At 72.7% G+C, this 55,928-nt stretch carries 51 protein-coding genes and 1 pseudogene; 32 read left to right on the top strand and 20 right to left on the bottom strand.

Going from position 1 to position 55,928, the window contains the following annotated elements:
- Positions 1-77: 77 nt before the first annotated feature.
- From DS079_RS06230 to DS079_RS06215, 3 genes and pseudogenes are all read right to left on the bottom strand, one after another.
- Entirely contained in the window at positions 78-326 is a 249-nt protein-coding gene (locus DS079_RS06230) for a hypothetical protein (protein WP_007321353.1), read from the bottom strand.
- Between the two features lie 393 nt (positions 327-719).
- The gene (locus DS079_RS06220; protein ID WP_126985816.1) at positions 720-2,156 is read right to left on the bottom strand and encodes a recombinase family protein; all 1,437 of its coding nucleotides are present in this window, start codon (positions 2,154-2,156) and stop codon (positions 720-722) included.
- Positions 2,157-2,202: 46 nt separating this feature from the next.
- Positions 2,203-2,451: pseudogene (locus tag DS079_RS06215) on the bottom strand (LLM class flavin-dependent oxidoreductase); the annotation flags it as partial.
- 57 nt (positions 2,452-2,508) lie between these two features.
- On the opposite strand from DS079_RS06215, the gene DS079_RS06210 reads away from it, so the two are divergent.
- Positions 2,509-3,093: a YdeI/OmpD-associated family protein gene (locus DS079_RS06210; protein ID WP_126985812.1), complete on the top strand. Its 585-nt coding sequence runs from the start codon at positions 2,509-2,511 to the stop codon at positions 3,091-3,093.
- Between the two features lie 120 nt (positions 3,094-3,213).
- Here DS079_RS06210 and DS079_RS06205 read toward each other — a convergent pair whose 3' ends face one another.
- The 3 genes from DS079_RS06205 to DS079_RS06195 all read right to left on the bottom strand — a co-directional run bounded on the left by DS079_RS06205 (position 3,214) and on the right by DS079_RS06195 (position 5,419).
- The gene (locus DS079_RS06205) at positions 3,214-3,660 is read right to left on the bottom strand and encodes a VOC family protein (protein WP_126985810.1); all 447 of its coding nucleotides are present in this window, start codon (positions 3,658-3,660) and stop codon (positions 3,214-3,216) included.
- Positions 3,661-3,742: 82 nt separating this feature from the next.
- Positions 3,743-4,264 (bottom strand): ferritin, encoded by a 522-nt coding sequence (locus tag DS079_RS06200; RefSeq protein ID WP_126985808.1) that lies wholly within the window; start codon positions 4,262-4,264, stop codon positions 3,743-3,745.
- Positions 4,265-4,369: 105 nt separating this feature from the next.
- Entirely contained in the window at positions 4,370-5,419 is a 1,050-nt protein-coding gene (locus tag DS079_RS06195; RefSeq protein ID WP_126985806.1) for a LacI family DNA-binding transcriptional regulator, read from the bottom strand.
- Between the two features lie 567 nt (positions 5,420-5,986).
- Here DS079_RS06195 and DS079_RS06190 point away from each other — a divergent pair.
- From DS079_RS06190 to gdhA, 9 genes are all read left to right on the top strand, one after another.
- Positions 5,987-7,012 carry a carbohydrate ABC transporter permease gene (locus tag DS079_RS06190; protein ID WP_126985804.1) on the top strand — a complete coding sequence of 342 codons (1,026 nt, stop codon included), beginning with the start codon at positions 5,987-5,989 and terminating at the stop codon, positions 7,010-7,012.
- Positions 7,009-7,932 carry a carbohydrate ABC transporter permease gene (locus DS079_RS06185; protein ID WP_126985802.1) on the top strand — a complete coding sequence of 308 codons (924 nt, stop codon included), beginning with the start codon at positions 7,009-7,011 and terminating at the stop codon, positions 7,930-7,932. Before DS079_RS06190 ends, DS079_RS06185 begins: the two co-directional genes overlap by 4 nt.
- Before the next feature lie 172 nt (positions 7,933-8,104).
- Positions 8,105-9,505 carry an ABC transporter substrate-binding protein gene (locus DS079_RS06180; RefSeq protein ID WP_126985800.1) on the top strand — a complete coding sequence of 467 codons (1,401 nt, stop codon included), beginning with the start codon at positions 8,105-8,107 and terminating at the stop codon, positions 9,503-9,505.
- A gap of 127 nt (positions 9,506-9,632) precedes the next feature.
- Positions 9,633-10,400 carry a glycerophosphodiester phosphodiesterase gene (locus DS079_RS06175; RefSeq protein WP_126985798.1) on the top strand — a complete coding sequence of 256 codons (768 nt, stop codon included), beginning with the start codon at positions 9,633-9,635 and terminating at the stop codon, positions 10,398-10,400.
- Positions 10,401-10,622: 222 nt separating this feature from the next.
- Positions 10,623-11,351 carry a glycerophosphodiester phosphodiesterase gene (locus DS079_RS06170; protein ID WP_126985796.1) on the top strand — a complete coding sequence of 243 codons (729 nt, stop codon included), beginning with the start codon at positions 10,623-10,625 and terminating at the stop codon, positions 11,349-11,351.
- A gap of 178 nt (positions 11,352-11,529) precedes the next feature.
- Entirely contained in the window at positions 11,530-12,450 is a 921-nt protein-coding gene (locus tag DS079_RS06165; protein WP_126985794.1) for an NADP-dependent oxidoreductase, read from the top strand.
- 168 nt (positions 12,451-12,618) lie between these two features.
- Positions 12,619-15,045: a glycoside hydrolase family 84 protein gene (locus DS079_RS17045; RefSeq protein WP_164736135.1), complete on the top strand. Its 2,427-nt coding sequence runs from the start codon at positions 12,619-12,621 to the stop codon at positions 15,043-15,045.
- A gap of 98 nt (positions 15,046-15,143) precedes the next feature.
- A complete protein-coding gene (locus DS079_RS06145; protein WP_126985792.1) occupies positions 15,144-15,707 on the top strand; it encodes an O-acetyl-ADP-ribose deacetylase in 564 nt (187 codons plus the stop codon).
- A 158-nt stretch (positions 15,708-15,865) separates the two neighbouring features.
- On the top strand, positions 15,866-17,209 hold the full coding sequence (gene gdhA, locus DS079_RS06140; protein ID WP_126985790.1) for an NADP-specific glutamate dehydrogenase: 1,344 nt from the start codon (positions 15,866-15,868) through the stop codon (positions 17,207-17,209).
- A gap of 193 nt (positions 17,210-17,402) precedes the next feature.
- Here the strand turns inward: gdhA and DS079_RS06135 are convergent, their stop codons facing one another.
- Both DS079_RS06135 and DS079_RS06130 read right to left on the bottom strand, forming a co-directional pair.
- Complete coding sequence (locus DS079_RS06135; protein WP_126985788.1) at positions 17,403-17,804, bottom strand: hypothetical protein; 402 nt, start codon at positions 17,802-17,804, stop codon at positions 17,403-17,405.
- A 7-nt stretch (positions 17,805-17,811) separates the two neighbouring features.
- Entirely contained in the window at positions 17,812-18,270 is a 459-nt protein-coding gene (locus DS079_RS06130) for a hypothetical protein (RefSeq protein WP_126985786.1), read from the bottom strand.
- Positions 18,271-18,602: 332 nt separating this feature from the next.
- On the opposite strand from DS079_RS06130, the gene DS079_RS06125 reads away from it, so the two are divergent.
- Positions 18,603-19,964, top strand: coding sequence for a WD40 repeat domain-containing protein (locus DS079_RS06125; RefSeq protein ID WP_126985784.1), 1,362 nt, complete (start codon positions 18,603-18,605; stop codon positions 19,962-19,964).
- A 445-nt stretch (positions 19,965-20,409) separates the two neighbouring features.
- On the opposite strand, the gene DS079_RS06110 is transcribed toward DS079_RS06125, so the two are convergent.
- Both DS079_RS06110 and DS079_RS06105 read right to left on the bottom strand, forming a co-directional pair.
- A complete protein-coding gene (locus tag DS079_RS06110; RefSeq protein WP_271190693.1) occupies positions 20,410-21,276 on the bottom strand; it encodes a fructosamine kinase family protein in 867 nt (288 codons plus the stop codon).
- On the bottom strand, positions 21,269-22,420 hold the full coding sequence (locus DS079_RS06105; RefSeq protein WP_126985780.1) for a phosphotransferase family protein: 1,152 nt from the start codon (positions 22,418-22,420) through the stop codon (positions 21,269-21,271). Before DS079_RS06105 ends, DS079_RS06110 begins: the two co-directional genes overlap by 8 nt.
- A gap of 110 nt (positions 22,421-22,530) precedes the next feature.
- On the opposite strand from DS079_RS06105, the gene DS079_RS06100 reads away from it, so the two are divergent.
- A complete protein-coding gene (locus DS079_RS06100) occupies positions 22,531-23,454 on the top strand; it encodes a sulfite exporter TauE/SafE family protein (protein WP_126985778.1) in 924 nt (307 codons plus the stop codon).
- A gap of 94 nt (positions 23,455-23,548) precedes the next feature.
- On the top strand, positions 23,549-23,722 hold the full coding sequence (locus DS079_RS17040; RefSeq protein ID WP_157998677.1) for a hypothetical protein: 174 nt from the start codon (positions 23,549-23,551) through the stop codon (positions 23,720-23,722).
- Positions 23,723-23,864: 142 nt separating this feature from the next.
- Here the strand turns inward: DS079_RS17040 and hutG are convergent, their stop codons facing one another.
- Positions 23,865-24,908, bottom strand: coding sequence for a formimidoylglutamase (gene hutG / locus DS079_RS06095; protein ID WP_126985776.1), 1,044 nt, complete (start codon positions 24,906-24,908; stop codon positions 23,865-23,867).
- Between the two features lie 220 nt (positions 24,909-25,128).
- Here hutG and DS079_RS06090 point away from each other — a divergent pair, with 220 nt between their 5' ends.
- The 9 genes from DS079_RS06090 (at position 25,129) to DS079_RS06050 (ending at position 35,281) form a co-directional block, all read left to right on the top strand.
- Positions 25,129-26,007, top strand: coding sequence for a formate/nitrite transporter family protein (locus tag DS079_RS06090; RefSeq protein ID WP_126985774.1), 879 nt, complete (start codon positions 25,129-25,131; stop codon positions 26,005-26,007).
- Positions 26,008-26,058: 51 nt separating this feature from the next.
- Positions 26,059-26,859, top strand: a complete 801-nt coding sequence (locus tag DS079_RS06085; RefSeq protein WP_126985772.1) for an IclR family transcriptional regulator — start codon at positions 26,059-26,061, stop codon at positions 26,857-26,859.
- Between the two features lie 31 nt (positions 26,860-26,890).
- Complete coding sequence (locus tag DS079_RS06080) at positions 26,891-27,769, top strand: alpha/beta fold hydrolase (RefSeq protein WP_126985770.1); 879 nt, start codon at positions 26,891-26,893, stop codon at positions 27,767-27,769.
- A 138-nt stretch (positions 27,770-27,907) separates the two neighbouring features.
- The gene (gene hutU / locus DS079_RS06075) at positions 27,908-29,590 is read left to right on the top strand and encodes a urocanate hydratase (RefSeq protein ID WP_126985768.1); all 1,683 of its coding nucleotides are present in this window, start codon (positions 27,908-27,910) and stop codon (positions 29,588-29,590) included.
- Between the two features lie 11 nt (positions 29,591-29,601).
- On the top strand, positions 29,602-30,879 hold the full coding sequence (locus tag DS079_RS06070) for an amidohydrolase family protein (RefSeq protein WP_126985766.1): 1,278 nt from the start codon (positions 29,602-29,604) through the stop codon (positions 30,877-30,879).
- Between the two features lie 35 nt (positions 30,880-30,914).
- Positions 30,915-32,456: a histidine ammonia-lyase gene (hutH, locus tag DS079_RS06065; protein ID WP_126985764.1), complete on the top strand. Its 1,542-nt coding sequence runs from the start codon at positions 30,915-30,917 to the stop codon at positions 32,454-32,456.
- 149 nt (positions 32,457-32,605) lie between these two features.
- Positions 32,606-33,592: a TerC family protein gene (locus DS079_RS06060; protein WP_126985762.1), complete on the top strand. Its 987-nt coding sequence runs from the start codon at positions 32,606-32,608 to the stop codon at positions 33,590-33,592.
- A 256-nt stretch (positions 33,593-33,848) separates the two neighbouring features.
- The gene (locus DS079_RS06055) at positions 33,849-35,075 is read left to right on the top strand and encodes a M4 family metallopeptidase (RefSeq protein ID WP_241237569.1); all 1,227 of its coding nucleotides are present in this window, start codon (positions 33,849-33,851) and stop codon (positions 35,073-35,075) included.
- A complete protein-coding gene (locus DS079_RS06050; RefSeq protein ID WP_010552154.1) occupies positions 35,072-35,281 on the top strand; it encodes a hypothetical protein in 210 nt (69 codons plus the stop codon). The genes DS079_RS06055 and DS079_RS06050 overlap by 4 nt, the downstream gene beginning before the upstream one ends.
- Before the next feature lie 81 nt (positions 35,282-35,362).
- On the opposite strand, the gene DS079_RS06045 is transcribed toward DS079_RS06050, so the two are convergent.
- From DS079_RS06045 to DS079_RS06035, 3 genes are all read right to left on the bottom strand, one after another.
- Positions 35,363-36,145, bottom strand: a complete 783-nt coding sequence (locus DS079_RS06045; RefSeq protein WP_126985758.1) for an SDR family oxidoreductase — start codon at positions 36,143-36,145, stop codon at positions 35,363-35,365.
- 148 nt (positions 36,146-36,293) lie between these two features.
- Positions 36,294-36,866: a cysteine hydrolase family protein gene (locus DS079_RS06040; RefSeq protein ID WP_126985756.1), complete on the bottom strand. Its 573-nt coding sequence runs from the start codon at positions 36,864-36,866 to the stop codon at positions 36,294-36,296.
- The gene (locus DS079_RS06035) at positions 36,863-38,362 is read right to left on the bottom strand and encodes a purine-cytosine permease family protein (protein WP_126985754.1); all 1,500 of its coding nucleotides are present in this window, start codon (positions 38,360-38,362) and stop codon (positions 36,863-36,865) included. The genes DS079_RS06040 and DS079_RS06035 overlap by 4 nt, the downstream gene beginning before the upstream one ends.
- Before the next feature lie 214 nt (positions 38,363-38,576).
- On the opposite strand from DS079_RS06035, the gene DS079_RS06030 reads away from it, so the two are divergent.
- Positions 38,577-39,632 carry an FUSC family protein gene (locus tag DS079_RS06030; protein WP_126985752.1) on the top strand — a complete coding sequence of 352 codons (1,056 nt, stop codon included), beginning with the start codon at positions 38,577-38,579 and terminating at the stop codon, positions 39,630-39,632.
- A 31-nt stretch (positions 39,633-39,663) separates the two neighbouring features.
- Here DS079_RS06030 and DS079_RS06025 read toward each other — a convergent pair whose 3' ends face one another.
- Positions 39,664-40,554, bottom strand: a complete 891-nt coding sequence (locus DS079_RS06025) for a hypothetical protein (protein ID WP_010552159.1) — start codon at positions 40,552-40,554, stop codon at positions 39,664-39,666.
- Positions 40,555-40,657: 103 nt separating this feature from the next.
- Positions 40,658-41,758: a hypothetical protein gene (locus DS079_RS06020; RefSeq protein ID WP_126985750.1), complete on the bottom strand. Its 1,101-nt coding sequence runs from the start codon at positions 41,756-41,758 to the stop codon at positions 40,658-40,660.
- Between the two features lie 217 nt (positions 41,759-41,975).
- Here DS079_RS06020 and DS079_RS06015 point away from each other — a divergent pair, with 217 nt between their 5' ends.
- The 5 genes from DS079_RS06015 (at position 41,976) to DS079_RS05995 (ending at position 46,871) form a co-directional block, all read left to right on the top strand.
- Positions 41,976-42,497 carry a PH domain-containing protein gene (locus DS079_RS06015; RefSeq protein WP_164736134.1) on the top strand — a complete coding sequence of 174 codons (522 nt, stop codon included), beginning with the start codon at positions 41,976-41,978 and terminating at the stop codon, positions 42,495-42,497.
- A 128-nt stretch (positions 42,498-42,625) separates the two neighbouring features.
- Positions 42,626-43,459: a methyltransferase domain-containing protein gene (locus DS079_RS06010; RefSeq protein ID WP_126985746.1), complete on the top strand. Its 834-nt coding sequence runs from the start codon at positions 42,626-42,628 to the stop codon at positions 43,457-43,459.
- A gap of 67 nt (positions 43,460-43,526) precedes the next feature.
- Positions 43,527-44,012: a DoxX family membrane protein gene (locus DS079_RS06005; protein ID WP_126985744.1), complete on the top strand. Its 486-nt coding sequence runs from the start codon at positions 43,527-43,529 to the stop codon at positions 44,010-44,012.
- Between the two features lie 431 nt (positions 44,013-44,443).
- Complete coding sequence (locus tag DS079_RS06000; protein ID WP_126985742.1) at positions 44,444-46,243, top strand: carbohydrate-binding module family 20 domain-containing protein; 1,800 nt, start codon at positions 44,444-44,446, stop codon at positions 46,241-46,243.
- Positions 46,244-46,445: 202 nt separating this feature from the next.
- The gene (locus DS079_RS05995) at positions 46,446-46,871 is read left to right on the top strand and encodes a hypothetical protein (RefSeq protein WP_126985741.1); all 426 of its coding nucleotides are present in this window, start codon (positions 46,446-46,448) and stop codon (positions 46,869-46,871) included.
- 112 nt (positions 46,872-46,983) lie between these two features.
- On the opposite strand, the gene DS079_RS05990 is transcribed toward DS079_RS05995, so the two are convergent.
- The 3 genes from DS079_RS05990 to DS079_RS05980 all read right to left on the bottom strand — a co-directional run bounded on the left by DS079_RS05990 (position 46,984) and on the right by DS079_RS05980 (position 49,936).
- A complete protein-coding gene (locus DS079_RS05990; RefSeq protein WP_126985739.1) occupies positions 46,984-48,282 on the bottom strand; it encodes an RNA polymerase sigma factor in 1,299 nt (432 codons plus the stop codon).
- 25 nt (positions 48,283-48,307) lie between these two features.
- The gene (locus DS079_RS05985; protein ID WP_126985737.1) at positions 48,308-48,658 is read right to left on the bottom strand and encodes a YciI family protein; all 351 of its coding nucleotides are present in this window, start codon (positions 48,656-48,658) and stop codon (positions 48,308-48,310) included.
- 150 nt (positions 48,659-48,808) lie between these two features.
- Positions 48,809-49,936, bottom strand: a complete 1,128-nt coding sequence (locus tag DS079_RS05980; protein ID WP_126985735.1) for a hypothetical protein — start codon at positions 49,934-49,936, stop codon at positions 48,809-48,811.
- 464 nt (positions 49,937-50,400) lie between these two features.
- On the opposite strand from DS079_RS05980, the gene DS079_RS05975 reads away from it, so the two are divergent.
- The 4 genes from DS079_RS05975 to DS079_RS05960 all read left to right on the top strand — a co-directional run bounded on the left by DS079_RS05975 (position 50,401) and on the right by DS079_RS05960 (position 54,462).
- Positions 50,401-51,414 carry a siderophore ABC transporter substrate-binding protein gene (locus tag DS079_RS05975; RefSeq protein WP_126985733.1) on the top strand — a complete coding sequence of 338 codons (1,014 nt, stop codon included), beginning with the start codon at positions 50,401-50,403 and terminating at the stop codon, positions 51,412-51,414.
- Positions 51,415-51,570: 156 nt separating this feature from the next.
- The gene (locus tag DS079_RS05970) at positions 51,571-52,572 is read left to right on the top strand and encodes an ABC transporter permease (RefSeq protein ID WP_126985731.1); all 1,002 of its coding nucleotides are present in this window, start codon (positions 51,571-51,573) and stop codon (positions 52,570-52,572) included.
- On the top strand, positions 52,565-53,701 hold the full coding sequence (locus DS079_RS05965; protein WP_126985729.1) for an iron chelate uptake ABC transporter family permease subunit: 1,137 nt from the start codon (positions 52,565-52,567) through the stop codon (positions 53,699-53,701). Before DS079_RS05970 ends, DS079_RS05965 begins: the two co-directional genes overlap by 8 nt.
- Positions 53,698-54,462 (top strand): iron ABC transporter ATP-binding protein, encoded by a 765-nt coding sequence (locus DS079_RS05960; protein WP_126985727.1) that lies wholly within the window; start codon positions 53,698-53,700, stop codon positions 54,460-54,462. The genes DS079_RS05965 and DS079_RS05960 overlap by 4 nt, the downstream gene beginning before the upstream one ends.
- Positions 54,463-54,817: 355 nt before the next feature.
- On the opposite strand, the gene DS079_RS05955 is transcribed toward DS079_RS05960, so the two are convergent.
- A complete protein-coding gene (locus tag DS079_RS05955) occupies positions 54,818-55,660 on the bottom strand; it encodes an aldo/keto reductase (protein ID WP_126985725.1) in 843 nt (280 codons plus the stop codon).
- Between the last annotated feature and the right edge of the window lie 268 nt (positions 55,661-55,928).

The raw sequence follows: 55,928 nt of genomic DNA, 5'->3' as shown, positions 1-55,928 counted from the left end.
GGCGGGTGCCAGGCCAGGCCCTCCGGGCGGGGTCAGGTCGACGGGAGTGGTGCTGAGGTCGCGGGTGTCGGCGTGCATCAGCGACCACCGCCCCGGCCGTAGCGCTTGATGACAGCCTGATGCGTGACGCCGAGGGCGTCGCCGATCCTGGCCCAGGTCACCCCATCGGCTCGGGCGTCGGCGACGGCGATCTCGACGGCCTCCTCCAGCACGGAGCGGAGCACGCCGAGGTCGTAGAGCTGGGCCTCGGCGTCGGCGAGGGACGGGTCGCCCTGACGCCAGCGGAAGCCGGTCAAGTGATCGAAGGCGGCGGAGTTCGCGCTCATCAGCGACCACCGCCCATCACAGAGGCAACGGCGGCGCGCTGGCGCGGGGTCAGCGGAGTGAGTGCCAGGCGTTCACCGGCTCGGCGGCCAGCGGCGCGGGCGGCGGCGATGACGGGATCGTGACCGTCTGCCTGCGGAGAAGGAGCGGAGCCCTGATCGAGGCCAGGGCGGACGAGCGCGGATGCGCGGGGAACGTCGATAACGACAGACATCGGAAGTCCTCAGACATGAGTATCTTCCGGTTCCCCGCCACGGTAGTTGGGCTGTTTGACCGGCTACTCATCCGGGAGCAGAACCCCGCGCTTCTAAGTCGCGGCCCCGGTGGGATCTTCTTGTCTGCAACCATTCTTCCATGACTCGACTCACCAGTGCAATGACGAGTCGAGTCATGAGTCAGTCGCGTCTCGGCTCGATCCGCACGAGATCGGGGTCGAACTTCACGTGACCCGGCATGATGGGCTCGATGGTCACCGTCACCAGCTCGTCCACGAGCATCCGGCGACGGTCCATGTCCAACGCCTTCCACTTCGACTCGACAACCTCGCGGCGCTCCGCGGTGCCGACCGGCTCATCGACCTCCGCCAGCAGCTTCGCCGCCACCGACACCGAGCGGTCGAGCAGCTCCGCGTCGATCTCGTCGATGCGAGCCTTCACGTCGTTGATCGCCGCCGTGATCTCCAGGACCGGCTGATGGATGTCGCGCAGCAGCGGGCTCAGCTCCTTCACCCGCTCGACCAGGGCGTTCCGTTCGGTCAGCAGTTCCTCGCGATCCGGCCCGGCGGCTTCCTGCGGCATCACGAGGTCGTGCACGTCCACGGACGACAGGCGGGTGAGCACCGCCTCGGTGACCATCGCATCGACGGGCTCGCGCTGGCGCGTGAGGTGGAAGTGCTCTCCACAGCGATACGTCGGCTGCTTGCGGCTGTTCGTCCCCGAGACGAGCGTCGCACCGCACTTCCCACAGAGGCCGATCGTGGACAGGAGGTACTTCGGCTGATTGCCCTGCCTCGCCGACCTCCGCACGTTGTCCTCCAGCTTCGCCACCGCGGCCCGCCACGTCTGCTCGCCGACGATGGGCGGGAACGCCTCGCCCTGCACCGGGTACAGCTCGCCGGTCTTGTAGTGGCGGATGAAGCCAGCGTAGAGCGAGTTCGCCAGCAGATACCGCACAGCATCGACGGAGAACTCCGACCCGCGGGCGGTGAGGTGGCCAGCGCTGTTCAAGTCCTCCCGGATGCGACGGATCGACAGCGACGGCTCCCCGAGGAACGCATCGAAGGCCCGCCGAACTGCGGCGGCCTCCTCCTCGATCAGCTCGCCCTCCCTCGTCCAACCGAACGCCTTCCAGGTGGACGCCGGGATGCCTTCGGCGCGGCGGCGCTCGTTCGACCTGATCTGCCGCTCCGCCTTGCGTCGAGCCTCGAACCGGGCGAGAGCGGCGAGCATCGTCGCTCGGAACTCTCCGTCGGCCGTCGAGAGGTCGATCTCGCCGTCCACTGTGACGACGCGCAGGCCGAGGTCGATCAGCGTGTTGAGGTCCTTCGTGCTCCGCAGCAGTCGGTCCATGTCCACGGCGACGACCATCGAGAATCGACCTGCTCGGGCGTCGTCCAACATCTCGGCCCAGCGGGTGCCAGCTCGACGCTTCTTCGTCGCCGACACCGCGTTGTCCTCGTAGACCTCGACCACGTTCCAGTCCTTGGCCTCGGCCAATGCCCTGATCTTCCTCAGTTGTGTATCGACCGTCCAGCGGTCGCCTTTGCGGTCCATGGAGGCGCGGACGTAGGCCGCCACCTCGTTCGTCTTCCTCAGCGCTACCAGTTCGACCATGCAACCAAGCTTACGTGGACGAGTGTTGCAACCCCGACATGCGCTAGCGCATGTCGATCACGCCCGTGCCCACCTCGATCCGCTGCGTGCGCGCGGCGACCGCGGACAGCAGCGGCATCGGCGCGGCGGACTGGCGGGCGTAGTGGTGGACGCGGAAGTAGGCGCCGTTCACGCCCAGCTCGTCGGCGCCGACCGAGATGTCGATCGCGTCGTGGAGCATCTGGCGGGCGGTGATCCCGCCCTGGGCGGGATTGCCGCCGTAATGGCCGAAGCTGAGGAATCCGAAGGCACGCATGACCGCACCCTATCAAGTAGTTGAAAACGGAACCAGCGGTGATGGAAGGATGCCGCCATGACCGCGAGCACCCCCGAGCAGCCGCTCGTCCTGGCCGACGCGCCCGCCTGGCGGCGCTGGCTCCTCGCGCACGAGGGCCGCAGCGACGGCGAATGGCTCGTGCTCGCGAAGAAGGGGACCCTCGACCCCACGTCCCTGTCCTATCAGGAGGCCCTCGACGAGGCGCTGTGCAGCGGCTGGATCGACGGCCAGCGGCGCAGCCGGGACGAAGGGACCTTCCTCCAGCGCTTCACGCCGCGCCGGCCGCGCTCGATCTGGTCGCAGCGCAACGTCGCCATCATCGCCCGACTCGAAGAGGAGGGCAGGATGCGCGAGCGCGGTCGCGCCGAGGTCGAGCGTGCCCGCGCGGACGGTCGCTGGGACGCCGCCTATGCAGGCCCGGCCACCGCCGAGGTCCCTCCCGAGCTCGCGGCCGCGCTCGCCGAGGACGACGCGGCACGCGCCGCCTTCGAGGCGCTGAACCGCACGAACCGCTTCAGCGTGCTGCACCCGGTGCTCTCCGCCCGCGACGCGCCCGCGCGCGAGCGGGCCGTCGTCCGGGCCGTGCGGCGGCTGCGCGGCGACGGGGCGGGCACGCGCTGAGGGGCGGCACCGCGAGGTGCCGACACGCGTCGTGGTCGGCGCGCCCGCCGTGCGCCGCGACCGCCGTGCGGGCGCGACGCGCGCTCGGCTCCGCATCGAGCTGTCGGCGACGACCTGCGGTCAGCTCTGCGTCGAGCTCCCGCCCACGACCAGCGCGAACATCACGCCGAAGCGGTCGACGACCTGGCCGTAGTGGTCGCCCCAGGGTGCGAGCTCGAAGGGCATCGCGACCTTCCCGCCGCCCTCGGCGATCCGTGCGAAGAGGGACTTCGCCGACTCCACGTCCTCGAGCCCGATGAGGAAGGAGTAGACGTCCGAGCCCAGCGGCGGCAGCTCGTCGCCCGGCCCGCCGATCGCGTCGCCGCCCGAGACGGTGAACAGGCCGCCGGTGAGCGTGCCGTGGGCGACCGCCCCGCGGGGCGGAGTGAAGGGGAAGCCCGAGAGATCCGGGATCTCGTCGTAGGTCATCATCTCCAGCTCGCCGCCGAACAGCTCCTGCCAGTGGGCGAGCACCTCCTGGCCGTTGCCGGGGAAGGCGACGTAGGGCGAGTTCTGCGGCTGCGGCATGCTGACCTCCGGGTTCGTCGGCGGGCGGCGACGTCGCGGCCCGGGGCGTCAGTCTTCCACGCCCCGGGCCGCGAAGGGAGGCTCAGTCCTCGTCGGCCTCGGTGGACTCGGTGGGACGGGAGCCCAGCTCGGCGTCCAGGCGCAGCAGGCCGGAGCCGTCCTCGCCGATCAGCTTCACGCGGCCGATGATCTCGGAGACGGTGGCCTCCTCCTCGAGCTGCTCGTCGACGAACCAGTTCAGCAGCGGGCGGGCATCGTAGTCGCCCTCCTTGTCCGCGCTGCGGTAGAGCTCGCGGATCGACTCCGAGACCTTCTCCTCGTGGGCGAGGGCGGCCTCGAAGATCTCCAGCACCGAGAGGCCGGGCTTCACGCCGGGCTCGGAGAGGGCACCGATCGCGGCGTGGTTGCCGCGGTCCGAGACGTGCTGGATGAACTTGTTGGCGTGGACGATCTCCTCGTCGGCCTGGTGCCGCAGCCACGCGGCGATGCCGGGGAGGTCCTGCTCATCCGCCTCGATGGCGAGCTGGCGGTAGGTGATCGATGCGGCGAACTCCAGGGTGATCTGGTCCTGGAACTTCTTCTCGAGATCGTTGCTCATCTTCATGGGCACGACGGTAGTCCTCCGACCAGTCGTTGTCACCCCGGGTGAGCCTTCCCTGACCTGCGATGATGCACTTCGGGCAGGCTTGCCTGACCGTGCGCGGCCGGCTCAGCCCCGCAGGTGAGCGGGCACCGGCCCGAGGGTCCGTCCGGGCACGATCTCACCCTCGACGAGCGTGTGCCGCGCCGGCGGCGGGGCGGAGGCGAGCGGGCCCTCGTGGTCCTCCTGCGCGGCGACGAGCAGCTCCTCCATCCGCTCGACCGCCCGGGCGGCGACCTCTTCGACGGGAAGACGCACCGTCGCGAGCCCCACCAGGTCCAGGCCGTCGCCGAGTCCGTCGAAGCCGAGGGTGCTGACGTCCTCGGGGATGCGCACGTCGCGGGCGGCGGCGGCCCGCAGCAGGTCGAGCGCGACGTAGTCCACGGGGCAGACGATGCAGCTCGCGCCCTCCTGCCGCGCGGTGTCCAGGGCGCGTACCACGCCCTGCTCCACCGGCAGCAGGTCCACGGGGAGGATGGAGATGCCGAGCTCCGCGCACCGCTCGACGAGGCTGCGGATCCGCAGGTCGAACACGCGCGAGTAGAGCAGCGGCGCGGTGAGCACGACGACGCGTCGGTGCCCGTGCGCGGCGATCTCGTCGGCGACCGTGCGGCCGTGGGCGCGCTCGTCGTAGCTGATGGACTCGATGCGGGGATGCTCGTTGGGGCGGCCGACGATCATCAGCGGCACCGAGGTCACGGTCTCCACGAGGTCTTCGGCGGCGGTCACCCCGGTGCCGACGAACACTCCGGCGACGCGCTGGCCGAGCAGGCGCCGCAGTCCGGCCACCTCGGCCGTGCCGTAGTCGTGGCGGGAGGCGGTCACGGAGATGAGGGTGCGCCCGGCCCGCTCGACCGCCCGGTTCGTCTCGGCCAGCAGGTGCCCGTAGGCGGGGTTCGTGCCGTCGCGGATCAGCAGGCCGAGCTGACGGCCGTGGCGCATGGCGAGCCCGCTGGCGACGAGGTTGTGCACGTAGCCCAGGCGCGTGGCGGCCTCGTGCACGGCGATGAGGGTGTCGGGGGAGACCCGCTCCCCGTCGTTCTGGAAGACCCGCGAGACCGTGGAGCGCGAGACCCCGGCCGCGCGGGCGACGTCCTCCATGGTGGGCTGTCGCGGCATGGCGGCTCCTCCCGTCCCGGATGCCTCGGGGTGCTGCACGAGCGCTCCGGTGCGCGTCGCGTCGGCGGCTGGTCCGGGGCAGGATAGCCCGGCCGCAAAGGTGCTGCGGACCGCCCAGGTGACCTGCAGGTGAAGACCGGGGGAGGGGGTCCGGAGCGCGTCCGGGCCGACGACGAACAGTCGGCACCGGGACGGTGAACTTCCGGTGGACGCGCGGCGGACCGGGGGTGCCCAGGGGTGCTCGGAGACCGGCCCGGAAGGTCGTGGGAGCGCTCCCACCTGCGAGGTCAGGCGCTGTTCACGGTCGGTTCACCGAACTCGACGGCTCCTTGGCGGATCGTCCCGCGGCTTTCTACGGTGGCCTCGTCGAGAACGCCGGCGCCCGCCCCGCGGCCGCCCGGGTCCTCGATGTGCCCGCTCCCGGATCCCGATCCTGCGCAGCGGGCGAGGCGGACCCTCCGGTCCGCCGACGGCCGCCCGCCCCGGGCAGGGCGCGTCCGTCGCGCAGCCCGTCGTCCCCCGACAGCCCCTCGGAGCTGTCCCGACCAGGAAGCTGGGAGCGCTCCCATGACTACCCCCGTCCGCACCCACGGCCCGGACCGCACGGCCGCCGCTGCCGGTGCGCCGCCGAGCGAGGCGACCGTCGAGTCCGCGCCGGCCGGCGCGACCCCCGCCGCGCAGCGGCCCGCGCGTCGGCGCTCTCCCCAGCGTCGCCGCCGCGCCCGTCGCGACGCGCTGCTCTTCCTCGCGCTGATCGCCCCGAACTTCCTCGCGATCATCGTCTTCTCGTACTACCCGGCGCTGTACAACATCGGGCTGAGCTTCTTCGAGTGGGACTTCGTCGAGCCCGTCCCCGAGTGGGTGGGCGCGGCGAACTACGTCGATCTGTTCACCTCGGCGAGCTTCGGCCAGGTCCTGATGAACACGCTGATCTTCACCGGGGTCAGCGTGATCGGCTCCCTCGTGCTCGGCCTGCTGCTGGGCAGCCTGCTGGCCACGAAGGTCCCTTTCACGGGCTTCGCGCAGACCATGGCGTTCGCCCCGCACATGCTGCCCGGCGCCGCCGTCGGCATCCTGTGGCTGTTCATGTTCGACCCGAACTACGGCCTCTCCCGCTGGGCGTTCTCGCTGTTCGGCGCCGACTCCCCGGCGTGGACCACGACCTCGGACTGGTCGCTGTGGTCCATCACCATCGCCTACACCTGGCAGCGCCTCGGCTTCGTCACGGTCATCTGCTACACGGCGATCCTCGACCTGCCGAAGGACCTCTACGAGGCCGCGGCCCTCGACGGCGCGCACGGCTGGAAGCTCTTCCGCCACCTGACCCTGCCGCTGCTGAGCCCGATCACGTTCTTCCTCTCGATCACGGGCATCATCTCCGCCGCGCAGGCCTTCGACATCATCTCGATCATGACGGGCGGCGGCCCCGGGACCTCCTCCAGCACTCTGAGCTGGATGGTCTACGAGCAGGCCTTCCAGAAGTTCGACATCGGCAGCGCCTCGGCCGCCGCGACCGTGCTGCTCGCGATCCTCCTGGTCATCACCTACGTGCAGGTCCGCTACGGCGAGAAGAAGGTGAACTACGACTCATGAGCACCCTGAGCTCCGCCCCCTCCGCCCAGCTCCCCGACGGGACGGCCGCCCCCGAGGGCACCTCCGTGCCCCGCAACACCGGGCGCCGCCGCGGCCCCCGCCGCCCGGCCTGGGCGACCGCGCTGCTGGTCCTCGGCGTCCTCGCCACGATCGCGGTGTTCCTGGTGCCGCTGTACTGGCTGTTCTCCTCGGCCCTGAAGCCGCACCAGGACATCTACACCTGGCCCCTGCAGTGGATCCCCACCGAGCTGACGTTCTCGAACTTCGTCGGCGCCTGGGAGGCCGCCGCGTTCGATCGCTTCTTCCTGAACTCGATCATCACCACCGGCGTCGGCACCGTGCTCGAGATCGTGCTCGCGATCCTGTGCGCCTACGCCTTCGTGTTCGTCGAGTTCCGGTTCAAGAAGATCGTGTTCGGCCTGATCGTCGCCTCGCTGATGCTGCCGGGCCACGTGACGCTGATCGTCAACTACATCACCGTGGCGAACCTCGGCTGGCTGAACACCTACGCCGGGATCATCCTGCCCGGCATCGCCAGCGCCTTCGCGATGTTCCTGATCTACCAGTACATGCGCACGATCGACAAGGACATCCTGCAGGCCGCGGAGATCGACGGCGCCGGCCACATCCGCCGCATGCTCACCATCGTGGTGCCGCTGTCGAGCCCCATGATCCTCACCGCCACCCTGATCGTCATGGTCGGGAAGTGGAACGAGTACGTGTGGCCGCTGATCGTCACCTCGACCGAGGACATGCGCACCCTCCCCATCGGGCTGCTGTTCCTGCGCAGCCAGGAGGGCTACAGCAACTGGGGCGTGATCATGGCCGGCGCCGTGTTCGTCTCTCTGCCGATGCTGATCCTCTTCTTCCTCGCCCAGAAGCGCATCATCGGCGGCCTCGCCGCCGGCGCCATGAAGTGAGGCCGACGGGACGGCCCCGCGCCGTCCCGACCGTTCCGGGCCCCTCCGGCCCGACCCCCGAACCCGCCGGACCGGGCGCACGAGCGCTCGGCCCCGGTCCCGCACGACCCGACGACCCCGCCCGACCGCACCGGAGCCCTCCGGTCCGGCCCGTCTCCAAGGAGCGATGCACATGTCCCGCAGCCCCCTGAACCTCTCCCGCCGCACCATGATGGCGGCTCTCGGCCTGGGTGCCGGCGCCGCCGGCCTCGCCGCCTGCGGCGCCCCGAACGGCGGGGGCGGCGGCAGCGCCGACGGCTCCGTCCGTGACGGCTTCTCGCAGGCCGACCTCACCGTCCCCTCCGAGTACGAGGGCCGCACCCCGATCCTGTTCTGGGCGCCCTTCACCGGGGTGAACTACGAGGTCCTCGCCAAGCAGTTCGCGGCCTTCAACGAGTCCCAGGACGAGATCGTCGCGATCGCCGAGTCCGTCGGCGGCTATGCCGACCTCAACCAGAAGTTCACCGCAGCCCTCCAGGCCCGCACGGTCCCGGACATCGTCTGCTTCCCCGAGATGCAGTGGCTCCAGTTCTACAACTCCGACGCGCTCGCACCGCTGGACAGCTACTTCGACGACGAGTGGAGCCTCGACGTCTATATCGACAACTACGTCGCCGAGGGCAAGGCCGCCGGCGAGACCTTCGTGGTGCCCTTCGCCCGCTCCACCCCGCTCTTCTACTACAACAAGACCCGCTACATCGAGGCGGGCCTGCCCGAGGAGGGCCCCGAGACCTGGGAGGACCTCGCCGAGTTCGCGCCTGAGCTGGCGAAGATCGAGGTCGAGGGCCGTCCGCTGGCGGCGCTCGCGGTCGGGGCCGACGACGCCTGGCACGCGCAGGCCGACATCTGGGGCTTCGGCGGGGCGAACGCGAACGAGGACTTCGCGGTCACGATCAACGAGGACGCGGGCGTGGAGTGGCTGGAGTGGCAGCGCAAGTTCATCCACGAGGACGGCTTCGGCTACATGGCGCAGGCCGCGGGCACCGACTTCGCCTCCGGCATCACCGCCGGGATGCGCGGCTCGACCGCCGGGCTGACCGGCACCACCGCCGCCACCGAGGGCGTCTTCGAGGTCGGCACCGCGTTCATGCTCTCCAAGGAGGGCCAGGAGAAGCAGGTCCCGACCGGCGGCTCCGGCCTCTCGATCGTGCGCAGCGACTCCCAGGACCGTCAGGACGCCTGCGCGGAGCTGTTCCGCTTCCTCGCCCAGCCGGAGAAGTCCGCCGAGTGGCACGCGGGCACCGGCTACGTCCCGATCGTGAAGGCCGCGGCCGACACCCAGGCGGTCAAGGACCTCGTCGCGGAGAACCCGAACTACGGCGTCGCGCTCGCCCAGCTCGAGAACGCCCGCACCGCGGACTACACCAACTGGGATCAGGGCTCCGTCACCGAGATCGGCGCCGCGCAGGCGCAGGTCTACGGCGACGGCGCCGATCCGAAGAAGGTGCTCGACGCGCTCGCGGCCACCCTCCAGGAGACCCTCGATGACAACCGCGAGGACTACGAGGCCGTGGAGTTCGAGGGCTGGAACTGAGCGTCCTGCCCTGAGCGGGTCCCGGTCGCCGCGGCGACCGGGACCCGCCGTCCCCGGGGGGTGAGCCGTGGCGGCCCGCCCCGGCCGCTCGCCCTGCCGACCATCCCACCCAGGAGAACCACCCATCATGACCCCCACGCAGCCCGCCCTCGTCGGACACCGGGGCGCCGCCGCCCTCGACCCCGAGAACACCGTGCGCTCCTTCCGGCGCGGCGTCGCCGAGGGCTCGACGCTGCTCGAGTGCGACGTCCACCTCAGCGCCGACGGCCAGGACGTGATCCTCCACGACGCGACCCTGGACCGCACCGTGCAGGCCGACTCCCCGCTGCGCACCGGCGCGGTCGCCGACCTGACCCGCGCCCAGCTGGACCGGGTGCTGGTGGGGGAGGGCGAGCACATCCCGACCCTCGCCCAGGTGCTCGAGGCGGCCGTGCGCGAGGACGGCACCCGGGTGCCGCTGCTGGTGGAGATCAAGGCGCCGGGCGCCGTGGAGCGGGTGCTCGAGGTCCTCGCCGAGGAGTTCGGCGACGGCGGCGCGGAGGCCTGGACGGACCCGTCGGCCGCCCCGGCCGTGCTGCTCTCCTTCCACCAGGAGCCGCTGCAGCACGCGCAGCAGGTCGCGCCCTGGATCCCGCGGATGCTCACCACCACCGCGACGAGCCCCGAGTGGTGGCAGGCGTGCCGAGACCTCGGCGTCGTCCACGCCGGCGTGCGGATCGCCGACGCCCGTCAGGCCGACGTCGAGCGCGCTGCCGAGCTCGGCGTGGCCCTGAACCTGTGGACCGCACGCACCGAGGAGGAGCTCGAGCGGGCCCTCGAGCTCGGCTGCGACACCCTCACCGTCGACGACCCGGTCTGGGCGGCGGCGCTGATGGAGCGCCACGCCCTGGTCTGAGCGTGTGAGGGACGGGGCGATGGACGGGGGAGCCCCTGGCCGCCGCTCGGCCGGTCCCGCACCTGTGTCGAGCACGGGGCGAAGGCGTGACCCGCGGCATGCTGGGGGTCGGGACGGGAGGGCCTCGTCCCGAGCGCCCCGCCGCGCCGGGCGACCGGACCGCCCCCGACCCGCACGAGCTCGCCCCCCGATCACTGCACGCCCGACCGCTCAAGGAGCACCATGACCCCGAAGCGCCCCGCCCGCCCCGCGATCGTCGGCCACCGCGGCGCCAGCGCGCACGCCCCCGAGAACACGCTCGCCGCGTTCCGCCGCGCGATCGAGGACGGCGCCCAGCTGCTCGAGTGCGACGTCCATCTCAGCGCAGACGACGAGGTGGTCGTGATGCACGACGAGACCATCGACCGCACTGCCGCGGCGGACTCGCCCCGGCGCAGCGGCGCCATCGGCGAGCTGACCCGTGCCGAGCTCGACACGGTGCTGCTCGAGGACGGTGAGAAGGTCCCCTCGCTCGCCGAGCTGCTGGAGACGACCACCGTGCCCCTGTTCATCGAGGTCAAGGTCGCCGGTGCCGGCGAGGCCGTCGCCGGGCAGCTCGCCGCGCTCCCGGAGGACTCCCCGGCGAAGGTCTCCACCGTCATCTCCTTCCACGCCGAGGCGCTCGAGGCGATCCGTCGCGGCAGCCCTGGCACGCCGGTCTCGTATCTCGTCGAGCAGATCACCGCGCAGACGATCCGGACAGCGAAGGACCTCGGCGCCGCGGGGATCGGCCCGGCGATCGACGGGCTCGCCCTCCGCGCCGCCCGCGCCGTGCACGAGGCCGGTCTGCGCCTGAACCCGTGGACCGTGAACACCGCGGCCCAGCTCGAGGTGGCCCTCGCCTGCGGCGTCGACACGATCACCACCGACGACCCGGCCTGGGTGCAGCGCGAGCTCGACGTGCGGAGCTGACGTCCGGGGCGCCTCCTGTGCCGCCCCGGCCTCGCCGCCCGAGGCATCGCCCTGCCCGGCTCCGCCAGCCTGGTGGAGCTCGTGCGGCCGGCGGAGGTCGTGATCGCGCGCGCGATGAGGCCGCAGCCGCGCGCATCTCACGGGAATGCGGGGAGAGCGCCGCGCGTTGCACACCCTCATGAAGGCCATCACCTACAGCAGCTACGGGGGCCCCGAGGTCCTCACCCTCTCCGAGCTCGAGGACCCGAAGGTCGGCCCTGGCGAGATCCTCGTCGACGTGCGCGCCGCGGGGGTGAACCCCGTGGACTGGAAGGTGATGTCCGGCGGCCTCGACCCGCTGATGACCACCACCTTCCCCGTCATCCCCGGCTGGGACGTCGCGGGCGTCGTCGCGGCGGTGGGCCTGGACGTCCCGGAGTTCTCCGTCGGCGACGCGGTCATGGCCTACGCCCGCAAGGACTGGGTCCAGGCCGGCTCCTTCGCCGAGAAGATGACGGTCCCGGTGCGCGCCGCCGCCCGCAAGCCCGACTCCCTCTCCTTCGCCCAGGCCGGCGCACTGCCTCTCGCCGGCCTCACCGCCCACCAGTCCCTGCACCGTCTCGGCCTCACCGCCGGGCAGACGGTGCTGGTCCACGGCGCGAACGGCGGCGTCGGCTCCTTCGCCGTGCAGATCGCGGCGGCGGCCGGTGCCCGCGTGATCGGCACCGCCTCGGAGCGCAACCATGAGCGGCTGCGCGGGCTCGGTGCCGAGCCCGTCGAGTACGGGGAGGGGCTCGTCGGGCGGGTCCGGGAGCACGCCCCGGAGGGCGTCGACCTCGTCGTCGACTACGTCGGCGGGGTGCTCGAGCAGACCCTCGCCGTGCTCAAGGACGGCGGGCGCCACGCCTCCATCGCCGACGGCTCCGTCGTCGGCTCCGGCGGCGAGTACCTGTGGGTGCGGCCCGACGCCGCGGACCTCGCCGCGCTCGGCGAGCTCGCCGAGGCCGGAGACCTCCGCATCGACGTCGAACGCGCCTTCCCCCTCGCCGAGGCGGCCGACGCCTTCCGCGCGAGCATGGAGGGGCACGCTCGCGGGAAGATCGTCCTGACCGTCGGCTGACGCCGCGGCGCGCCCGTCGATCGCCGGGTCGGACCCGCTGACGCCGCGGCACCCGCTTGATACGGTGTCGTCGCCCTGTGGGGCGCCTCACATCGCAGTGCCCGTCGGCGCCCCGCGCATCCCCACACCGCCACGCCCGCCGCGTGCGCGGATCGGAAGGCTCTCGCTGTGAATCGTTCTGCGGACGTTCCTCCTCCCACCCCCGCCCGCGCCGCCACCCCGTCGCTGCGCCACCTCTCCCGCCGCTCCGCGCTCGGCCTCGGCCTCGCCGCCGGCGGTGCGGCCCTTCTGCCGCTGGGTGCCGCGCACGCCGAGGGCGGCACCCGCGACGCCGTCCCCGCCCTCCACCCCGCCCCGCAGTCCCTCACCGGCTCCGGGAAACTGCTGCCCCTGACCCGGCGCGTGCAGCTGCAGGCGGGCGACGGCGTCGACAAGCGGGCCCGCGAACTCCTGGTCGAGGCGCTCGAGGCGGCCGGCTGCGCCGTCGAGACGCTCCCCGCGGACGCCGACCCCGCCGCCGGCGGCACCCGTGTCCACCTCGGGACCCCCGAGGAGACACCGAGCCTCACCCCGGTGCTCGAGGTGCTCGGCGTCGGGGGCCCCGAGGACCTCGCCGCCGACGGCTACGTGCTCGCCGCCGGCCGCGACCGCGGCACCGTCCTCGCCCTCGCCGGGCGCGACGCCCGCGGCACCTTCTACGCCGTCCAGACCCTGCGCCGCCTCCTCGCCGGCCGCTCGCTGGTCCCCGAGGTCACGGTGCGCGACGAGCCGCTGATGGAGATCCGCGGCGCGATCGAGGGCTTCTACGGCATCCCCTGGTCCCATCAGGCCCGTCAGGACCTCTTCGCCTTCTGCGGGCGGCACAAGCTCAACACCTATATCTACACCCCCAAGGACGACCTGCTGCTGCGCTCGAAGTGGCGCGAGCTCTACGCGGGCGAGGACCTCGAGCAGCTCGCCGAGCTGGTCGAGGTCGCGAACGCCCACCACGTCGACTTCACCTACGCCCTCTCGCCCGGCAACGACATCGTCTACGGCTCCGACGCCGACTTCGAGGCGACGGTGACGAAGTTCGAGCAGCTGCGCGAACTGGGCGTGACCAGCTTCTACATCGCACTGGACGACATCCCGTGGGAGCTCGGCGAGGAGGACGCCGCACAGTTCGACTCCCTGCCCGCGGCGCAGGTCCACTACCTGAACCGGGTCCAGGAGGAGTACGTGCGGGCGCACGACCTGTCCCCGCTGCAGACCGTGCCCACCGGGTACACCGGCTCCGGACCCACCGACTACAAGACCGCCTTCGGCACCGGCCTGGACCCGGAGGTGCGCGTGCAGTGGACCGGCGAGGGCGTGTTCTCCCCCTCGATCACCGAGGAGTCCGTGGTCAAGGCCGTCGAGTCGTACCGGACCGAGCACCTCTACATCTGGGACAACTTCCCGGTCAACGACGGCCGCCGCGAGCGACTCTTCCTCAACCCCCTCGAGGGCCGCGCCCCGACCCTCCACGAGCACCTCGCCGGCTTCACCGCGAACCCGATGATCCAGCCCTACGCCTCACTGATCTCGCTGGGCAACTACGCCGACTACTGCTGGAACCCGGCCGTCTACGACGCCGCCGAGTCCTGGGACGCGGTCGTCGACGAGCTCGCCGGCCCCGAGGAGCAGATCCGCTCCGACCTGCGCGTCCTCGCGGACCTCCACCAGAACTGGCCCTACCGCTCCGGCTCCCCGCTGGCCCCCGCGCTCGAGGCGGATCTCACCGCCTACTGGGAGGCGGACGTCGACGGCGGGGCCGAGGGCACGGCGCTCGTCGAGCGCCTGACCCGGATCGCGGGGCTCGAGGACTCCCTCGCCGGCATGGCCGAGCCCGGCTTCCATCAGGACACCCTGCCCTGGATCGTCGCGGGCGCCCAGTGGGCCGAGGGCCTGCTCGCCCAGCACGAGATGATGGCGGCGCTGCACGCCGGGGACCACGGGGCTGCCTCCGAGGCGGCGGCCCGGGCGGTCGAGCGGTTCGCGCTCGCGGGGCGCGCGACCGTCCCCGACCAGCGCAAGGACGGCGTGTACAAGGAGGACCAGATCGTCCCCGTCGTCGGCGGCGGACTGTTCGAGGCCTTCGCCGCACGCGCCTGGGAGGTGCTGCGCGCGGCCCTGCCCGGGGACCCGTCGCTGCCCCTCCGCGGGCTGCCCGCCACCGCCACCACGACCCTCGGCACCTACCGGGACCACGCCCCCGAGCTCATGGCCGACGGCGACCTCTCGACCTTCTTCTGGTCCGACGGCGCGCCCGCGGTCGGCGACGAGGTGCGCATCGACCTCGAGGAGAGCCACGAGATCACCTTCGTGCGCGTGCAGATGGCGCGCAGCGACGACACCGCCGGTGACCAGATCCAGCACGGCGTGCTCGAGCTCTCGGCCGACGGGCAGAGCTGGACCGAGGCGGCGAGCACCGACGGCTCCCCGTTGCTCGAGGTCACGCTCGACGCTCCTGTCGCCACTCAGGCGGCGCGGCTGCGCGTGACCCGCAAGAACGAGGGCGGGAAGTGGGTGCAAGTGCGCGAGTTCGCCCTGGCCGAGGAGCCGCCGGAGGCCTGAGGGGTCGGTGCGGAGTCTCGCCCGCCGGGCCCCCGGTGGGCGAGACTCGGGGCGAGGGAGGCCGCACCGCCGATCCCGTCACGCTGAGGAGGAATGCCATGAAGACCGTCGACGGATCCCCGCTGATCAGCCTGCGTCGCGGCGACATCACCCAGGTGGACGACGTCGACGCGATCGTCAACGCCGCGAACTCCACCCTGCTCGGCGGCGGCGGGGTCGACGGCGCGATCCATCGCGCCGCCGGTCCCGACCTGCTCGCCGAGTGTCGAACCCTGGGGGGCTGCCAGACCGGGGACACGAAGCTCACCGGCGGGCACGACCTGCCTGTCCCGTACGTCCTGCACACTGTCGGCCCCATCTGGTCCGCCCACGCCGACGAGGCCGGTCGCGCCCGCCGCGACGCCGAGCTCGCCTCCTGCTACCGACGCTGCCTCGAGGTCACGCACGAGCACGATCTGCACCGCCTCGCCTTCCCCTCGATCTCCACCGGCGCCTACCGCTTCCCCCTCGACCGCGCCGCGCGCATCGCGATCGCGAGCCTGCGCGAGAGCGCGGCGCGGCTCGGCGGGCGCTGGGAGCTGCGCCTGGTGCTCTTCGACGACGAGGCCCTCGCCGCCTACGGGAAGGCCCTCGAGGGTCGTCGCGACGACGCTCCGCTGTGACCCCCGTCTCGCCGGTGCATGGCGAGACAGGCACGTGCATGTTCACTCACTGAACGTCCCGTGACCGCCCGACTCCGTACGCGTACTCTGGCCCCGCTCCGCCCTCCGACCCCGAGGGTCCCGCGACATCGGGCCTCCGGGCCCCTGAAAGGACTGCGATGCTCGACTCGACGCTCCAGGACACCTTCGACCGCGTGCTCCGCCGGAACCCCGGCGAGCCCGAGTTCCAGCAGGCCGTCCGGGAGGTGTTCGAGTCCCTCGAGGTCGTGCAGTCCCGGCACCCCGAGTACCAGGACCACGGGATCCTGATGCGGCTGTGCGAGCCCGAGCGCCAGATCATCTTCCGCGTCCCGTGGGTCGATGACGAGGGCGTCGTGCAGGTCAACCGCGGCTTCCGCGTCGAGTACAACTCCGCGCTCGGCCCGTACAAGGGCGGTCTGCGCTTCCACCCGAGCGTCAACCTCGGCATCGTGAAGTTCCTCGGCTTCGAGCAGATCTTCAAGAACTCCCTGACCGGTCTGCCCATCGGCGGCGGCAAGGGCGGCTCGGACTTCGATCCGCACGGCCGCTCCGACGGCGAGGTCATGCGCTTCTGCCAGTCGTTCATGACCGAGCTGCACCGCCACATGGGCGAGTACACCGACGTCCCCGCCGGCGACATCGGCGTGGGCGCCCGCGAGATCGGCTACCTCTTCGGTCAGTACAAGCGCCTGACCAACCGCTACGAGGCGGGCGTTCTGACCGGCAAGGGCCTGGACTGGGGCGGCTCTCTCGTGCGCAAGGAGGCCACCGGCTACGGCGCGGCCATCTTCGCCGACGAGATGCTCAAGGCCCGCGGCAAGTCCTTCGAAGGCCGCCGCGTCGCCGTCTCCGGCTCCGGCAACGTCGCCCTCTACGCGATCGAGAAGTCCCGCCAGCTCGGCGGCCTCCCGGTCACCGCCTCGGACTCCTCCGGCTACGTCGTGGACGAGAACGGCATCGACCTCGAGCTGCTCCAGCAGATCAAGGAGGTCGAGCGCGGTCGCATCCACGAGTACGCCGACCGTCGCGGCGAGGGCGCCCGCTTCGTCAAGGGCGGCAGCGTCTGGGACGTCCCGGCCGACATCGCCCTGCCCAGCGCCACCCAGAACGAGCTCGACGCGGACGCCGCTCGGACCCTCGTGAAGAACGGCGTGCTCGCCGTCTCCGAGGGCGCGAACATGCCCTGCACCCCCGAGGCCGTCACCGTGTTCCGCGAGGCCGAGGTCGCCTTCGGCCCCGGCAAGGCCGCGAACGCCGGCGGCGTCGCGACCAGCGCGCTCGAGATGCAGCAGAACGCGAGCCGCGACGCCTGGAGCTTCGCGCACACCGAGGAGCGCCTCACGCAGATCATGAAGAATATCCACACCACCTGCCTCGAGACTGCCGAGGACATGGATCGCCCCGGCGACTACGTCGTCGGTGCGAACGTCGCCGGCTTCCGCAAAGTGGCCGACGCGATGATCGCCTTCGGCGTGATCTGAGCCCCGCCGGCCCTGGCCCCACGGAGGCCCTTGCCCGCCGGGCAGAGTTGGGGCCGATACCTGGTGGTGCGTCGGAGCCGCCTTGCACATCGATGGAGCACCGGCGACCGCTATCGCGATAGCGGTCGCCGGTGCTCCAGTCGATGCCGCCCTGGCGACCGACGGGTGTCGACGCTGTTTTCGGGCGTTTCCATCACCGTCGTCGTGATGCGGCCTCGGCCTTCTCGATCACAGGCCGCAGCGCCATGTAGATGCAGCACACGATGGCCGCCATGAGACAGGCGGCCCAGAAGCTCTCGGTGATAAGGCTGTAGCCGAGCGCAAGAAGTGCGAGCGAGAGGAGATTGGTGGCGATCTCCTGGTGAACTCGTGGCTTCCTGTGCAGGGCCGCACGGATGGCAGTATCCGACTTCGTCGACAGGATGAACCACAGGATGAAGATCCCGCATGCCGAGATCAAAGTCCAATGCCAGTCCAAGCGGAACGGGACGCCCATCAGGAGGGCGACACCCGTGACGCCGATCGTCGGCAGGATAGCGATGACCACCGCGCCGAACAGCAGCGCGGCGACCGTCACCACCGCAAGGAACTTCATGGGGAGTTCAGACGACAATGTTGGTGAGCCACCAAGCAGCCTGCTGCGACACGTCCGGTGGGATCCCCGCACTCATGAAGCTCGCCGTCAGAGCTGCTTCGGTCCAGGCATTCGCATTGTCGAGGGCCTCGAGGATCTTGTCGGTGTATGGCCGGATGGGCTTCGGGATTGCTCCGCGACCATACCGCAGGGCAGCCTTGGCTGCTTGCTTGATGGCGGTGGGGATGAGGTATGGCGTGGTGGTGGATTCGGCCCGAGTCGCAGCCTCGGCTGCAGCATCTGCCGATTCCTTGTCACCCGCGTCCAGTGCGGCCTTCTCGATCTGTCGCCATTCCTCGGCGGTCAGTGGTCGAAGTGTCGACTCCTCATCTTGGCGGCTCTGCGCCCAGGTGGGCGACGTGAAGACTGTGGCCCCCGCTGTCGACGCAAGTACCGTGGCAGTTCTGAAGAATAGTCGCCGGTCCATGGTTCTCCTTCGGCGTTGTGGGCTGGTGACTATATTTCCCATCACGATCCGAACACACGCCGGCGATTCATGTCAATCGAGACCTGCCACTTATTCCTGCCGTGATGATGTTCGGGCGGTGTCGATGCAGGGGCGTGAGGCCTCGGCGCCCTGATCCCCGGAGTGGAGTCGGGTCGGAGGTCTAGGGCCGGAGCGGACGGGCGGCCAGGTCGCCGAGCTCGCGACCACGGGGTGACGCCCGGCTCTGGGTGCCGCGCGCCATACGTCCCCAATTGCGAAAGATTCTCATTCGCTGGTAACTTCCTGGCATGCACCTGATGAGAAGCATTGTCATGAAGCGGCGCGCTGCCGCCCTCCTCGGGGCGGGCGTGCTCGCGCTCGCCGCCTGCGGCTCGGGCGTCGACGGGGGAGCCTCCGACGGCGGGGGCGACGGGGCCGGGGCCGCCGAGTCCCCGTCCTCGGACCGCACCGAGGTCGGCGCGCTCAGCCCCCGGATCGTCCTCGCCCATGGGGGCGGCGTCGTCACCCTCGACTCGGCCGACGGCTCCGTGCTGAACGAGACCCCCGTCGAGGGCTACGTCCGCCTGAACCCCGCCGGCGACGGCCGCCACGTCGCGGTCAGCGCCTCCGACGCCGTGACCATGTACGACACCGGCCTGCTCGCCCAGGGGCACGGCGACCACTTCCACTACTACGTCCAGGACCCGGCGCTCACCGACCTCTCCGTCGAGGCCCCTCACCCCGGTCACGTCGTCCCTCACGGCGACCGCACCGCGATCTTCGCCGACGGCAGCGGCGAGATCACCCTGTTCGACCCGACCGCCCTCGGCGAGGGCAAGCTCGACGTGCTCGAGGAGACCGCGACCGAGGACCCGCACCACGGCGTCGCCGTCCCGCTCTCGGACGGCGGGCTGCTGACCACCCAGGGCACCGAGGACGCCCGCAGCACCGTGCAGGTCCTGGACGCAGACGGGAAGGTCGTCGCCGAGACCGACGACTGCCCCGGCGTGCACGGCGAGGCCGCCGCACAGCCCACCGAGTCAGGGGACGTCATCTCGCTCGGCTGCGAGAACGGCTCGGTGGTCTACCGCGACGGCGAGTTCCACAAGGTCGCGATCGAGGGCGACTACCAGCGCTCCGGAAACCAGAAGGGCCATGAGGACTCCCCGATCGTGCTCGCGGACCACAAGGTCGAGGCCGAGCTTGCCGGAGGCATCGAGCGACCCACTGAGATCGCGCTGATCGACACCCGCGATGCGACCCAGCAGCTCGTCGACCTCGGCTCCCCGTACTGGTTCCGCAGCCTCGACCGCGGCCCCGACGGCGAGGCGCTCGTGCTCACCTACGACGGCGAGCTGAACATCCTGGACCCCGAGAGCGGCGAGATCCTCCACGAGGTCCCCGTGACCGGTGAGTGGGAGGAGGGCGAGAACTGGCAGGAGGCCGGCCCGATGCTCTCGGTCGCCGACGGCACCGCCTTCGTCGTCGACCCCGAGGCGAAGAAGCTCAGCATGGTCGACGTCGCCAGCGGCGAGGTCTACCGCGAGCTCGACCTGCCCGTCGTCCCGCACGAGATCCAGGTGACCACCGGCACCGCCTCCGGCGAGTACGAGGTCCCCCCGGGCGCGAGCGAGTCGAAGGGCGAGGAGGGCCATGAGGGCCACGACCACGCCGACGAGGGCCACGACCTCTGAGCCCACGCTGCTGATGCATCACTCGGCGTGAGGGCAGGCAGGGCCGGCCGGTGCGATCAGCCGCGGCGGCCGGTCCTCGCGAGCACCCGGGTCTGCCGTCGGCCCCGGCGGGCACGTCCTCGGGCGCGCCGAAGATGCCGGGGGCGTAGGCATGCTTGCCCCAGCCGTCCACTGCGGCGTCGACCAGCGCGAGCTAGGCCTCGGTCAGGCGGGCATCGCGGCCCTGTGCGCTGGCCTGGCTCCAGCGATGGACGATCAGGTCGACGGCGCAGGAATCCATCTACCGCCGGTTCCCGCTCGCCTCGCTGCGCCCCTGGCGGCGTCGCTGCAGGATCCCTGTGCGGGATGTGACGGAGGGGGACAGTGCCGAGCAGCGGGTGCTGCAGTTCCCCGTCCGCCTCGCGGTCACGACCCCCGCCCACTCGCGATGAGCGAGGGAGGAGGCTCAGAACCCCAGCTCGTCGGCCCGGGCGATGATCGCCTCGGCGGTGGAGATCGCCTGGTCGACGTACGCCTCGCCGAAGAGGTGCACGTGCGCGAGCAGCCCGAAGAAGAGGTGCGCGGGGAGGTCCTGCTCCCAGTCGCCGGGCAGCGGGTGCTCCTCGGTGTAGCCCTCGAAGATCTCCTCGAGGTGCGGGGCGTCGAAGAGGGAGAGCATCGCGAGATCCTCGAGGCGGTGGCCGCCGTGCGCGGACGGGTCGATGAGGGTCACCCCGTCGGCCGTCCACATCAGGTTCCCGGACCACAGGTCGCCGTGCACGCGGCTGGGCTCCTCGGTGCCCTGGCCGCTGATGCCGTCGTAGGCGCCGTCGGCGATCATGTCGATCGCCTCGTCGACGGTGTCGTGGCCGTCGGCGCCGAGGGTGCGGGTGACCTTGTCGGCCAGGGGGCGCAGCCGCTCCTCGGCCCAGTACACCGCGAACTCCTTCTCGACGCGGGTCGAGACGGGGAAGGGGTTCTCGAGCGGGCCGAAGAAGGCGGGGTCGGCGGGGGACCAGCCGAAGCCGGGTGCGCCGGAGTCGTGCAGGCGGGCGAGGCGTCGGCCGAACTCGCGGGCCGCCTCGGGGGTCGGTCCGACGGGCTCCAGGCGCGCCAGACGCAGGGAGTCCTTCTCCTCCTCGAGCACCTCGACCACGGGGACGGCACCGGGCTCGGCGAGCCAGCGCAGCCCCGCGGCCTCGGCCGCGATGTGCCCCTTGGGGGCGTTCGATGCGTTCTTCACGAAGTCGCTCATGGGCCCACCGTAAGCAGAGGGTGACGTGATCGCGCCACTGTGCAGGTGGGCGATGTGGTGGGGAGGACAGTCAGCCATCCAGGCCGAGCTCTGCGGCGAGGGTGCCCTGCAGCACCGGCAGCACCTGGCGGTGGGAGGCGCGGGTCGCGGCGCGCGAGGCGACGTGCACGAGCATCGCGGTGCGCTCGTAGGCGGTCCACGCCCGCACCCGCTCGCGCAGCGCACCGACGTCGGCGATCCCCGCGGGCACCTCGCCGAGCTTGCCGCGAGCCCGCACGTACTCGTCGACGAAGGCCGTGACCTGCTCCTCCGCGAGCGGCACGTACCAGGGCCCGCCGTGCACGGGACCGCCGATGATCGCGAGATCGCGGGCGGGGTCGTCGCCCTGCGCCCACTCGTAGTCGATGTACTGCACGCGCGGAAGGCCGGTCGACGGGTCGGTGCCGTCCCACAGGATGTTCGTCGAGCACAGGTCGCCGTGGCAGAGCGCGAAGCCGTCCAGCTGCGCGATCTGGTCCTCGATGCCGGCGACCCGGGCGAGCGCCTCCTCGAAGAAGGGCTCGAGCCCGTGCTCGGCGAGCAGCGCGCCGTGCCGGGCGCGCCAGGACTCGACCTCGGCCTCCACCTCGGGCAGCAGCGCCTGGGGGCCGACGGGGACCGCCGCCCACGGGTCCTCCCCGAAGCTCACCGGCCCGCGGCCCGGGGCGGGCACGGCATGGAGACGGGCGAGGAGCCGGGCATGGGAGCGCAGGTGCGCACCCGTCCAGGCCTCGGGCGCGGCGGCCACGCCCGGAATCTCGGTGGTGACGACGCAGGGGTGGCCGAGCGGGCTGGTCGCGGCGTCGTCGTGCACGGCGATCGGAGCGGGGCCGGCCTCCGGCGGGATCAGGGTCAGCGCCGCGATCTCGTGGCCCAGGTCCTGGTGCAGCTCCTCGGGAGCGACATGCGCGATCCGCACGATGACCGGCGCGTTCTCCTGCGGGGTCACGCGCCAGGCGGCGAAGCGCTCGCCCACCCCGGCCAGCGCCACCCGCGCCTGGCCAGAGAGGGAGGGCGGCAGGGCGGACTTGTGCAGGCCGGGCAGGCGCAGGGGAGTGGCGTCGTCCTCCCCGAGCGGGAGCACGAGCGCGCCGCGCCGCCACGCCTCCACGATCCGCTCGCCCATCGCGGGCGAGGCGGGGTCCAGCGGCGCCGGGGTGCCGGTGCGCGGATCCGGGATCATGTTCGCTCCTCTCCGAGGGGTGGTGCGAGTCTATCGCCGCAGGCCCGCGCCCTGCCCCTCCCCGCGGATACGATGGGCCGGCCCGCGCCCCCGCCCGAAGGAGACCCCCGATGGAGCTCGTCCTGCTCGCGATCGGCGTCGGCCTCGGGGTCGGGATCGTGGTCGGCGCGCTCGGAGCGGGCGGGGGGATCCTCGCGGTGCCGGTGCTGGTGTTCCTGCTGGGCATGCCGCCGCATGCCGCGACCGCCTCGAGCCTCGTGATCGTGCTGATCACGGCGCTGGCGAGCCTGCCCCACCATGCGCGGCAGCGGAACGTGGGGTGGCGGGCGGGGCTCGTGTTCGCGGGGGTGTCGGTGGTCGGCGCCGTCCTCGGCTCGCGGCTGTCGGCCCTGGTCCCGCCTGATGTGCTGCTGACCCTGTTCGGGGCCATGCTCGCGGTCGTCGCCGCGGCGATGCTGCGCCGCGGTCTGCGCACCCGCCGGATGGAGGACGCGGAGGCGGCCGCTCTGGGCACCGTCCCGCTCGCCGACGGGGACGCCCCCATCGCCTCCCACGACGACCCCGTCCTGGACCAGCCCGGCCCCGACACGGTCGAGACGGCCGACGGGCTGCAGCACCATCACGGCGAGCCCGACCTGCCGTTCTCCCCGGCCGCGCCGCCCTCCCCGCGGTGGGGCTCCGTGATCGCCGCCGCCTCGCTCACCGGCTTCCTCACCGGCTTCTTCGGCGTGGGCGGCGGGTTCATCGTCGTGCCCATGCTGGTGATCGCGCTGGGGCTCGCGATGCGTCGCGCCTCCGGCACGAGCCTGCTGGTCATGATCATCGCGACCGCCACCAGCCTGCTCGCCCGCCTCGGCACCGACGTGCAGGTCGACTGGGCGACCACTCTGATCTTCGCGGCCGGCTCCGCCGTCGGCGGCGTGCTCGGCGGGCCGCTCTCGGCGAAGGCGCGCCCCTCGACGCTGACCCTGCTGTTCGCGGCGCTGCTCGCGGGCGTCGCCGCGGTGACGCTGGTCGAGACGCTGCTGCTCTGAGGCCGCGCCGGCGGTGCCGCCGCGCCGCCGCGACGTCCCTGCACCGCCGGCTCTCGCGCCCCTTCCCACCGACCCCGCCACGAGAGGACCCTCCATGACGAGCCCCGCCCGCCGTGCTGCGCACCGGCACGAGGACGAGATCGGCCACGTGCTCGCGATCCACCACGACCGGCCGGGCCCCCGCACGGTGATCGGCTTCGCCGTGGCATGGGTCCGACGCGGCCTGGGGTCCTTGTCCGACCTTCGACGGAGTCCGGTGGTCGACTGATGGCGTGTGGCGTACCGCTACGCCTATATAGGCGTACTGGTACGCCCTGCGCCAGCGCTCGACCTTGAGCAGGCAGCAGGCAGCAGGCAGCAGGCAGCAGGGGAGCAGGCAGCAGGGGAGCAGGCAGCAGGAGCGGGGAGGATCAGGCGCTCGCGCCGGTCACCGTGCGCACCGCGTCGTCGATGAGCCGCGCGGCGGCACGGGCGGTGCGGGAGTCGATGTCGAGGGACGGGTTCAGCTCCACCACGTCCAGCAGCGCCAGCTTCCCGGAGCCCGCCGCGGTGCGGACGGCCGCGGCGATCAGCGGCAGCGGCACCCCGTGCGCGGCCGGCGCCGAGACGCCCGGCGCGACCGCGGCCGGGAGCACGTCCAGGTCGATCGTCAGGTAGAGGACGTCGAGCTCCGCGGCGAACTGCTCCACGAAGCGGGTGATCCCCTCGGCGCCGGCGGCGAGGCACTGCTCGTCGGTCCACCAGGTGACGCCCAGCCCTCGCGCCTTCTCGAACAGCGCGCCGGTGTTCGAGGGTTCCGCGATCCCGAGCACCGCATAGCGCAGCTCGCGGCCCGCGGCGTGCTCCGCCGCGGCCATCTGCGCGAAGGGCGTGCCGGAGGTGGGGCGCGGCTCGCTGCGCAGATCGAAGTGCGCATCGAGGTTCAGCACGCCCCAGCGCTGACCGGCCCGCGGGCCGAAGCCGGAGCCCATCAGCCCCAGGTACGAGGACCAGGCGGTCTCGTGCCCGCCGCCGAGCACCACGGCCAGGCGTGATCCGGCCCGGTCCAGGCCGTGCGCGGTCAGCGCCGCGGCCGCGGCCTGCCCCGCCTCGAGGTCCTCGCCGACGGTCTCCGCATCGCCCAGGTCGTGCAGCTGGACCTCGCCGTGCGCGAGCGGCCCGTGCAGGGCGAGCGGGGCAAGCGCGCGGCGCAGGGCCGCGGGACCGTCGGCCGCGCCGACGCGACCGCGGTTGCGCCGCACCCCCTCGTCGGAGCGGAATCCGAGCAGCGCGACGTGGTCCGCGGCCGGGTCCGGGACGGCGGCACCTGCCTCCGCGACCTCTCCCGACGGGCCGTCGCCGTCGGCCTCTCCGCGGCGCACGACCTGCACCGCCTGGTGCCAGCGGGCGTGCTCAGGGCCGTCGCCGTCGTGCCGTCCGGTCCACGCGGAGGCAGGGGTGGAAGAGGTCGTCATCGAAGGCTCCTCGTCGGCTCTCCAAGGGGGTAGGTTCCTCCCATCATGGCACCGTGGGCCCGCCGCCGATCCGGCGCGGGAACCACGGGCGTCCGGCGCACCGGACGCTGCGGCCCTGACGGCGAGAGGCGGTGTCCGGGCAGGTCGAAGCCGGATCCGCGCACGTGGGACGATCGAGAACCGCACGACGAGACCGGCACCCGCACGACGAGGAGTCACGATGGCACGCAGCGACCGTCCGGGCCAGACCGAGGAGCGCCGACGTCTCGGCGCGAGCGACCACGCGGTCGAGGACGCCCTGGTCCAGGAGTTCGAGAACACCGTCACAGAGGGCGCGAACCGGCTCAACCGCACCTGGCGAGCGCTGGTGGTCACGGGGCTCTTCGGCGGGATCGACGTGGGGCTCGGTCTGCTGGCGATGCTCGCGGTGATGGACGCGACCGGCTCGAAGCTGCTGGGCGGGCTCGCCTTCGGCGTCGGCCTGTACGCGCTGCGGCTGGCGCACTCGGAGCTGTTCACCGAGGAGTTCCTGGTCCCGATCAACGCCATCGTGGCCGGGCACGGCACCTGGTGGCAGCTGCTGCGGCTGTGGAGCGTGACGCTGGTGACCAACCTCGCCGGCGGCTGGGCGCTGGCCTGGCTGGTCGTCGCGGCGTTCCCGCACTTCGAGGACGTGCTGCTGGAGTCGACCGCGCAGTACATGGAGCCCGGCCTCACACTCGAGACGGCCTCCCTCGCGATCCTGGCCGGCTTCACGATCACGCTGGTGACGAGGATGAGCCAGGGCTCCAGCGAGGGCATCGCGACCCTCGCGAACTCGCTCATCTCCGGGCTGCTGGTGGTGGGGCTGGGCATGTTCCACGGCGCGCTGAGCTCCGCGGTGATCTTCGCGGCCATGCACGCCGGCGCCGAGACCACCTACCTCCAGTGGCTGGTCTGGTGCGCGTGGGTGATCCCGTTGAACATGGTCGGCGGCCTGGTGATCCTCACCCTGCCCCGGCTCGTGCGCACCTGGGAGCTGGTGCGGGCCGAGCGGGAGGCGCAGAGCCTGCGGTCCGCCGGCGGGGAGGACAGGGCAGAGCCGGCGCCGACGCGCTGAGGGCCGGCCCGTCCCGCTGCGCCTCGGGGGCGTCGGTGGCATGCTTCGGCCATGGCCACCCCGAAAGTCCCGGCGGCCGACGCGACGCTGCGTCTGCTGACCTTCCTCGCCTCGCGCCGCGCCCCCGTCGCCGCCGCGCGCATCGCCGAGGAGCTGGACCTGCCGCGCTCCCGCACCTACGACCTGCTGGCGACCCTCGTCGAGCACGGCTACGTCCTGCACCTTGACCAGGAGCGGCTGTACGGGCTGGGGCCGGCGGCTCACGAGCTCTCCGGGGCCTATCTGCGTCAGGAGCCGCTGGCTCGGATCGGTCGCCGCGTGGTCGAGCAGATGGTCGACGCGGTGGGGGAGAGCGGGCATCTCGCAGTGCTGCATGGGCGTGACGTGCTCTACGTGGTCGAGGAGCGCGCCCGGAACCGGCCGAGCCTCGTCACCGACGTCGGCGTGCGGATCCCCGCCCATCTCACGGCGAGCGGCCGCGCGATCCTCGCTCACCTGCCCGCCCCCCAGCTCCGTGCCCTCTACGGCACCGCCGCCGACTTCGCCGCCCGCACCGACGCACCCGGCCCCGCCACTCCGAAGGAGCTGAGGGAGCTGCTGACGGCCGTGCGCGCAGAGGGGATCGCGAGCGAGTCCGGCGAGGTCAGCGACGAGATGGGCTCGGTCGCCGCCGTGGTGCGCGATCACGCCGGCTGGCCCGCCGCCGCCGTTGCGCTGACCTTCGTCGAGGCTCGCGTCGGCCCCGCCGAGCGCAAGCGCCTCGCCACCTCCGTGCGCCGCGGCGCGGAGGAGATCACACGGCGACTCGGCGGGCGGGCGGAGACGGCGGGGACGTCCCCGACCGGAAGGTGACCGGGCGCCCGCCGGGCCGTAGCGTGCGGGCATGGACTTCGTGACGATGAGCGACGGCGCCCGCCTGGCGACGTGGACCGACCCAGGGCCTGCCGACGCCCCGGCGGTGATCCTGGTCCACGGCGGCCCGGGGCTCTGGGACTACCTCGCCCCGCTCGCCGGACTGCTGGCGGGCCGCGCGACCGTGCACCGCTACGACCAGCGACGCTGCGGGCACTCGACGGGTCCCGACGGGAGCGGCGGGGCACCGGGAGCCCCCGTCGACCCGCCCGCCGACCTCACCATCGCGCGCTTCGTCGAGGACATCGAGGAGCTGCGCCGGGCCTTCGGGCACGAGCGGGTCGCCCTCGTCGGCCACTCCTTCGGGGCGACCCTCGCCCTCGCCCATGCCGGCACCCACCCCGATCGGGTGACGGCGCTCGGGTACGTGGACGGGGTGGGAGTGGGCGACTGGCGCACCCCGTACCGCGCCGAGCGGGCGCGCCGCCTCGCGCCCTGGGCGGAGCGCTTCGCCGCCCTGGACGGACGGCAGCGCACCGCCGACGAGGAGGTGGAGTGGCGACGTCTCAGCTGGGCGACGGACTACGCCGATCCCCGGTCCGGCTACGACCTCGCCGAACCGATGGCGACCTCTCCGCACGCGATCGCCCACCAGGTCAATCGTGCGCTGATGCGCTTCGACGGCATGGACCAGATCACCTGGGCGACCGCGGTCCGCTGCCCGATCACGTTCCTCCACGGCATGCAGGACCCCCGCCCCGTCGGTCCCGTGGTCTCGCTGGCCGCCTATGCCCGAGCTCCCCGCAAGAGGGTCGTCCCCGAGGCAGGGCACCTGCCGTGGGTCGAGCAGCCCGAGCGGGTCCGGGAGATCCTCGCGGAGATCGTGGCCACCGCGAGCGCGCGGAGCTGACGAGCGGCTCCGGGCGTCCGGTATTCCGGACATCACTCAGGTCCCGCCTCTCGACCCGACCCTGTGGCGGTGGTGTCCTGAGGGGACCCCGAGCAGCCCCGCCCCCGAGGCGCCCGATCCCCGATCCAGGAGCCGAAGATGACCCTCCCCGGAGCCCGTCCCGTCCGCGCCGACCGCGGCACCGACCTCACCGCCAGGTCCTGGCAGACCGAGGCGCCGCTGCGCATGCTCATGAACAACCTCGACCCGGAGGTCGCCGAGCGGCCCGACGACCTCGTCGTCTACGGCGGCACCGGCCGCGCCGCCCGCTCCTGGGAGGCCTTCGACGCGATCGTCGACACCCTCAAGGACCTCGAGGACGACGAGACCCTGCTGGTCCAGTCCGGCAAGCCCGTCGGCGTGCTGCGCACGAACGAGTGGGCGCCGCGCGTGCTGCTGGCGAACTCCAACCTCGTCGGCGACTGGGCGACCTGGCCCGAGTTCCGCCGGCTCGAGGCCGAGGGCCTGATGATGTACGGCCAGATGACCGCCGGGTCCTGGATCTACATCGCGACCCAGGGCATCCTCCAGGGCACCTTCGAGACCTTCGCGGCCGTCGCCCGGAAGCGCTTCGGCGGCACCCTGGCCGGCACCATCACCCTCACCGGCGGCTGCGGCGGCATGGGCGGCGCGCAGCCGCTGGCCGTCACCCTCAACGAGGGGGTGTGCCTGATCGTGGACGTGGACCGCACCCGCCTCGAGCGCCGCGTCGCCAAGCGCTACTGCCACGAGATCGCCGACGACCTCGACGACGCGATCGCCCGCGCGAACGCGGCGAAAGCCGAGAAGCGGGGCCTGTCCATCGGCATCGTCGGCAACGCGGCCGAGGTCTTCCCCGCCCTGCTCGAGCGGCACCGGGCCGGTGACCTGCAGATCGACGTGGTCACCGACCAGACCTCCGCCCACGACCCGCTGAGCTACCTGCCCACCGAGGTCGCCGTCGAGGACTGGCAGCGCGAGGCCGCGGCCGACGAGGAGGGCTTCACCAAGAAGGCCCGCGAGGCGATGGCCCGCCAGGTCCAGGCCATGGTCGAGTTCCAGGACGAGGGCGCCGAGGTGTTCGACTACGGCAACTCCATCCGTGACGAGGCCCGCCACGCCGGCTACGACCGCGCCTTCGAGTTCCCCGGCTTCGTCCCCGCCTACATCCGGCCGCTGTTCTGCGAGGGCCTCGGCCCGTTCCGCTGGGTGGCGCTGTCCGGCGACCCCGAGGACATCGAGGTCACCGATGCGGCGCTGAAGGAGCTGTTCCCCGAGAACGAGCACCTGCACCGCTGGCTCGACGCGGCGGAGGAGTTCGTCGAGTTCGAGGGCCTGCCCGCCCGCATCTGCTGGCTCGGCTACGGCGAGCGGCACAAGGCCGGGATGCTCTTCAACGACCTCGTGCGCGACGGGAAGGTCAAGGCCCCGATCGTGATCGGTCGCGACCACCTCGACTCCGGCTCCGTCGCCTCCCCCTATCGGGAGACCGAGTCGATGCTCGACGGCTCCGACGCGATCGCCGACTGGCCGCTGCTGAACGCCCTGACCGCCACCAGCTCCGGCGCGACCTGGGTGTCGATCCACCATGGCGGCGGCGTCGGCATCGGCCGCTCGATCCACGCCGGCCAGGTCGGCGTCGCCGACGGCACCGAGCTCGCCCGCCGCAAGCTCGAGCGCCTGCTCACCAACGACCCCGCCATGGGCGTGATCCGCCACGTCGACGCCGGCTACTCCCGCGCCGACCAGGTCGCCCACGAGCGCGGGGTCCGCATCCCGATGACCCCGGTGCGCCGGGACTGAGGAGGCACGCCATGACCTCGACCCTGCTCACCGGCATCTCCGAGCTCTGGACCCTCGACCCCGCCCTCGACGACCCCGCCCGCCCCGGGCAGGTCACCGAGGAGCAGGTGCTGCACGAGGCCGCCCTCGTGATCGAGGACGGCCGCGTGGCCTGGACCGGCCCCGCCTCGCAGGCCCCGTCGGCCGACGAACGCGAGGACCTGGGCGGTCGGGCCGTGCTGCCCGGCTGGGTCGACTCCCACTCCCACCTCGTCTTCGACGGCGACCGTGCCGCCGAGTTCGAGGCCCGGATGGCGGGGCAGGCCTATGCCGCAGGCGGCATCGGCGTGACCACCTCGGCGACCCGGGAGGCGTCCGACGAGCGCCTGCGCACCCTCGTCCGGGCCCGGCTCGCGGAGGCCGCCGCCGGCGGCACCACCACGATGGAGACCAAGACCGGCTACGGCCTCACCGTCGCCGACGAGGCCCGGGCCGCGCGCCTCCTCGCCGCCCTCGCGGCCGACGGGGAGCTCGACGAGGTCACCTTCCTCGGCGCGCACCTCGTCCCCTCCGAGTACGACGGCCAGGACGGCCGACCCGGGGCGGAGGAGTACGTCGATCTCGTCGCGGGGGAGATGCTCGAGGCGGTCGCGGAGCACGTGCGCTGGATCGACGTGTTCTGCGAGGAGGGCGCCTTCGACCCCGCCCGGTCCGAGCGGGTGCTGCGCGCCGGCGCCGCGGCGGGCCTGGGCCTCCGCGTCCACGGCAATCAGCTGGGCCGCAGCGGCGGCGTCGCGCTCGCCGCCGCGCTCGGCGCCGCGAGCGTCGACCATCTCAACCACCTCGCGCCGGAGGATGTCGAGGCGCTCGCCGCGACCGCCTCTCGGCCCACGGCCGACGGGGACGCCCCCGGCCTCCTCGCCGTGGACGCCGGGCCGACGGTCGCGACCGTGCTGCCCGCCTGCGACCTCTCCACCCGCGCCCCTCTCGCCCCCGCCCGGGAGCTGCTCGACGCCGGCGCCGCCCTCGCGATCGCCTCGAACTGCAACCCCGGCACCAGCTACACGAGCGCGATGAGCTTCTGCGTCGCGACCGCCGTGCTGCAGATGCACCTCTCCCTCGCCGAGGCCGTGCGCGCCGCGACCCGCGGCGGGGCCCTCGCCCTGCGCCGCAGCGACGTCGGCCATCTCGGGACCGGCGCCCGCGCCGACCTGCACGTGCTCGACGCCCCTGCCGCGATCCACCTCGCCTACCGCCCCGGCATGCCGCTGACCCATCAGGTGCATCGGCGCGGGGTGCGGATCGCCTGACCCGCCGCCACGTCCCGTCACCGAAAGGGCACCCCATGACCGACACCGTCCCCCTCTCCGCCGAGGGGATCACCGCCGCCGACGTGCTCGCCGTCGCCCGCCGAGGGGCCCGCGTCCAGCTCGACCCCGCCGCCCGCGAGCAGGTCGCCTCCGTCCGCGCTCACATCGACGCGCTCGCCGCGGGCGAGACCCCCGTCTACGGCGTCTCCACCGGCTTCGGGGCGCTGGCCGACACGTCGATCCCGCCCTCGATGCGCCACGCCCTGCAGCGCTCGCTGATCCGCTCCCACGCCGCCGGCGCCGGCCCCGAGGTCGAGACCGAGGTGGTGCGCGCCCTGATGCTGCTGCGCGCCCGCACCCTCGCCTCCGGCCGCACCGGCGTGCGCCCCGTCGTCGTCGAGACGATGCTCGCGCTGCTGAACGCCCGCATCACCCCGATCGTCCACGAGTACGGCTCCCTCGGCTGCTCCGGCGACCTCGCCCCGCTCTCCCACTGCGCGATCGTGCTGATGGGGGAGGGGCGCGCCCGCGACCGCGACGGCGTGGAGCGGCCTGTGCCCGAGCTGCTCGCCGAGGCGGGGATCGAGCCGGTGCTGCTCGAGGAGAAGGAGGGCCTGGCCCTCATCAACGGCACGGACGGCATGCTCGGCATGCTCCTGATGGCCCTGGCCGACCTCGACGAGCTGGTGCGCACCGCCGACGTCACCACGGCGCTGTCCGTGCAGGCCCTGCGCGGCCGCGACACCGTCTTCCACCCCGAGCTGCACGCCCCGCTGCGTCCCCATCCCGGCCAGGAGGCGTCGGCCGCGAACATCCTCGCCCTGCTCGAGGGCTCCGGGATCATCGCCGACGTCGCCGCCGAGGGATCCCGTGTCCAGGACGCCTACTCGCTGCGCTGCGCCCCGCAGGTCGCCGGCGGCGTGCGGGACACGATCGAGCACGCCCGCACCGTCGCCGAGCGCGAGCTCGCCTCCGCGATCGACAACCCCGTCGTGCTCGAGGACGGCACCGTCACCTCCAACGGGAACTTCCACGGCGCCCCCGTCGCCTACGTGCTCGACTTCCTCGCCGTCGTCTCCGCGGACCTCGCCTCGATCGCGGAGCGCCGCACCGACCGGATGCTCGACAAGTCCCGCTCCCACGGCCTGCCGCCCTTCCTCGCCGACGACCCCGGCGTGGACTCCGGCTTCATGATCGCCCAGTACACCCAGGCCGGCCTCGTCTCCGAGATGAAGCGTCTCGCGGCGCCGGCCAGCGTGGACTCGATCCCCTCCTCCGCCATGCAGGAGGACCACGTCTCGATGGGCTGGCACGCCGCCCGCAAGCTCCGCACCTCCGTCGAGAACCTCCGCCGGGTCCTCGCGATCGAGCTGCTCACCGCCGCCCGCGCGATCGACCTGCGGGCGCCGCTGAGCCCGTCGGCCGGCAGCGCCGCCGCGATCGCGGTGCTGCGGGAGAGCGTCGACGGGCCCGGCCCGGACCGCTTCCTCGCCCCCGACATCGCCGAGGCGGAGGCGCGTCTGGCCGACGGGACGCTGCTCGCCGCGGTGGAGGGCGTCGTCGGCGACCTGCGATGACGATCTTCACCCCGGCCGGAGCGGTCGCAGCAGGCGGGGGAGCGGTAGCCTGAGGCACGCCGTCCGACCCCCATGGGAGCCGGGAACGGTCGCCCTATCCCCGTCCACCGCCCGGATCCCTGCCTCCGGCGCCCCCTGAAAGAAGTCCCATGGGAGAACTGCACCTCGGCTTCGAGATCGTCGCGCTGGTCGTGCTCTGCGCGATCCTGCTCGCCGACCTCCTGCTCGTGATCAAGCGGCCCCACCTGCCCTCGATGAAGGAGTGCGCAGGCTGGATCGGCTTCTACGTCGGCCTCGCGCTCGTCTTCGCGGTGGTGCTCTTCTTCGTGGGCGGCTCCAAGCCGTCCTCGGAGTTCCTCACCGGCTGGCTGCTCGAGTACTCGCTGAGCATCGACAACCTCTTCGTCTTCATCCTGATCATGGCGAAGTTCGGGGTGCCGCGGAAGTACCAGCAGGAAGCGCTGATGGTGGGCATCATCATCGCGCTCATCGCGCGCGGCCTGTTCATCCTCGCGGGCTCCGTGATCATCGAGCACTTCGTCGGCGTCTTCTACCTCTTCGGCCTGTTCCTGCTGTACACGGCCTGGAAGCAGGCCTTCGGCGACGAGGACGACGACGCGGAGTCGCCGATCATGCGCCTGGTGCGCCGGGTCATCCCGGTCTCCGAGGAGTACGACGGCAACAAGATCCGCACCGTCGTGGACGGCAAGAAGCTGTTCACCCCGATGCTGCTGGTGTTCATCACGCTCGGCATCACCGACGTCATGTTCGCGCTGGACTCGATCCCCGCGATCTTCGGCGTGACCCGCAACCCGTTCCTGGTGTTCACCGCGAACATCTTCGCGCTGATGGGCCTGCGCCAGCTGTACTTCCTGCTCGGCGGCATGCTGGACCGCCTGGCCTACCTGCACTACGGCATCGCCGCGATCCTCGGCTTCATCGGCGTGAAGCTGCTGATCCACGCGATCCACGAGGCGCCGCTGGGCTTCATCCCCGGCTTCGACACCCTCGCGAAGATCCCCGAGGTGCCGATCTGGCTCTCGCTGAGCTTCATCGTGGTCGCGATGGGCGTGGCGATCATCGCCTCGCTCGTGGTCGCCCGGAAGAAGGAGGGCGAGGAGATCACCCCGAAGTGATCCCGCCGGGGCGGCTCGCGTCCCATGCCGCCGCCCGACGGGCGCTGCTCAGGCACCGCCCGGGCACCGCTCCCGCACTGCGCCCCCGAGGTCCCGCACCTCGGGGGCGCTTCCCTTCGTCAGGGAGCGGGGCGAGGATGGGGGCATGAGCCCGGCCCCGCAGGATCCTCTCCCGCCCCCGCCTCGGCAGGGGGCCGGGCGCCTCCTGCCGCGGTCGGCGGCACGCGTCCCGGTCCCGGGGCCCGTGCACGGGATCGTGCCCCCGCACCTGCTGCGCAGGATCGCCGACGGGCCGACGGGGCAGAGCGCGGACGCGGCGCGACGGACCCTCGCCCTCGGCGCCCGCACGACCGCGACCAGGGAGGTGCGAGCCGCGCGGACCGGACGGACGGACGCCCCGACAGGCACCCGGCCGCAGTCCTCGCCGGACGCTCCGAGCGCCTCGGCGGGCCTGCTGCCGCCGCACATCGCGCAGCGGCTCCCTCGCCCGGACCCCGCCGCCCGCCCGGCGGTGCCGGACGGACGCGCGGCCGCGGCGGGGACGACGCCGTCGACCGCTCCCGGAGCGGCGACGTCGGCCGTGCCGGAGGCGGGGCTCGGACCGCGCCGCAGCATCCACGACGCCGCGGGCGGCACCGCGCTGCCCGGCCGGCTCGTGCGCGCCGAGGGCGCGGACCCGACCGGTGATCCGTCGGCCGACGAGGCCTACGACGGGCTCGGCGCGACCTGGGAGCTGTACGCGCGGGCGTTCGGCCGCGACTCGCTCGACGGCGCGGGGATGGAGCTGGTGGCGAGCGTCCACTACGGCCAGGACTTCGCCAACGCCTACTGGGACGGCGAGCAGATGGTCTTCGGCGACGGCGACGGGGGCTACTTCACCTCGTTCACCGGCGCGGTGGACGTGATCGGCCACGAGCTCACCCACGGCGTCGTCCAGCACACGGCGAGCCTGATCTACCTCGCCCAGCCCGGGGCGCTGCACGAGTCGATCGCGGACTGCTTCGGCGCGATGACCGCACAGCACCAGCGGGGCCAGAGAGCCGAGGAGGCGGACTGGCTGATCGGCGCGGGCCTGTTCACCGACGCCGTGCAGGGGGTGGCGCTGCGCTCGATGAAGGCACCCGGCACCGCCTACGACGACCCGGTGCTCGGGAAGGACCCGCAGCCGGACTCGATGGCGCACTACGCCGACCTCCCGCACGACGCCGAGAACGACAACGGCGGGGTGCACATCAACTCCGGCATCCCCAACCGGGCGTTCTACCTGGCCGCGACCGGGATCGGCGGGCGCACCGAGGAAGGGGCGGGGCTGCTCTGGTACGACGCGCTCACCCGCGGCGGCCTGCCACGGGACGCGGACTTCGCGACCTTCGCCGCCGCGACGCTCGCCGCCGCCGAGGCCCGCCACGGCGCGGACTCGGCCGAGCGCGCGGCCGTCGCGGAGGCGTGGCGCACGGTCGGCGTGCTCGAGGGGGAGGCATGAGGGACGAGGGACGCGCCGCGGGCCGGATCGTGCCGGTGACCGAGGTGCCGGCGGGGGACGACGCCTGCTGGCTCGGGCAGCTGTGCCCGGAGTGCGGGGCCGTGCCGGAGGGGGCGGGGGCGCAGGACGCGACGGTGCCCTGCTGGCGCTGCGGGGCGGTGCGGGGGCGGAGCGAGCAGGGCGGGGGCGGCGCCGCGGCTCGATGAGCGCAGCGACCCTCGAGCGCTGCGACGCCGCGGCCGCACCCTTCTGCTGTCGGCGCCCGCCGATCCCCTCGCCGGCGGCGGTCAGACCGCGGGCGTCGCGAAGCCCCCGTTGGACAGCAGCAGCTGACCGCGGATCCACCCGCCCTGCGGGGACAGCAGGAAGCGCACCAGGTCCGCGACGGTGCCCGGCGCGCCGAGCTCCCCGCCGGGCGTCTGCGCCGCGCCGGCGGCGCGGATCTCGTCGTCCATCCAGCCGGTGTCGATCGGGCCGGGATTGATCACGTTGGTGCGGATCCCGCGGTCGGCGAGCTCGTGGGTGCCGGCCAGCACCAGGCGGTCCAGCGCCCCCTTCGTCGCACCGTAGGGCAGGTTGTGGGCGGTGTGGTCGCTGGTCAGGGCGATCACCGCGCCACCAGGGGAGTCGGGGCCGACGGGGACCTGCTCGGCGAAGGCGCGGAGCAGCAGCCAGCTCGCCCGCACGTTGACCGCGTAGTGCCGGTCGAAGCTCTCCACCGTCGTGTCCAGGATCGAGGAGTCCACCGACTCGCAGTGGCTCATCACCAGTGCGCCGAGCGGGCCGAGCGCCTCACGGGCGTCGTGGACGAGACGCTCCGGGACGGCGGGATCGGCGAGGTCGCCGGGCAGCAGCACGACCCGCCGGCCCAGGCCGCGCAGCTCCTCGGCCAGCAGCTCGACGTCGGCGTCCTCGCCGAGCACGCGCCGGTCGTACTCGCCGTGGAAGGAGAGCGCGAGGTCGCAGCCGTCCTCGGCGAGGCCGCGCGCGATCGCGGCGCCGATCCCGCGACGTCGGCCGACGCCGGTGAGCAGTGCGGTGCGGGGAAGGGCGGGGGCGCGGCGGTGCATGAGCGCAGACTACGGAGGCGGGCCTCGCCATGGCCAGCGGTTTCCCTGGCCCGGTCTCGGTGCGTGCGCCTCGGGGTGCCACGCCGCCGGGCGGGTCACGGCGTGAGGGCGGTGCCGCTGCGTGGCGAGTCGGTCGCGGGGCCGGCGATCAGCCCGGCTCTTCGGCGCCCACGAGGACCTCGGCGGTGCTCGCGAGCGTGACCTGCGGTCCGAACAGACTCATCGTGTGCAGGGCCGCCGCCCCGTTCGCCTCGTCCGAGGCGGCGCAGGCGTCGGTCACCACCGTCAGACGGGCGCCCGCGTCGGCGGCGGCGAGCACGGTCGCGATCACGCAGCAGTCGGTGGAGACCCCGGCGATCAGCAGCGGCGCCGCCGTCGCGGCCTCGCCGAGGCTCGCGCGCAGCTGCGGCCCCCACTTGCCGAAGGTCGGCTCGTCGATCGTGGGATGGGCGGTGAGCTCCGCCGCGCCGTCGACCAGGTCGTAGAGCGGATCCGTGGCGGGCACGTCCGCGAAGGGCCAGGTGCGGAAGTACTCGCCCCAGGAGGTGGTGCGGTCCGCCGTCGGCAGCCAGCGGCTGACCAGCGTGCGCTCGGGGCCGACGTGCGCGGCGAGCTCGCGGATCCGCTCCCAGGCCTCGCCCCAGAGCGGGGAGGCCCAGTCCGAGCCGGGATCGGCGAAGATCCGCTGCGGGTCGACGATCAGCAGGTGGGGTGCGCTCATGCCGTCCGCTCCTGCGCGCGGATCCGCGAGCGGCGCGCGAACCAGGTGACGGCGAAGCCGAACACCAGGGCGAACAGCACGCCGATGTTCGCGTAGGCCCAGTTCCCGTCCCAGTAGGCGCCGGCCGGATCCTCCACGAAGGTGCCCAGGCCCAGCGGCTCGAGCAGGTAGCCCTGCCAGTTGTTCCACGGGGCGTCCTCCGCGAAGGAGTTCACCACCAGGCCCCAGCCGATCACGGAGGCGACGACCATGGTGCCCACGGAGATCCAGTCGATCGAGCCGTAGCGGCCCTTCGGATCGAACAGCGCCTGCTCGTCGTAGTCGGCGCGGCGGGAGAGCACGTCGGCGATGAGGATCCCGGCCCAGGCCGCGATCGGGACGCCGAGGGTGATCAGGAAGCTCTGGAAGGGGCCGATGAAGTTCTGCGCGAAGAACGCCACCCAGATCGTGCCGGCCGTGAGGATCACGCCGTCGACCGCGGCGGCGGCCGGGCGGGGGATCCGGATGCCGAGGCTGATCAGGGTCAGGCCCGAGGAGTAGATGCCGAGCACCGCGCCGGAGACCAGGGTCAGCACCGCGACGATCCAGAAGGGCACCAGCGCCCACAGCGGCAGGATCGTGATCAGCGCGCCGATCGGGTCGGACTCGATCGCCGTGTTCAGCGCGGGGTCGGAGCCGGCCAGCAGCAGCCCGAAGATCACCAGCACCACCGGGGCGGCCGCGCCGCCGATCGTGTTCCACAGGATGATGGACCCGTCGGACGCCGAGCGCTTCTGGTAGCGGGACCAGTCCGCGGAGATGTTGATCCAGCCCAGGCCGAAGCCGGTCATCACCATCACCAGCGCCCCGATCATCGCCTGCGGCGGGCCCGACGGGGCCGACATCACCGCCGCGAGGTCGATGTGCGGGATCGTGAGGATCATGAAGACGATCGTCATCGCGCCGGTCGCCCAGGTCAGGATCGACTGCAGCTTCATGATCGTGTGATAGCCGAGCACGGAGGCGCCGACGATCAGGGCCGCGATCGCGAGCGCCGCGATGACGGTGACGGCGCTGCCCGCCCCGATCCCGAGGATCTCGAAGACCGTGGCCGTGGCGAGCACCGCGGAGATCGCCAGCGAGGTCTCCCAGCCGATCGAGGTCAGCCACGAGATGATGCCCGGCACCTTCTGGCCGTGCACGCCGAAGGCGGCGCGCGAGAGCACCATCGTCGGCGCGGAGCCGCGCTTGCCCGCGATCGCGACCAGCCCGCACAGTGCGAAGCTGAGGACGATGCCGATGACCGCGACGATCGTCGCCTGCCAGAAGCTGATCCCGAAGCCGAGCAGGTAGGAGCCGTAGCTCATCCCGAACACGGACACGTTCGCGGCGAACCAGGGCCAGAACAGGTCTCGCGGCCGGGCGGTGCGCTCCGACTCGGCGATGATCTCGATGCCCGTGGTCTCGACGAGCGGCGCGGTGCGGGCGCCCTCGGGCGCGGCGGGGGAGATGGACATGGGCAGAGTCTCCCACGTCACAGCTCCGCGGGATGTTCCCGACCTCATGGCGGCCGACGCCGGGCGGCGCTAGCCTGACCGCGACCTCCCCTGCCCCGGCCCGCGCGCTCCGTCGCCGCCCGCCCCGGCGGGCCCCTGTTCGACGACGACCCCGGTCGTGCCTCCTCCCCGTGCGTCCCGACCGCGGTCGCGCCCCTCTCCTGGAAGGAGTCGCGTGCCCCGGACCGCGTCCCCCCTCGCGCGAGTGCGCGGACTGCTCACGATCGCCCCCGCCCGCGTCGACCACATCCCCGCCTTCCGCATCGCGGTGGGCCTCGCGATCCCGATGGCGGTGCTGCTGCTCACCGACCGGATCGAGTTCGCGATGTACGTCGGCTTCGGGGCGTTCACCGGCATCTACTCCCGCTACGAGCCGACCCGGGCGCGCTTCCGCCGCCAGCTGCTGGCCGGCGCCATGCTCACCGTCTGCGTGACGATCGGCGCGGCCGTCGCCCAGCTGGCGCCGAGGATGCCCGAGGCGCTCTCCTCCTGGATCGTGATCGTCGTCGGCGCGCTGGTCGCCGGGGGCTCGGCGATCCTCGTGACCTCGCGCGGGCTGAAGCCGGGCGGGGCGATCTTCCCCGTCTTCGCGACCGCGGCGGTCGCCTCCGCGCCGTCGGTCGCCCCGTTCTGGCTCGCGGGGCTGATCGCGGCCTCCGTCGTCGCCCTGTGCGTGCTGCTGGGACTGCTGGGGCACTGGGCGGGGGAGCGCCATCCGGACGTGGTGCTCGGCCGCGACCACGAGGACGTCACCCGCGCCGAGCTCGGCGCCGAGTTCACCCGCTACTTCGTCGCCGCGCTGGTCGCGGGCGCGATCGGCCTCGCCTCCGGACTGCCCTTCCCGTACTGGGCCCAGGTGGCGGCCGTCGCGCCGTTGGCCTCGCCCGGCCACGGAGCACGGATCGAGAAGGGCGTCCACCGCCTCGTCGGCACGATCCTCGGTGTGGGCGTGACCGCGTTCCTGCTGTCCTTCCCGGCCGAGCCCTGGCAGCTGGTGGTGTGGGTGGTGCTGCTGCAGTTCCTCGCCGAGATGTTCATCCTGCGCAACTACTCGATCGCGCTGCTGTTCATCACGCCGCTCGCGCTGCTGATGGTCCAGCTGGGCCATCCCCAGCCCGCCGGCCCGATGCTCGAGGCCCGCGTTCTGGAGACGGCGATCGGCGTCGTGGTCGGGCTCGCGCTGGTGATCGGCCGCTACGTGCGGGAGCGGCGCCGCACGCTCGTCGCCTGAGTCGGCCGACGGCCCGCGCGCCGTCCGGACCTCAGGCGCCGGGGCCGCCCGTCCCCTCGTCGCCCGACGGCTCCTCCTCCGGCGACCGCGGCACGAGCAGGTCGATCGCGGAGCGCAGGCTCTCGGGGGAGACGTCGGAGACCTGCACCTGGTCCTGCGGGGACCGCTGCGGCCCCACCGCGCCGTCGTCGATCACCCGCACCCGGTCGGAGGTCGCGACGACGGTGGCCTGCCGCCCCTCGCCCTCGGCGACGGAGGTGATGACCGACAGCGCACGGGCGTCCGCCGCCTCCGGGCCGGTGACGGCCTCGGCGCGGGTGGTGGTCGTCGGCTCGCCGTCCTCGCCGGCGACGCCGAACGGGTCGGTGAACTTCCGGATCCGCTCGGCGACCTCGTCGACCTCCGGGACGCTGAAGTGGTGGAACCCATCGACGGTGACGTACTCCTCGAGCACCCCGCGGCGGGGGAACAGGTAGTGCGCGAGCGTTGTCGAGCCGCCGTTCAGCGCCCGTGTCGTGGTGATCATCCCCTCCGGGATGCGGCGCAGGGTCACGACCCCGGCGAGCCGACGATCGAGCTGGACGGGGCGGGCGGAGGGGTCCCCGGAGCCGGAGACGAGCTCCCCCTCCTCCTCGACGCTCTCGCCGCCGGGCCGCACCAGGCCCCGCGCGGTGAGCGAGCGGAGGGCCGAGGCGGAGGCGGAGTCGGCGTCCACCTGGTCCTGGTCGAGATACGGGCTGCCCAGCAGCGCGAGCGCCGAGGCGCCGTCCAGGCCCCTCAGCTCCTCGTCGGTGAGGGTGATCAGCACCTCCGGCTCCGTCCCGGCACCGGCGAGCACCTCCATCGCCCCGAGCATGTCGCGCTGGGTGATCATGGGCTCGGTCGAGGAGGACTGCTGCGAGGCCTGCGGGGTGTCGCTCATGCGGGGTCGGCTCCCTGGGAGGCGAGGGCCCGCCGTCGCGGCGGGGCCCGGATCGGTCACGGGTCGGGGTCAGCGTCTCATGGGTGCGGCGGGCGCGGCGGCGTCACCAGGGCAGGGCGTCCGCGAGGCCGTCGACCGCACCGGAGATGCCGTCGCCGACGGAGTCCACGACGTTCCCGACGCCCTCCGAGACCGCCCCGGCGGTGTCGCCGACGAAGTCCGTGGTGGCGTTCCAGGCGTCGGAGGCGGTCGAGGAGATCGCGGGCCAGTTGTCGTAGACCATCTTGCCCACGTCCGCGAGCGCCGCCCCGCCGGAGATGACCGCCCCGGCGGCCACGAGGGGTCCTCCGACGATCGCCCCGACGCCCGTCGCGGACATCGCGCCGCCGGCGAGCATCAGCCCGCCGCCGAGCGCGCTCGCCCCGCCCGTGACCGCGCTGAAGGTGTCCCCGTTCTTCATGCCGTCGATCATCTGCCAGCCGCCGGTGACCACGTCGATGCCCGGCAGCGCCTTGCCCACGAAGGGGGCGACGTCGTCGAGGAAGGGGGCGACTTTCGAGAGCTTCCCGGCGGCGTCGTCCACCCAGCCGAAGAAGTTCTTGTTCCCCAGCCCTGTCGGGACGTTGAACGGCAGCTCGCCGATCATCTTCTTGACCAGGCCGCTGTACTCGGTGCCCGCGCTGAACGCCGACTCGGTGATGTCCTTGCCGTACTTCCAGGTCCCGGCGGCGAGCTGGAAGATGTCCTCGGCCCCGCCGATGAAGTCCGTCGAGCGGTCGATGATCCGGGCGAGGTCCCAGACCTTCTTGGCCCGGGTGAACGCGGTCTGGAGCGTGTTGAAGACGCCGAGGCCGTCGTTGAGCCCGCCCAGCAGCGAGTCCCACCAGGAGCCGCCGTCCTTCCCGCCGCCGGAGCCGCCGCCCCCGTCGGACCCCGCGCCGGAGGCCTCGTCCTGCTCCTCGGCATGCTGCTCGAGGTCCGTGCCGCGGCGGGAGATCAGCTCCCCGACCTGGTCGAACAGCGGGGACGTGCTCGAGGACCAGCGCTCGCGGAAGGCGTCGGCGTCCGGGCCGCGCCATGCGCTCTCGTCCATGACGACCGGCTGCAGCAGGTCGCGCAGCTCACCGATCGCCGTCGCCCGCTGGACGAGCAGCGCGGAGTGGTCGCGCAGCTGATCGGTGTCGGCGCCGTAGAAGCCGCTCATGCTGTTCCCCCGGAGAATGATCGGTCCCTCTGGATCCGGTGCCGCCGGCACGACGAGCGGGCCGGGCACCGACGTCAGGGTAGGGGCGATCCAGGACGGCGGCCATGGGGAGTACTCCCCATCGAGCGCAGCCGGTCACGGCGTCGGCACCGCCGACGGCCCGGCACGAGGCCCGGGCCGCAGCGCGGACCCGGCGGCTGACCGTAGGCTCGTGGGCATGGGGACGAGACGAGACAGGCTGCGCGAGGCGGCCGCCCTCCAGGAGCAGATCCGTGAGCAGCACGGCGAGGACGCCGATGCGGTGATGGCGCAGTCGCTCGCCGAGCGGACAGGAGCCAGCCGTGCGGAGTCCACGTACCGCCGGGCCATGGCCCGGAACCAGGGGCTGCGCTTCCGCGCGTCGGACATGAACCTGCCCCAGCAGGTGCTGCACCCGGAGGAGACCGTCCACGAGGTCGCCGTCGGCGCCCAGCGCTCGGACACCTTCCCGCTGCTGATCGTCACCGACAGGCGGGTCCTGCACGTCATGGACCGTCTGCGCGGCTGGACCGTGCTCGAGGAGGCACCGGCCGCGGCTGTCACGGGGGCCGAGCTCGAGGAGCGGTTGCTCTCCGGCCGGCTCCGCGTCCATGTGCGCGAGGGCCGGGACCTGACGATGAAGGTGGCCGAGCGGGCCCGCAGCCAGGAGGTCGTCGACCTCCTGCAGCACCTGGCCGCCGGGGGCGCACCCCCGGGCTGAGCCGCAGGCGACCCGTCCTCTCCGCTCCGCGCCGTCGGGGCTGCAAACTCCCCCGGTCCTGCGCACCGGCCCCGTCCGCTCCGCGACCGCAGCGGGACCGGCCGCGGGGCCGGGCGTAGCGTCGGGCCATGAGCGACGGACCCCCCGAGAGCGCCCGACAGCCCGGCCCCTACACCCACGGCTACGGCGCGGCGGTGCTCGGCAGCCATCGTGCCCGCACCGCTGCGAACTCGGCCGCGCACCTCCTGCCGCACCTGCGGCCCGGGCAGCGGCTGCTGGACGTGGGCAGCGGCGCGGGCACCATCACCGCGGGCCTCGCCCGGATCGTCGGCCCCGGGAACGTCACCGCGCTCGAGGTCGCCGAGGAGTCTGCGGCGCTGACCCGCGCGGAGCTCGCGGCGCAGGGGCTGGACGAGGTGACGGTCGTAGTCGGCGACGCCCAGGCGTTGGACCTCCCCGACGACGCCTTCGACGTGGTCCACGCCCACCAGGTGCTCCAGCACCTCCCGCGCCCTGTCGACGCGCTGCGCGAGGCGCGCCGCGTGACCCGTCCGGGCGGCCTCGTCGCCGTGCGGGACAGCGACTACGAGGGCTTCCGGTGGTTCCCCGAGGATGCGCGGCTGGACCGCTGGCTCACGCTCTACCTCGCCGCCGCCCGAGCCAACGGCGGGACGCCCGACGCCGGTCGGCGCCTGCTCGCCTGGGCCCACGAGGCGGGCTTCACCGACGTCACCCCCGGGGCGTCGACCTGGTTGCACGCCACCGAGGAGTCCCGCGCGGCCTGGGGCGCGACCTGGTCCGGCCGCATCACCTCCGACCCGCTCGCGGGGCAGCTCGAGCACGAGGGGCTCGCCGACGCCGCCGTGCGTGAGGATGTGGCCCGCGCCTTCCGCGACTGGGCGGCACACCCCGACGCCTGGTTCGTGCTGCTGCACGGGGAGATCCTCGCCGTCTCGCCGTGAGCGCACCTGCGGCCACGGGAGCGGCCTACCCTGGTCCCGACCACTGTCACTTCGGGAGGATCCCCTGATGAACCTCAGCTCCGCCATCCTGCGCGCCGTCCCCGGCGCGTTCATCCTCAACTCCGGCATCGGCAAGCTCGGCATGGACGAGCAGACCGCCGCGCATCTCCAGGCGATGGCCGTCAACGGCATCCCCGCGGTCGAGACGCTCTCCCCGAAGCAGTTCGGGCGGCTCGTCGCGTTCGGCGAGATCGCCGTGGGCTCCTCCCTGCTGCTGCCCTTCGTGCCCACCAAGGTCGCGGGCCTCGCGCTCGCCGGGTTCTCCGGCTCGATGCTCTCGATGTACTTCCGCACCCCGGAGATGACCGAGGCCGATGGTGTGCGTCCCTCGCAGTCCGGGACCCCGCTGGCCAAGGATTCCTGGATGGCGGCGATCGCCCTCGCCCTGATCATCGGCACCGGCAGCGGCTCCCGCGAGGCGAAGAAGGCCGCCAAGCAGGCCGAGAAGCGCGCCGTGAAGCTCGAGCGCGCCCTCGAGAAGCAGGCCGACTGACCCCCGCGCCGGCCGGGCCCCCACCCCGCACCCGCCGGTTGTGCCCGCTGTGCTTCCGTTCCTGGAAGCACAGCGGGCACAACGTTGACATGGCGAGGGCGCGGGAGAGCGTGAGGTGAGGTGAGGTGAGGGGAGGTGGAGGGGGATGCTCTGCGGTCGACCCGACGCGGAGGTCCTCCGGAACCCGGAGTGCAAGAGCTTGCATCGCGGTGGCGTCAGATGTCCGCCGTCGCCGGATTCTTGCCCACGCTTCTGACCTGCATGAACAATCGGAAATCGGGCAGGTTTGACGGAACCCCTCGACGGCACGAGCTGAGCTCGCTACTCTCCTTCGCAAGCGTACGCGTTCCTTCGCAAGTTCTTGCATCCCCGATCCGGCTATGACGCCGGGGGTCGGCCCCAGTAGTCGGCCCATCCCCAGGAGAGAACCCATGCAGCACGCCCCCATCGGCACAGCGGCCCCGCGCCCGCTGATCCGCCTCGCCGCAGCCCTCGCCCTTGCGCTCCTCCTCGCCGTCGCCGGCTCCCCGGCCACCTCCCCACCCGCACAGGGCTCGCCCCCCGTGCCCAGCGGCGGTGCCACCTCGGAGAACGGTCGTGGCGACGCCATCCTCAACCTCTTCCAGTGGACCTGGGACTCCGTGGCCGCGGAGTGCACGAGCACCATCGGCCCCGCGGGCTTCGGCTACGTCCAGGTCTCCCCGCCGCAGGAGACGATCCAGGGCACGGCCTGGTGGACCTCCTACCAGCCCGTGAGCTACAAGATCGAGGGCAAGCTCGGCACCCGCGCCGAGTTCGCCGCCATGGTCGAGACCTGCAACGCCGCCGGCGTCGAGGTCATCGCTGACGCCGTCATCAACCACACCACCGGGGCCAACGTCGGTTCCGGCACCGGCACCGCCGGAACTCCCTTCGGCATCGACTACTTCCCCGGCATCTACGGCGCCGCCGACTTCAACGACTGCCGCACGAACATCAGCAACTATCAGGACCGGTTCCAGGTGCAGAACTGCCGCCTGGTGTCCCTGCAGGACCTCCGCACCGGCTCCGAGTACGTGCAGAACACCCTCGCCGGATATATGAACGACCTGCTCTCGCTCGGCGTCGCCGGCTTCCGCATCGACGCCGCGAAGCACATCCCCGCGAGCGACCTGGCGGCGATCAAGTCGAAGCTCAGCGACCCGAACGCCTACTGGGTGCAGGAGGTCATCGGCGCGGCCGGCGAGCCGATCCAGGAGTCCGAGTACACGGGCACCGGTGACGTGCACGAGTTCGACTACGCCCGCCAGCTGAAGTCCGACTTCGACGGCTCGATCGCGAACCTGCAGCACATCGCGAACGGGAAGCTCCCCTCCGCTCAGGCCGGGGTGTTCGTCGATAACCACGACACCGAGCGCAACGGCGAGACCATGAACGAGACCTGGGGCGCGAAGTACGTCCTGGCCAACACGTTCATGCTCGCCTACCCCTACGGGTCCCCCTCGGTGTACTCCGGCTACACGTTCACCGACAAGGATGCGGGTGCCCCCGGTGCCACCGCGACCTCCGTGCCCGACGCGAACTGCGACTCCGACGCGTGGACCTGCACCCAGCGCTGGACCGAGATCCAGGGCATGGTCGGCTTCCACAACACCGTCGCCGGCACCGCCCTGACGAACTGGTGGGACGACGGCGGCGACCAGATCGCCTTCGGCCGCGGCGACAAGGGCTTCGTGGCCATCAACAACACCGGCTCCGCGACCACCCGCACCTACGACAGCTCGCTGCCTGCGGGCACGTACTGCGACGTGGTCGCGGCGAGCGACTGCTCCGAGACGATCACCGTCGCGGCCGACGGCACCTTCTCGGCGACCCTCCCCGCCTACGGGGCGCTCGCCCTGCACGTGGGGAAGACCTCCGACGGCACCACGCCGGATCCCGACCCGGGCACCGATCCCGTCGCCGGGAAGGTCTCCGTGAGCGTGCACGCGAGCACGGTCTGGGGCCAGGAGGTGCGGATCGTCGGCTCGGTGCCGGAGCTGGGCGGCTGGCAGCCCGCCTCCGGCGTCGCCCTGGACCCCTCGGGCTACCCGAGCTGGACGGGCGGCGTGGACCTGCCGGCCGGCACGAGCTTCGAGTACAAGTACGTGAAGGTCGACGGCACGGGCGCGGTGGTCTGGGAGTCCGGTGCGAACCGCACGGCGACCGTCGGTGCCGACGGGACGCTCGCGCTCACCGACACCTGGAGGTAGGCCGCCGCCGCTGAGGTAGGCCCCACCCTGATATGACCGCAGGGTAGCGGCGTCTGAGGGAGCATGTCCGCCGCACCATGCTCCCTCAGGCGCCGCGGAGCGCTGTCGTGGGCCCGTGGGGGCGCGCCGCGGGTCGACAGATGACCCCGTCGGCCCTACGATCTGATTGAAACAACAACGACTTTCCTCCGAGGAGGCCCCCATGGCACTCAGCACCGCGATCCTCCGCGCCGTCCCCGGCGCGTTCATCCTCAACTCCGGCATCTCCAAGCTGGGGATGGACGCCGGCACCGCCGAGGCGCTGCGCGGCATGGCCGCCCAGGGCGTGCCGGTCCTCGGCAAGCTCACCCCCGAGCAGTTCGCGAAGTTCCTCAGCTACGGCGAGATCGCCGTGGGCGCCTCCCTGCTTCTGCCCTTCGTGCCCACGAGGATCGCCGGCCTCGCGCTCGGCACCTTCTCCGGCTCGCTGGTCTCGATGTACCTGCGCACCCCCGGCATGACCCAGGCCGACGGCGTGCGCCCCACCCAGGAGGGCACCGCCATCGCCAAGGACACCTGGCTCCTCGCGATCGCCGCGGCGCTCGTGCTCGCCGGCGGCAAGGGCAAGGGCGCGAAGACCGCCGAGTGACCCCCTTCCGCCGCCGGGTGAGCCCCGGCCGCGGCCGACGCGCGAGCGTCTGCCGCGGCGCCCCTCGGGCCCGGCCGCGCGGCACCCCTCAGGCTCGGCGGCGCGACGACCCTCAGCCCCGGGCGCGCGCCGCGTCCCGGCGCCGCTCGAGGAAGCGCCGCTCGCCGTCGCTGCCCCCGAGCTCGAGCGCCCTGGTCCAGTCCTCCGCCGCCAGCGCGTGCTGCGCCGTCTCCTCGTGGAAGAGGGCCAGCGCCGCGTGGAAGGGCGAGTGCGCGCGCAGCTCCGGCTCCTCCGCGAGCTGCTCGAGCAGGGCGAGCCCCTCCTCGGGGCCGTGCGAACGCCCGACGGCGATCGCGCGGTTCATGCGGACCACGGGGTCCTCGCCGCGGGCCAGCAGGAGGTCGTAGAGCACTACGATCTGGGCCCAGTCGGTCTCCTCGAAGCGCGGCGCCTCGGCGTGGAGCGCGGCGATCGCCGCCTGGATCGCGTAGCGGCCGGCGTCGGGCGCGGCAGCGGCGCGCTCGACGAGGGCCAGCCCCTCGGCGATCCGCTCGCGGTCCCAGAGCGCGCGGTCCTGGTCCTCGAGCGGGACCGGGACGTCCTCGGCGTCCGTGCGCGCCGGGGAGCGCGCATCGGTCAGCAGCAGCAGGGCCAGCAGCCCCGCGGGCTCCGCATCGCCGGGGGAGAGGCGCTCGAGGATCCTCGCCAGGCGGATCGCCTCCGCCGTCAGTTCCCGCCGGATCGGCGCATCGCCGCTGGTCGCGGCGTACCCCTCGGTGAAGACGAGCGAGATCGCGCGCAGCACGAGCGGCATCCTCCGCGCCCGCTCCTCGGGATCGGCGGGGACGGTCAGGGGGATGCTCGCGCCCGCGATCCGCTTCTTGGCCCGCGTGATCCGGGCCTGCAGCGTCGGCACCGGCAGCAGCAGGGCCTGCGCGACCTCGGCCGTGGTCAGCGAGCCGACGAACCGGAGCATGAGCGCGATGCGGTCCGCGGGCGCGATCGCCGGATGGCAGCAGCCCATCAGCATCGCGAGGCGCTCGTCGGGCAGGTCGGAGCCATCCCCGAGCGAGGGGTCCTCGAGCGCGCCGGACTCCGCGCTGGGAGCCGTCGGCGTCCCCTCGCGCACGCGCAGCACGGCCAGTCGCCGCGCGGCGGTCGCGTCCCGCCGCGCCCGGTCCAGGGCGGCCCGGGTCGCGGCCGTGGTCAGCCAGGCCAGCGGCGTGCGGGGGACACCCTGCTCGGGCCAGGTGCGCAGGGCCGCCTCCATCGCCTCGGAGGCGGCGTCCTCGGCGAGGTCGAGGTCCCCGAAGTGGCGCACCAGCGTGGCGAGCAGCCTGCTGTGCTCCTCCCGGTGCACCCGGGCCAGCACATCGTCCGCTCCCGGCTCGTGCGCCGCGTCGGGGACCATCGCTCCCTCTCCAGCCCTGTCCCGCTCAGATCTCGAGCAGCGGCCGCACCTCGATGCGTCCGCCGATCGCGCCGGGGCACTTCGCGGCCCAGGCGAGGGCCTCGTCGAGGCTCGGCACCTCCAGCACGATCGTGCCGCCCACGAACTCGCGGCTCTCGGCGTAGGGGCCCGCAGTGATCACGGCCTCCGAGTCGGCGTCGGCGCGGGACACGCTCGTGCCCTCCTCCGGATCGGTGAGGGCGAAGCCGCCGGCCAGCACGCCGGCCTTCTCCAGCTCGGCGTCGAAGGCGGCGAACTCCTCGGGGCCGGGGCCCTCCTCGCTCTCGCCGCAGCGAGCATCGTCCAGGTCCCCCATCAGCAGCAGCACGTACTTCATGGTCACTCCTCCATCGGTGTGTGAACCGGACCGTGCGGCCCGGACACCACTATGACGAACGGGGGCGGTGCGGATCGACAGCTCCGGCCGACGGGTTTCTCGGGACGTCGCGTCCGAGGGTGCTGGAGCCGCCTCGCCCCCGCGTCCGGGTCAGAGGACCGTAAGCCCCTCGAGCATCGTCTCGAGGTCCGCGACCTGCTGGTCATGGCCGAGTGCGGCGCCCCCGTCGAAGGCGGCGGGCCCATCAGGGGTGTCCACCACGATCACCACGCGGCGCCAGGAATCGGTCGAGTGGAGCAGGGTCAGATCGGAGATCACCACGTCGGCGGAGACGATCCAGGCGTCGTGCCCGTCGACCGTGGTGGCCTCGTCGCGATAGTTCCGCAGCATGGCCGGATCGCCGTAGAGCTCCTCGCCCTGCTCGGGCTCGAGCGCGCACAGGAAGATCGCGCGCGCGGCCTCCTCGGCGCCGGGATAGCCGCCCTCCTCCTCGGGGAACTCGACCTTCCCGACGCCCGCGAGCGTGTACCAGCCCGCCTCCACGGGCTGGTCGGCGTGGTGCTGGTCGGTGACGTAGGCGCTCTGCGAGCCCCAGCCGGTGCCCACCTCCCAGCCCTCGGGCTGTGGGAACGCGAGGCCGCCGCCGCGCACCTCGCCCTCGACCTGCTCGGTCACGGCCCCGTCCCCCTGCATGGTGCAGGCGGTGCCCGAGGCTGCGGCCTCGGTCGTTGGCTCCTGGTCCTTCGGCGTCGGCGCGCCGCCCGAGCCGCCGTCGGACGCACCCCCACCGTCCGACGCGCCCCCGCCGTCGGACGGGCCCGTCTCGTCCGTGGGGCTCGACGCGCTCGGGGTCGGATCGTCGGCGGGCTCCTCCCCGCCGCCGCTCAGCACGGTCTGCGAGAGCACCAGCGCGATCACGGCGAGGATCACCACCAGGCACCCGCCCCCGCCCAGCAGCGCGAGCATCGGGCCGCGCCCGCCGCCCGACCCGCCGGGAGAGTCGGGGCCGGCAGGTCTTCCGGGATCGTCCCCGCCGAACCCGCCCGTCCTGCCGGAGCCTCCCGAAGGGCTGCCGGAGAAGTCCGGGAGGGAGGCGCCCCCGACGCCGCCGGTCGCGCCGTACCCGCCGGGGCTCTGCCCGTCGGGGCGCTGTGCGTCGGCGCCGTATCCGTCGGAGCCCTGCGCTCCGGGCCCATGTCTGCCGGCACCGCTCTGCCCGCCGCCGGGCGCGGAGAAGTCCGGCAGCTGCGGCCCCTGACCGCCCCCGTGCTCGTTCATCGTTCGCCCCCTCGGCCCCGGCCGCCGTCCCCCGGCGACCGGGGCCACCCTAGCGGGCTGCCGCTCCGACCTCGCGCCCCTGACGGCTCCTGTTTCCTGCCGGGCGTTGCATCCACCGGCGCTCAGCCCGCAGCCGACCCCGCGTGCTGCCCCCGACGCACGCGCAGCGCCAGTGGATGCAACGAGGCCGCGTTCTCTGCGGCCCGCCGCCCGACGACGCCCGTCCCTCGCGTCCACACGCCTGCAGGCGACGACGGCACGGACCTGTCGTTCGCCCGCCCGCCGTCGTTCGGCCGACGGACGAAAGTCCCCGCAGGTCAGCGCCTGTAATGACGATCACAGGTCCGCCAAGTGAATAAAGCAAGCAAGGAGTGGCATAAACCGCGCAGGTGAGGCTAGCCTCAGTCACGGTGCGGCTCGGTTTCCCGCCGCGCCTCCGGACCCCGTCGAGAGAAAGACTTCCCATGACCTCCTTCACCCGCCGCAGCCTCGGCGCCCTCTCCGCCGCCGGCGTCCTCGGCCTGGCCCTCACCGCCTGCGGCGGCACCGGAGAGGACGACGCGACGGGCGCCGGCGCCTCCGACGCGGGCGGCGCCGAGGCCGGCACCGTCGAGGTCGAGGACAACAACGGCCCGCAGACCGTGCAGACCCCGCCGTCCTCCGTGGTCGCGACCGACAACCGCACCTTCGAGGCCCTCGCCGACTGGGGCGTCACCCTCGCCGCCGCGGCCCGCACCCTGATGCCCTCGACGAACCCGCTCAAGGAGGACGAGTCGATCATCGACCTCGGCAGCCACCGCGAGCCCGACCTCGAGGCCGTCGTCGCCGCCGAGCCGACCCTGATCATCAACGGCCAGCGCTTCGCCCAGTACCACGACGACTTCGTGAAGTACGCGCCGGACGCGACGATCCTCGAGCTCGACCCGCGCGACGACCAGCCCTTCGCCGACGAGCTCAAGCGCCAGGTCTCCGTGCTCGGCGAGATCTTCGAGAAGCAGACCGAGGCCGAGGCCCTCGGCACCGACCTCGACGCCGCGATGGAGCGCGTCAAGGCCGCCTACGACGGCTCCTCCACCGTCATGGCCGTGACCACCTCCGGCGGCGAGATCGGCTACATCGCTCCCGGTCAGGGGCGAACGCTGGGCTGGACCTTCGAGGCGCTCGGACTGGCGCCTGCGCTCGAGGTCGAGGGTGCCAGCGACGACCACGAGGGCGACGACATCTCCGTCGAGGCGATCGCGGACTCGAACCCCGCCTGGATCCTCGTGATGGACCGCGACGCGGCCGTCTCCGCCGACGACCCCGAGTACACGCCCGCCAACGAGCTGCTGGACTCCTCCGAGGCGCTCGCCGGCGTGACCGCCGTGGCCGAGGGCAACATCGTCTACATGCCCGCGGACACCTACACCAACGAGGGCATCCAGACCTACACGGAGTTCTTCAACACCTTCGCCGATGCGCTCGAGGGCAAGGCCTGAGCCACGTCCGTCATCGCTGACCGCCGCACGGCGGGCAGGGCCTGCGCGGCCCGCCCGCCGTGCGTCGCGTCGTCGCAGCACCCGTCGGCCCCGTGCGGCGCGCCGGTTCCGACGATCGTGCGCCGACGCGACCACCGCCCCTTCCAGGAGTCCTGAATGACCGCCCCCCAGCTCACCTCCGAGTCGCCGCCGCCCCCCACCCGCGGGCGCGAGCGCCTCGTCGACGGCAAGCTCCTGATCGGCATCGGCGCGGTCGCGCTGCTGCTGGTCGTCTCCCTGTTCACCGGCGTCTACGACGTGCTCGGCGCCGAGGGCGGCGGCGAGATGTTCGCCATCACCCGCATTCCCCGCACCATCGCGCTGGTCCTCGCGGGCGCTGCGATGTCGATGTCGGGCCTGATCATGCAGCTGATGACGCAGAACCGCTTCGTCGAGCCGTCCACCACCGGCACCACCGAGTGGGCGGGGCTCGGCCTGATCCTGGTGATGGTGCTGGTCCCGTCGGCGGGGCTGCTGACGAAGATGGGCGTGGCGATCGTCTTCTCCTTCGTCGGCACGATGGTGTTCTTCCTGTTCCTGCGCCGGGTCACGCTGCGCAGCTCCCTGATCGTGCCGATCATCGGGATCATGCTCGGGGCCGTCGTCGGCTCCGTCTCCACCTTCGTCGCCCTCCAGTTCGACGCGCTGCAGAACCTCGGGGTCTGGTTCGCCGGCTCCTTCACCTCCGTGCTGCGCGGAAGCTACGAGGTGCTGTGGATCGTGCTCGCCGTGGGCGTGGCCGTGTTCGTCGTCGCCGACCGCCTGACCGTCGCGGGCCTCGGCGAGGACATCGCCACCAACGTCGGCGTGAACTACCGCCGCGTGGTGCTGCTGGGCACGGGCCTGGTCGCGATCGCGACCGGCGTGGTCACCGTCGTGGTCGGGAACCTGCCCTTCCTGGGCCTGATCGTCCCGAACGTCGTCTCGATGATCCGCGGCGACGACCTGCGCTCGAATCTGCCCTGGGTGTGCCTGCTCGGCATCGCGATCGTCACGATCTGCGACCTGATCGGCCGCACCATCATCATGCCCTTCGAGGTGCCGGTCTCCCTGATCCTGGGGATCGTGGGCGCGGCCGTCTTCATCGCCCTCCTGCTGAGGCAGCGCCGACATGGCTGAGCGCACGACGACCCACGACGGGCGCCGGCTCGAGGCGGTCGCCGACGAGGCCGCCCCCGTCGAGCTCTCCACCGCCCCGGCCGACGCCGCAGGCGAGCTCGGCGTGCTCTCGGCCCCCCGGCGCATGCGGGCCCGCTCCGGCGCCTTCCCCGACGGCGCCTCCCAGCGCCGCTACTGGATCGTGCTGGCCGTCCTCGTGGTCCTGGCCGCGGGCGCGGCGCTCGGGCTGCTCGCGATCGGGAACCCCATGCCGGTGGGCTCGCGCGGCTTCTGGCTGATCGCCGAGATGCGCGTGACCTCCCTGGTGGTGATGGCGGTCGTGGCGATCTGCCAGGCGGTCGCCACGATCACCTTCCAGACCGTCACCAACAACCGCATCATCACCCCCTCGATCATGGGCTTCGAGTCGCTGTACACCGTCATCCAGACGGCCGCGGTGTACACGCTCGGCGTGGCCGGTGTCGTCGCCCTGCAGGGGCCCGGCCAGTTCCTCGCGCAGGTCGCGGCGATGGTGGGGCTCTCGGTGCTGCTGTACGGCTGGCTGCTGCGCGGCCGCTACGCGAACATCCAGGTCATGCTCCTGGTGGGCATCATCATGGGCGGCGGGCTCGGCGCGGTCTCGACCTTCATGCAGCGTCTGCTCTCGCCCAGCGAGTTCGACGTGCTCAGCGCCCGGCTGTTCGGCTCGGTGACCAATGCGAGCGCCGAGTACCTGCCCTTCGCGATCCCGCTGGTGATCGTGGCGACGACGCTGATCTGGCTCAACGCCCGCACGCTGAACGTCATCGCGATGGGCCGGGACGTGTGCATCAACGTGGGCGTGGACCACGGCCGCCAGACCATCTACTCCCTCGTCCTGGTCTCGGTGCTGATGGCGGTCTCGACCGCGCTCGTCGGCCCCATGACCTTCTTCGGCTTCCTCGTCGCGACGCTGACCTACCAGCTCGCCGGGACCCACGACCACCGCCGCCTGCTGCCCCTCGGGGCGCTCACCGGCTTCGTGGTCCTCGCCGGCGCCTACTTCGTCATGAACCACGTGTTCTACGCGCAGGGCGTCGTCTCCATCATCATCGAGCTCGTCGGCGGGACCGTGTTCCTCGTCGTCATCATGCGGAAGGGGCGCCTGTGATCACCATCGACAAGGTGCGGAAGGAGTACCGGTCCGCGACCGGGACGGTGCAGATCGGGCCGGTCACCACCGACATCCCCTCGGGCGGGGTGACGGCGCTGGTGGGCCCGAACGGCGCGGGCAAGTCGACGCTGCTGACCATGGTGGGGCGACTGCTGGGCATCGACGAGGGCCAGATCGAGGTGGCGGGCTACGACATCGCCTCCACCGCCTCGAAGGACCTCGCCAAGATCCTCTCGGTGCTGCGCCAGGAGAACCACTTCATCACCCGGCTCACGGTGCGCCAACTGGTCGGATTCGGCCGCTTCCCCTACTCCAAGGGGCGCCTGACCCGGCTCGACGAGCAGAAGATCTCCGAGGCGATCGACTTCCTGAACCTCGACGACCTCGAGGACCGCTATCTCGACCAGCTCTCCGGCGGGCAGCGCCAGCGCGCGTACGTGGCGATGGTCCTGGCCCAGGACACCGAGTACGTGCTGCTGGACGAGCCGCTGAACAACCTCGACATGCGCCACAGCGTCCAGATGATGGGGCGCCTGCGCGATGCCGCCCGCGAGCTGGGCCGCACGGTCGTGGTGGTGCTGCACGACATCAACTTCGCCGCCCACTACGCCGACCACATCATCGCGATGAAGGAGGGCGCGGTCGTCGAGGCCGGGCCCGTCGCGCGGATCATGGACGGCGAGGTGCTCACCCGCGTCTTCGACACCCCGGTGCAGGTGGTCGAGGGGCCGACGGGCCCGCTCGCCGTCTACTACTGAGCCCGGCGGCGGCGGACCGGCCGGGCCCGGGCCCCGCGAGACACCGCACAGCGGGACCGGGCGCACCGCCCTCGCGCCCAGCACCGAGTGGCAGATATCGACCGCTGTCCCTGAGTCATACCGGTCGATACCTGCCACTCGATGTGTGTGGGGAGGCGGCTGCGCCGCCTGCCCATGAGAACCGGCGCCGAGTGATGCATCCGGGCCGCCATGACGGCTTCACAGCGGTCCAGATGCAGCACTCGGTCGGCGGCGGGGCGCCCGGCCGCCGGAGCACCTCGGCGGCGGGGCACCCGGGCAGTAGGCCACGCGGGCAGCGGGGCGCTCGGGCGGCGGGTCGCCTGCCCTCAGCGGGTCACTTGGTGGCGGGGTCCGTCCCGCCGCGGCCGTCCTCGCGGTCCAGCGCGTCGATCGCGGCGACCTCGTCGGCCGTGAGCTCCAGCTCCGCCGCGGCGAGGTTCTCCACGATCCGCGAGGGCGTGACGGACTTCGGGATCGTCACGATGCCGTGCGCGAGATGCCAGGCGAGGACCACCTGGGCGGGGGTGGCGCCGTGGGCCTCGGCGATCGCGGTGACGGCCGGGTTCTCGAGCAGGTCGGACTTGCCCTGGCCCAGCGGCCCCCACGCCTCGGTGAGGATGCCGTGCTCGGCGTGGATCGCGCGCAGCTCCCGCTGCTGGAAGTAGGGGTGCAGCTCGATCTGGTGGATCGCGGGGACCACGCCGGTGGCCTCGATGACCTCGGCGAGCTGCTGCGCCGGGAAGTTCGAGACGCCGATGGCGCGGACCAGGCCGCGCTCCTGCAGGGCGATCAGGGCCTTCCACGCCTCGACGTGCTGCCCCTGCGAGGGCGCCGCCCAGTGGATGAGGTAGAGGTCCACGTAGTCCAGGCCGAGCCGCTCGAGGGAGGCCTCGCAGGCGGCGATCGCGTCGTCGAAGGCGTGGGCGTCGTCCCACAGCTTCGTGGTCACGAACAGCTCCTCGCGCGGGATCCCGGACTCGGCGATCGCCCGGCCGACGCCCTCCTCGTTGCCGTAGATCTTCGCGGTGTCGATGTGGCGGTAGCCGGCGGCGAGGGCCTGGGCGGTCACGTCGGCCGCGATGTCCGGGTCGACCTTGAACACGCCGTAGCCGAGCTGGGGGATCGGGGCGGCGCCGCGGATCTCGAGCGTCGGGACGGCGGGGTGGGATGCAGTCATGGAGGGTCCTCTCCTCGGGGTCGCGCCCAGCCTACGGGGCGGCGGGCGGCACCACCCGGCGAGCCGCGGTCAGTGCGACTCGGTGGGCGGCCGCGCGGCGTCGACGGACATCGAGTGGTGCGTATGGACCGCTATGACGAGGGCCGCCTCAACGGGTGAGTGCGACTCCTGAGGAGGGAGTTGCTGATGTTGCCTGCGTCGTTTCGAGCGGAGGTCATCGAGGCAGTCATAGCCGGGAAGCCGGCGATGGTCGCTGCGCGAGAAGCAG

The organism is Brachybacterium paraconglomeratum (genome assembly GCF_003994255.1).
GTDB classification, from domain to species: domain Bacteria; phylum Actinomycetota; class Actinomycetes; order Actinomycetales; family Dermabacteraceae; genus Brachybacterium; species Brachybacterium conglomeratum.
The sequence above is the reverse complement of the archived record's forward strand: the minus strand, read 5'-3'. Positions and strand labels throughout refer to the sequence as shown.

Bases quoted from the DNA above. Each gene is read 5' to 3' on its own strand.
- DS079_RS06070 (WP_126985766.1), top strand. From the start codon at position 29,602: ATGACCTCGACCCTGCTCACCGGCATCTCCGAGCTCTGGACCCTCGAC.
- DS079_RS05970 (WP_126985731.1), top strand. From the start codon at position 51,571: ATGACCGCCCCCCAGCTCACCTCCGAGTCGCCGCCGCCCCCCACCCGC.
- DS079_RS06045 (WP_126985758.1), bottom strand. From the start codon at position 36,145: ATGCACCGCCGCGCCCCCGCCCTTCCCCGCACCGCACTGCTCACCGGC.
- DS079_RS06025 (WP_010552159.1), bottom strand. From the start codon at position 40,554: ATGAGCGACACCCCGCAGGCCTCGCAGCAGTCCTCCTCGACCGAGCCC.
- DS079_RS06190 (WP_126985804.1), top strand. From the start codon at position 5,987: ATGACTACCCCCGTCCGCACCCACGGCCCGGACCGCACGGCCGCCGCT.
- DS079_RS06035 (WP_126985754.1), bottom strand. From the start codon at position 38,362: ATGTCCATCTCCCCCGCCGCGCCCGAGGGCGCCCGCACCGCGCCGCTC.
- DS079_RS06230 (WP_007321353.1), bottom strand. From the start codon at position 326: ATGAGCGCGAACTCCGCCGCCTTCGATCACTTGACCGGCTTCCGCTGG.
- DS079_RS06125 (WP_126985784.1), top strand. From the start codon at position 18,603: ATGAAGCGGCGCGCTGCCGCCCTCCTCGGGGCGGGCGTGCTCGCGCTC.
- DS079_RS06205 (WP_126985810.1), bottom strand. From the start codon at position 3,660: ATGCCGCAGCCGCAGAACTCGCCCTACGTCGCCTTCCCCGGCAACGGC.
- DS079_RS06185 (WP_126985802.1), top strand. From the start codon at position 7,009: ATGAGCACCCTGAGCTCCGCCCCCTCCGCCCAGCTCCCCGACGGGACG.
- DS079_RS06170 (WP_126985796.1), top strand. From the start codon at position 10,623: ATGACCCCGAAGCGCCCCGCCCGCCCCGCGATCGTCGGCCACCGCGGC.
- DS079_RS06080 (WP_126985770.1), top strand. From the start codon at position 26,891: ATGGACTTCGTGACGATGAGCGACGGCGCCCGCCTGGCGACGTGGACC.
- DS079_RS05975 (WP_126985733.1), top strand. From the start codon at position 50,401: ATGACCTCCTTCACCCGCCGCAGCCTCGGCGCCCTCTCCGCCGCCGGC.
- DS079_RS06060 (WP_126985762.1), top strand. From the start codon at position 32,606: ATGGGAGAACTGCACCTCGGCTTCGAGATCGTCGCGCTGGTCGTGCTC.
- DS079_RS06145 (WP_126985792.1), top strand. From the start codon at position 15,144: ATGAAGACCGTCGACGGATCCCCGCTGATCAGCCTGCGTCGCGGCGAC.
- DS079_RS06165 (WP_126985794.1), top strand. From the start codon at position 11,530: ATGAAGGCCATCACCTACAGCAGCTACGGGGGCCCCGAGGTCCTCACC.
- DS079_RS05955 (WP_126985725.1), bottom strand. From the start codon at position 55,660: ATGACTGCATCCCACCCCGCCGTCCCGACGCTCGAGATCCGCGGCGCC.
- DS079_RS06040 (WP_126985756.1), bottom strand. From the start codon at position 36,866: ATGAGCGCACCCCACCTGCTGATCGTCGACCCGCAGCGGATCTTCGCC.
- DS079_RS05995 (WP_126985741.1), top strand. From the start codon at position 46,446: ATGGCACTCAGCACCGCGATCCTCCGCGCCGTCCCCGGCGCGTTCATC.
- DS079_RS05980 (WP_126985735.1), bottom strand. From the start codon at position 49,936: ATGAACGAGCACGGGGGCGGTCAGGGGCCGCAGCTGCCGGACTTCTCC.
- hutG (WP_126985776.1), bottom strand. From the start codon at position 24,908: ATGACGACCTCTTCCACCCCTGCCTCCGCGTGGACCGGACGGCACGAC.
- DS079_RS06110 (WP_271190693.1), bottom strand. From the start codon at position 21,276: ATGGCTGACTGTCCTCCCCACCACATCGCCCACCTGCACAGTGGCGCG.
- DS079_RS05990 (WP_126985739.1), bottom strand. From the start codon at position 48,282: ATGGTCCCCGACGCGGCGCACGAGCCGGGAGCGGACGATGTGCTGGCC.
- DS079_RS06085 (WP_126985772.1), top strand. From the start codon at position 26,059: ATGGCCACCCCGAAAGTCCCGGCGGCCGACGCGACGCTGCGTCTGCTG.
- DS079_RS06000 (WP_126985742.1), top strand. From the start codon at position 44,444: ATGCAGCACGCCCCCATCGGCACAGCGGCCCCGCGCCCGCTGATCCGC.
- DS079_RS06105 (WP_126985780.1), bottom strand. From the start codon at position 22,420: ATGATCCCGGATCCGCGCACCGGCACCCCGGCGCCGCTGGACCCCGCC.
- DS079_RS06130 (WP_126985786.1), bottom strand. From the start codon at position 18,270: ATGGACCGGCGACTATTCTTCAGAACTGCCACGGTACTTGCGTCGACA.
- DS079_RS06020 (WP_126985750.1), bottom strand. From the start codon at position 41,758: ATGAGCGGCTTCTACGGCGCCGACACCGATCAGCTGCGCGACCACTCC.
- DS079_RS06195 (WP_126985806.1), bottom strand. From the start codon at position 5,419: ATGCCGCGACAGCCCACCATGGAGGACGTCGCCCGCGCGGCCGGGGTC.
- hutH (WP_126985764.1), top strand. From the start codon at position 30,915: ATGACCGACACCGTCCCCCTCTCCGCCGAGGGGATCACCGCCGCCGAC.
- DS079_RS06180 (WP_126985800.1), top strand. From the start codon at position 8,105: ATGTCCCGCAGCCCCCTGAACCTCTCCCGCCGCACCATGATGGCGGCT.
- DS079_RS06100 (WP_126985778.1), top strand. From the start codon at position 22,531: ATGGAGCTCGTCCTGCTCGCGATCGGCGTCGGCCTCGGGGTCGGGATC.
- DS079_RS06210 (WP_126985812.1), top strand. From the start codon at position 2,509: ATGACCGCGAGCACCCCCGAGCAGCCGCTCGTCCTGGCCGACGCGCCC.
- DS079_RS06015 (WP_164736134.1), top strand. From the start codon at position 41,976: ATGGGGACGAGACGAGACAGGCTGCGCGAGGCGGCCGCCCTCCAGGAG.
- DS079_RS06175 (WP_126985798.1), top strand. From the start codon at position 9,633: ATGACCCCCACGCAGCCCGCCCTCGTCGGACACCGGGGCGCCGCCGCC.
- gdhA (WP_126985790.1), top strand. From the start codon at position 15,866: ATGCTCGACTCGACGCTCCAGGACACCTTCGACCGCGTGCTCCGCCGG.
- DS079_RS06050 (WP_010552154.1), top strand. From the start codon at position 35,072: ATGAGGGACGAGGGACGCGCCGCGGGCCGGATCGTGCCGGTGACCGAG.
- DS079_RS17040 (WP_157998677.1), top strand. From the start codon at position 23,549: ATGACGAGCCCCGCCCGCCGTGCTGCGCACCGGCACGAGGACGAGATC.
- DS079_RS05985 (WP_126985737.1), bottom strand. From the start codon at position 48,658: ATGAAGTACGTGCTGCTGCTGATGGGGGACCTGGACGATGCTCGCTGC.
- DS079_RS06220 (WP_126985816.1), bottom strand. From the start codon at position 2,156: ATGGTCGAACTGGTAGCGCTGAGGAAGACGAACGAGGTGGCGGCCTAC.
- DS079_RS05965 (WP_126985729.1), top strand. From the start codon at position 52,565: ATGGCTGAGCGCACGACGACCCACGACGGGCGCCGGCTCGAGGCGGTC.
- DS079_RS06200 (WP_126985808.1), bottom strand. From the start codon at position 4,264: ATGAAGATGAGCAACGATCTCGAGAAGAAGTTCCAGGACCAGATCACC.
- DS079_RS06090 (WP_126985774.1), top strand. From the start codon at position 25,129: ATGGCACGCAGCGACCGTCCGGGCCAGACCGAGGAGCGCCGACGTCTC.
- hutU (WP_126985768.1), top strand. From the start codon at position 27,908: ATGACCCTCCCCGGAGCCCGTCCCGTCCGCGCCGACCGCGGCACCGAC.
- DS079_RS06010 (WP_126985746.1), top strand. From the start codon at position 42,626: ATGAGCGACGGACCCCCCGAGAGCGCCCGACAGCCCGGCCCCTACACC.
- DS079_RS06135 (WP_126985788.1), bottom strand. From the start codon at position 17,804: ATGAAGTTCCTTGCGGTGGTGACGGTCGCCGCGCTGCTGTTCGGCGCG.
- DS079_RS06005 (WP_126985744.1), top strand. From the start codon at position 43,527: ATGAACCTCAGCTCCGCCATCCTGCGCGCCGTCCCCGGCGCGTTCATC.